At 44.1% G+C, this 57,671-nt stretch carries 53 protein-coding genes (1 of these 53 running past the window's edge); 26 read left to right on the top strand and 27 right to left on the bottom strand.

What is annotated here, in order from left to right:
- Window positions 1-11: 11 nt before the first annotated feature.
- Together OH456_RS15145 and metN are read right to left on the bottom strand one after the other, a co-directional pair.
- Entirely contained in the window at window positions 12-689 is a 678-nt protein-coding gene (locus OH456_RS15145; protein ID WP_006075394.1) for a methionine ABC transporter permease, read from the bottom strand.
- On the bottom strand, window positions 679-1,713 hold the full coding sequence (gene metN, locus OH456_RS15140) for a methionine ABC transporter ATP-binding protein MetN (RefSeq protein ID WP_006075393.1): 1,035 nt from the start codon (window positions 1,711-1,713) through the stop codon (window positions 679-681). The genes OH456_RS15145 and metN overlap by 11 nt, the downstream gene beginning before the upstream one ends.
- A gap of 199 nt (window positions 1,714-1,912) precedes the next feature.
- On the opposite strand from metN, the gene gmhB reads away from it, so the two are divergent.
- The 5 genes from gmhB to treC all read left to right on the top strand — a co-directional run bounded on the left by gmhB (window position 1,913) and on the right by treC (window position 7,231).
- Window positions 1,913-2,464: a D-glycero-beta-D-manno-heptose 1,7-bisphosphate 7-phosphatase gene (gene gmhB, locus OH456_RS15135; protein ID WP_270033775.1), complete on the top strand. Its 552-nt coding sequence runs from the start codon at window positions 1,913-1,915 to the stop codon at window positions 2,462-2,464.
- 37 nt (window positions 2,465-2,501) lie between these two features.
- Window positions 2,502-2,870 (top strand): MliC family protein, encoded by a 369-nt coding sequence (locus OH456_RS15130; protein WP_051647164.1) that lies wholly within the window; start codon window positions 2,502-2,504, stop codon window positions 2,868-2,870.
- Entirely contained in the window at window positions 2,870-3,814 is a 945-nt protein-coding gene (gene treR / locus OH456_RS15125) for a trehalose operon repressor TreR (protein ID WP_038225420.1), read from the top strand. Before OH456_RS15130 ends, treR begins: the two co-directional genes overlap by 1 nt.
- 233 nt (window positions 3,815-4,047) lie before the next feature.
- Window positions 4,048-5,472, top strand: coding sequence for a PTS trehalose transporter subunit IIBC (gene treB / locus OH456_RS15120; protein ID WP_062456962.1), 1,425 nt, complete (start codon window positions 4,048-4,050; stop codon window positions 5,470-5,472).
- A gap of 76 nt (window positions 5,473-5,548) precedes the next feature.
- The gene (treC, locus tag OH456_RS15115; RefSeq protein ID WP_270033771.1) at window positions 5,549-7,231 is read left to right on the top strand and encodes an alpha,alpha-phosphotrehalase; all 1,683 of its coding nucleotides are present in this window, start codon (window positions 5,549-5,551) and stop codon (window positions 7,229-7,231) included.
- Between the two features lie 48 nt (window positions 7,232-7,279).
- Here the strand turns inward: treC and OH456_RS15110 are convergent, their stop codons facing one another.
- Window positions 7,280-7,879 (bottom strand): YitT family protein, encoded by a 600-nt coding sequence (locus OH456_RS15110; RefSeq protein WP_006075748.1) that lies wholly within the window; start codon window positions 7,877-7,879, stop codon window positions 7,280-7,282.
- Between the two features lie 348 nt (window positions 7,880-8,227).
- Between OH456_RS15110 and glyA the strand changes: the two genes are divergently transcribed.
- Entirely contained in the window at window positions 8,228-9,478 is a 1,251-nt protein-coding gene (gene glyA / locus OH456_RS15105; protein WP_124940694.1) for a serine hydroxymethyltransferase, read from the top strand.
- A gap of 80 nt (window positions 9,479-9,558) precedes the next feature.
- Here glyA and OH456_RS15100 read toward each other — a convergent pair whose 3' ends face one another.
- The 13 genes from OH456_RS15100 to leuS all read right to left on the bottom strand — a co-directional run bounded on the left by OH456_RS15100 (window position 9,559) and on the right by leuS (window position 22,517).
- A complete protein-coding gene (locus OH456_RS15100; RefSeq protein WP_031493179.1) occupies window positions 9,559-9,888 on the bottom strand; it encodes a hypothetical protein in 330 nt (109 codons plus the stop codon).
- A gap of 152 nt (window positions 9,889-10,040) precedes the next feature.
- Complete coding sequence (gene lipA, locus OH456_RS15095; RefSeq protein WP_062456972.1) at window positions 10,041-11,006, bottom strand: lipoyl synthase; 966 nt, start codon at window positions 11,004-11,006, stop codon at window positions 10,041-10,043.
- A gap of 4 nt (window positions 11,007-11,010) precedes the next feature.
- A complete protein-coding gene (lipB, locus tag OH456_RS15090) occupies window positions 11,011-11,652 on the bottom strand; it encodes a lipoyl(octanoyl) transferase LipB (protein WP_198557401.1) in 642 nt (213 codons plus the stop codon).
- A gap of 175 nt (window positions 11,653-11,827) precedes the next feature.
- Window positions 11,828-12,106 carry a DUF493 family protein YbeD gene (ybeD, locus tag OH456_RS15085; RefSeq protein WP_031493181.1) on the bottom strand — a complete coding sequence of 93 codons (279 nt, stop codon included), beginning with the start codon at window positions 12,104-12,106 and terminating at the stop codon, window positions 11,828-11,830.
- Window positions 12,107-12,248: 142 nt separating this feature from the next.
- Window positions 12,249-13,427, bottom strand: coding sequence for a serine hydrolase (locus OH456_RS15080; RefSeq protein WP_031493182.1), 1,179 nt, complete (start codon window positions 13,425-13,427; stop codon window positions 12,249-12,251).
- A 100-nt stretch (window positions 13,428-13,527) separates the two neighbouring features.
- Complete coding sequence (locus OH456_RS15075; protein ID WP_038225413.1) at window positions 13,528-14,328, bottom strand: septal ring lytic transglycosylase RlpA family protein; 801 nt, start codon at window positions 14,326-14,328, stop codon at window positions 13,528-13,530.
- Window positions 14,328-15,449, bottom strand: a complete 1,122-nt coding sequence (gene rodA / locus OH456_RS15070; protein ID WP_270033767.1) for a rod shape-determining protein RodA — start codon at window positions 15,447-15,449, stop codon at window positions 14,328-14,330. The genes OH456_RS15075 and rodA overlap by 1 nt, the downstream gene beginning before the upstream one ends.
- Window positions 15,446-17,329, bottom strand: a complete 1,884-nt coding sequence (gene mrdA / locus OH456_RS15065; RefSeq protein WP_006075609.1) for a penicillin-binding protein 2 — start codon at window positions 17,327-17,329, stop codon at window positions 15,446-15,448. Before mrdA ends, rodA begins: the two co-directional genes overlap by 4 nt.
- An 11-nt stretch (window positions 17,330-17,340) precedes the next feature.
- The gene (gene rlmH / locus OH456_RS15060; protein ID WP_006075610.1) at window positions 17,341-17,811 is read right to left on the bottom strand and encodes a 23S rRNA (pseudouridine(1915)-N(3))-methyltransferase RlmH; all 471 of its coding nucleotides are present in this window, start codon (window positions 17,809-17,811) and stop codon (window positions 17,341-17,343) included.
- A 4-nt stretch (window positions 17,812-17,815) separates the two neighbouring features.
- The gene (gene rsfS, locus OH456_RS15055) at window positions 17,816-18,133 is read right to left on the bottom strand and encodes a ribosome silencing factor (RefSeq protein WP_006075611.1); all 318 of its coding nucleotides are present in this window, start codon (window positions 18,131-18,133) and stop codon (window positions 17,816-17,818) included.
- 69 nt (window positions 18,134-18,202) lie between these two features.
- Complete coding sequence (holA, locus tag OH456_RS15050; RefSeq protein WP_270033765.1) at window positions 18,203-19,222, bottom strand: DNA polymerase III subunit delta; 1,020 nt, start codon at window positions 19,220-19,222, stop codon at window positions 18,203-18,205.
- A gap of 19 nt (window positions 19,223-19,241) precedes the next feature.
- Window positions 19,242-19,808 carry an LPS-assembly lipoprotein LptE gene (locus OH456_RS15045; RefSeq protein ID WP_268665921.1) on the bottom strand — a complete coding sequence of 189 codons (567 nt, stop codon included), beginning with the start codon at window positions 19,806-19,808 and terminating at the stop codon, window positions 19,242-19,244.
- 135 nt (window positions 19,809-19,943) lie between these two features.
- Window positions 19,944-22,517 carry a leucine--tRNA ligase gene (gene leuS, locus OH456_RS15040; RefSeq protein WP_270033762.1) on the bottom strand — a complete coding sequence of 858 codons (2,574 nt, stop codon included), beginning with the start codon at window positions 22,515-22,517 and terminating at the stop codon, window positions 19,944-19,946.
- A 183-nt stretch (window positions 22,518-22,700) separates the two neighbouring features.
- Here leuS and OH456_RS15035 point away from each other — a divergent pair, with 183 nt between their 5' ends.
- Entirely contained in the window at window positions 22,701-23,171 is a 471-nt protein-coding gene (locus OH456_RS15035) for a zinc ribbon-containing protein (protein WP_006075222.1), read from the top strand.
- Window positions 23,172-23,242: 71 nt separating this feature from the next.
- Here the strand turns inward: OH456_RS15035 and cysZ are convergent, their stop codons facing one another.
- Complete coding sequence (gene cysZ, locus OH456_RS15030) at window positions 23,243-23,980, bottom strand: sulfate transporter CysZ (RefSeq protein WP_031495762.1); 738 nt, start codon at window positions 23,978-23,980, stop codon at window positions 23,243-23,245.
- Between the two features lie 182 nt (window positions 23,981-24,162).
- On the opposite strand from cysZ, the gene zipA reads away from it, so the two are divergent.
- From zipA to OH456_RS15015, 3 genes are all read left to right on the top strand, one after another.
- Window positions 24,163-25,161 carry a cell division protein ZipA gene (zipA, locus tag OH456_RS15025; RefSeq protein WP_270033761.1) on the top strand — a complete coding sequence of 333 codons (999 nt, stop codon included), beginning with the start codon at window positions 24,163-24,165 and terminating at the stop codon, window positions 25,159-25,161.
- A gap of 67 nt (window positions 25,162-25,228) precedes the next feature.
- Window positions 25,229-27,232 (top strand): NAD-dependent DNA ligase LigA, encoded by a 2,004-nt coding sequence (gene ligA / locus OH456_RS15020; protein ID WP_270033760.1) that lies wholly within the window; start codon window positions 25,229-25,231, stop codon window positions 27,230-27,232.
- 481 nt (window positions 27,233-27,713) lie between these two features.
- Window positions 27,714-28,838, top strand: coding sequence for a porin (locus OH456_RS15015; protein ID WP_006075226.1), 1,125 nt, complete (start codon window positions 27,714-27,716; stop codon window positions 28,836-28,838).
- Between the two features lie 199 nt (window positions 28,839-29,037).
- Here the strand turns inward: OH456_RS15015 and OH456_RS15010 are convergent, their stop codons facing one another.
- A complete protein-coding gene (locus OH456_RS15010) occupies window positions 29,038-29,667 on the bottom strand; it encodes a YccT family protein (RefSeq protein ID WP_270033759.1) in 630 nt (209 codons plus the stop codon).
- A gap of 175 nt (window positions 29,668-29,842) precedes the next feature.
- On the opposite strand from OH456_RS15010, the gene cueR reads away from it, so the two are divergent.
- Window positions 29,843-30,253: a Cu(I)-responsive transcriptional regulator gene (gene cueR / locus OH456_RS15005; RefSeq protein ID WP_006075228.1), complete on the top strand. Its 411-nt coding sequence runs from the start codon at window positions 29,843-29,845 to the stop codon at window positions 30,251-30,253.
- A 32-nt stretch (window positions 30,254-30,285) separates the two neighbouring features.
- On the opposite strand, the gene OH456_RS15000 is transcribed toward cueR, so the two are convergent.
- On the bottom strand, window positions 30,286-30,459 hold the full coding sequence (locus tag OH456_RS15000) for a hypothetical protein (protein WP_006075229.1): 174 nt from the start codon (window positions 30,457-30,459) through the stop codon (window positions 30,286-30,288).
- 400 nt (window positions 30,460-30,859) lie between these two features.
- Complete coding sequence (locus OH456_RS14995) at window positions 30,860-31,717, bottom strand: TraB/GumN family protein (RefSeq protein WP_270033758.1); 858 nt, start codon at window positions 31,715-31,717, stop codon at window positions 30,860-30,862.
- Between the two features lie 550 nt (window positions 31,718-32,267).
- On the opposite strand from OH456_RS14995, the gene OH456_RS14990 reads away from it, so the two are divergent.
- From OH456_RS14990 to OH456_RS14980, 3 genes are all read left to right on the top strand, one after another.
- Window positions 32,268-32,978, top strand: a complete 711-nt coding sequence (locus OH456_RS14990; protein ID WP_062457002.1) for an oligogalacturonate-specific porin KdgM family protein — start codon at window positions 32,268-32,270, stop codon at window positions 32,976-32,978.
- A gap of 222 nt (window positions 32,979-33,200) precedes the next feature.
- On the top strand, window positions 33,201-33,554 hold the full coding sequence (locus OH456_RS14985; RefSeq protein WP_270033757.1) for a DUF2799 domain-containing protein: 354 nt from the start codon (window positions 33,201-33,203) through the stop codon (window positions 33,552-33,554).
- A 320-nt stretch (window positions 33,555-33,874) separates the two neighbouring features.
- Window positions 33,875-34,621: a porin gene (locus OH456_RS14980; RefSeq protein ID WP_270033756.1), complete on the top strand. Its 747-nt coding sequence runs from the start codon at window positions 33,875-33,877 to the stop codon at window positions 34,619-34,621.
- 55 nt (window positions 34,622-34,676) lie between these two features.
- On the opposite strand, the gene OH456_RS14975 is transcribed toward OH456_RS14980, so the two are convergent.
- Window positions 34,677-35,126 (bottom strand): DUF411 domain-containing protein, encoded by a 450-nt coding sequence (locus tag OH456_RS14975; RefSeq protein WP_006075234.1) that lies wholly within the window; start codon window positions 35,124-35,126, stop codon window positions 34,677-34,679.
- 57 nt (window positions 35,127-35,183) lie between these two features.
- Window positions 35,184-37,928 carry a heavy metal translocating P-type ATPase gene (locus tag OH456_RS14970; RefSeq protein ID WP_270033755.1) on the bottom strand — a complete coding sequence of 915 codons (2,745 nt, stop codon included), beginning with the start codon at window positions 37,926-37,928 and terminating at the stop codon, window positions 35,184-35,186.
- A gap of 163 nt (window positions 37,929-38,091) precedes the next feature.
- Here OH456_RS14970 and gltX point away from each other — a divergent pair, with 163 nt between their 5' ends.
- Window positions 38,092-39,519 (top strand): glutamate--tRNA ligase, encoded by a 1,428-nt coding sequence (gltX, locus tag OH456_RS14965; protein WP_038225397.1) that lies wholly within the window; start codon window positions 38,092-38,094, stop codon window positions 39,517-39,519.
- 104 nt (window positions 39,520-39,623) lie between these two features.
- Here the strand turns inward: gltX and dxs are convergent, their stop codons facing one another.
- Genes dxs through xseB form a run of 3 tightly spaced genes read right to left on the bottom strand, consistent with a single transcriptional unit; the run spans window position 39,624 to window position 42,659 of the window.
- Entirely contained in the window at window positions 39,624-41,489 is a 1,866-nt protein-coding gene (dxs, locus tag OH456_RS14960; RefSeq protein ID WP_270033754.1) for a 1-deoxy-D-xylulose-5-phosphate synthase, read from the bottom strand.
- Window positions 41,490-41,511: 22 nt separating this feature from the next.
- Entirely contained in the window at window positions 41,512-42,396 is an 885-nt protein-coding gene (gene ispA / locus OH456_RS14955; protein WP_270033753.1) for a (2E,6E)-farnesyl diphosphate synthase, read from the bottom strand.
- Window positions 42,397-42,416: 20 nt separating this feature from the next.
- Window positions 42,417-42,659, bottom strand: coding sequence for an exodeoxyribonuclease VII small subunit (gene xseB / locus OH456_RS14950; RefSeq protein ID WP_006074254.1), 243 nt, complete (start codon window positions 42,657-42,659; stop codon window positions 42,417-42,419).
- Between the two features lie 343 nt (window positions 42,660-43,002).
- Between xseB and pomA the strand changes: the two genes are divergently transcribed.
- The 3 genes from pomA (at window position 43,003) to thiI (ending at window position 46,432) form a co-directional block, all read left to right on the top strand.
- Window positions 43,003-43,767: a flagellar motor protein PomA gene (gene pomA / locus OH456_RS14945; RefSeq protein ID WP_031493735.1), complete on the top strand. Its 765-nt coding sequence runs from the start codon at window positions 43,003-43,005 to the stop codon at window positions 43,765-43,767.
- A 40-nt stretch (window positions 43,768-43,807) separates the two neighbouring features.
- On the top strand, window positions 43,808-44,743 hold the full coding sequence (locus OH456_RS14940; protein ID WP_031493734.1) for a flagellar motor protein MotB: 936 nt from the start codon (window positions 43,808-43,810) through the stop codon (window positions 44,741-44,743).
- A gap of 240 nt (window positions 44,744-44,983) precedes the next feature.
- Complete coding sequence (gene thiI, locus OH456_RS14935; protein WP_065311685.1) at window positions 44,984-46,432, top strand: tRNA uracil 4-sulfurtransferase ThiI; 1,449 nt, start codon at window positions 44,984-44,986, stop codon at window positions 46,430-46,432.
- 92 nt (window positions 46,433-46,524) lie between these two features.
- Here the strand turns inward: thiI and OH456_RS14930 are convergent, their stop codons facing one another.
- A complete protein-coding gene (locus tag OH456_RS14930) occupies window positions 46,525-47,292 on the bottom strand; it encodes a DUF1853 family protein (protein ID WP_270033899.1) in 768 nt (255 codons plus the stop codon).
- An 84-nt stretch (window positions 47,293-47,376) separates the two neighbouring features.
- Between OH456_RS14930 and OH456_RS14925 the strand changes: the two genes are divergently transcribed.
- Window positions 47,377-48,135, top strand: coding sequence for a Nif3-like dinuclear metal center hexameric protein (locus tag OH456_RS14925; protein WP_124940705.1), 759 nt, complete (start codon window positions 47,377-47,379; stop codon window positions 48,133-48,135).
- Window positions 48,136-48,210: 75 nt separating this feature from the next.
- Here the strand turns inward: OH456_RS14925 and OH456_RS14920 are convergent, their stop codons facing one another.
- Complete coding sequence (locus tag OH456_RS14920; protein WP_006074261.1) at window positions 48,211-49,500, bottom strand: citrate synthase; 1,290 nt, start codon at window positions 49,498-49,500, stop codon at window positions 48,211-48,213.
- A 395-nt stretch (window positions 49,501-49,895) separates the two neighbouring features.
- On the opposite strand from OH456_RS14920, the gene sdhC reads away from it, so the two are divergent.
- The 7 genes from sdhC to sucC form a co-directional block, all read left to right on the top strand.
- Window positions 49,896-50,288: a succinate dehydrogenase cytochrome b556 subunit gene (sdhC, locus tag OH456_RS14915; RefSeq protein ID WP_270033752.1), complete on the top strand. Its 393-nt coding sequence runs from the start codon at window positions 49,896-49,898 to the stop codon at window positions 50,286-50,288.
- The gene (gene sdhD, locus OH456_RS14910; RefSeq protein ID WP_006074263.1) at window positions 50,282-50,629 is read left to right on the top strand and encodes a succinate dehydrogenase, hydrophobic membrane anchor protein; all 348 of its coding nucleotides are present in this window, start codon (window positions 50,282-50,284) and stop codon (window positions 50,627-50,629) included. Before sdhC ends, sdhD begins: the two co-directional genes overlap by 7 nt.
- Entirely contained in the window at window positions 50,630-52,396 is a 1,767-nt protein-coding gene (gene sdhA / locus OH456_RS14905) for a succinate dehydrogenase flavoprotein subunit (RefSeq protein ID WP_038225391.1), read from the top strand.
- Between the two features lie 15 nt (window positions 52,397-52,411).
- Window positions 52,412-53,122, top strand: coding sequence for a succinate dehydrogenase iron-sulfur subunit (locus OH456_RS14900; protein WP_006074265.1), 711 nt, complete (start codon window positions 52,412-52,414; stop codon window positions 53,120-53,122).
- 101 nt (window positions 53,123-53,223) lie between these two features.
- Window positions 53,224-56,034 (top strand): 2-oxoglutarate dehydrogenase E1 component, encoded by a 2,811-nt coding sequence (gene sucA / locus OH456_RS14895; RefSeq protein WP_124940707.1) that lies wholly within the window; start codon window positions 53,224-53,226, stop codon window positions 56,032-56,034.
- 28 nt (window positions 56,035-56,062) lie between these two features.
- Complete coding sequence (odhB, locus tag OH456_RS14890) at window positions 56,063-57,268, top strand: 2-oxoglutarate dehydrogenase complex dihydrolipoyllysine-residue succinyltransferase (RefSeq protein ID WP_006074267.1); 1,206 nt, start codon at window positions 56,063-56,065, stop codon at window positions 57,266-57,268.
- A 182-nt stretch (window positions 57,269-57,450) separates the two neighbouring features.
- A protein-coding gene (gene sucC / locus OH456_RS14885; RefSeq protein ID WP_038225388.1) for an ADP-forming succinate--CoA ligase subunit beta crosses the window boundary here: on the top strand, window positions 57,451-57,671 show its start. It continues 946 nt past the right edge of the window; 221 of the gene's 1,167 nt are visible here — the first part of the coding sequence; it begins with the start codon at window positions 57,451-57,453; its stop codon lies off the right edge, out of view.

Genomic DNA, 57,671 nt, shown 5'->3' with positions numbered 1-57,671 from the left:
TAAAACTTCAATTATCTGTGGTCTACGCGGCGCACAATAGCGTCGCCAATAGACTGAATAATTTGTACTAATACGATGAGCATGACGACAGTAACTGCCATGATAACCACATCATATCGGTGGAATCCGTAACGTATCGCGACATCACCAAGACCACCGCCACCGACTGTGCCAGCCATTGCTGAGTAGCTTACAAGTGTCACTAATGTAATTGTCACTGAATTGACAATAGTCGGTAATGCTTCAGGAAGCAGCACTTTGGTAATAATTTGATAAGGGGTAGCACCCATTGACTGCGCCGCTTCCACTAAGCCCGTTGGAACTTCAAGCAAGGCGCCTTCAATTAAACGAGCGACAAATGGAATAGCCCCTACTGTTAATGGCACGATGGCTGCAGTTGTACCAATAAAGGTACCGATGAGCATTTTGGTCACTGGAATGATGGCGACCATTAACACTAAGAATGGTACAGAACGGCCTACGTTGACTATGGCACCTAGCACACTATTTAGGCGTGGATTTTCCAGCAAGCCACCTTTCTTCGTTGTATGGAGAATCACCCCTAGCGGAATACCTACTGCGAAGCCAACAATGCCAGCAACAGCGACCATGTAGAGCGTTTCCCATGTCGCGCCGAGCAGTAGATTGCTATTAAGTGATAGCCATTCAGAGACAGTATTAAAGGACATAGCCAAGTACCTCTACTTTTACATTGTGGTCACGAAGGTATTGGATTGCTGCATTATCATCGCTTTCATTACCGAATAACTCAGCGACCATCATGCCAAATTTAACCCCACCGGCATAATCAAGATCTGAGCTGAGAATGCTCACATCAATGTTGTATTTGCGCGCAATTTGCGTCATTAGCGGTGCGTCAACGGTTGCTCCAGTGAACTCAAGGCGTACCAGTGGGTAACTGCCTTCAACTCGTTCGGTTTGCAAGCGAGCTTGATAATCTTCCGGAATAGAAAGATCCAGTGTGGAGCGAATAAATTCGTGCGCGAGCTCGGTTTTAGGATGAGCGAAGATTTCGCCCACAGTGCCTTTCTCTACAAGGCGACCATCACCAATGATTGCCACTTCATGGCAGATGCTTTTCACCACATCCATTTCATGAGTAATAAGTAACATGGTGATTTTAAGCTTACGGTTAATTTCTTTGAGCAGTTCAAGAATAGACTGAGTCGTCGCTGGGTCTAGTGCGCTCGTCGCTTCATCGCATAGGAGAACTTTAGGATCAGAAGCCAAGGCTCGAGCAATGGCGACGCGCTGCTTTTGTCCGCCACTCAGGTTAGCCGGATAGGTGTCACGCTTGTCGGCAAGGCCTACTAATTTAAGCAGTTCAGAGACTTTGTTCTCAATATCAGAGCTCGCTTTACCTGCAAGTTCAAGTGGTAACGCGACGTTCTCAAATACGGTACGAGATGAAAGCAGATTAAAGTGCTGAAAGATCATGCCAATATTGCGGCGCGTTTCGCTGAGCTCTGACTTGGACAGTTTAGTCAGGTCAATACCATCAACAATGACTGCTCCAGACGTCGGTGCTTCTAGCATGTTAACGCAACGAATCAGGGTACTTTTCCCTGCACCGGACGAGCCAATCACACCAAAGATGGTGCCTTCTGCAATATGAAGGTTAATATCAGACAAAGCATTGATTTCCTTTGTCCCTTGATAAAACACTTTGTTTACCTGATTAATTTCGATCATCTAAGCAACCTAAACCCAATGAGTAGCATAAAAGTTTGAACTACATCTCAATTGATAGAAGATGCTATGGGTTTCACCGATTTGTGTCAATAGATATTTTTACGTCTAGACGTCTAAACGGCATTTTCATAGTGATGTGGATATAAAAGCATGTAATAATTCATGTCATTAGCACTTATCTAGAGCAAGAGAGTAACCTGTGGCAAAACCAGCTGTGTTTTTAGACCGTGATGGCGTAATCAATATCGACCATGGCTATGTAAGCGATGAACATGACTTCGAATATGTTGAAGGTGTGTTTGAAGCGACCAAGCAGTTACAAGATATGGGCTACATGCTCGTGCTAGTAACGAACCAGTCAGGGATCGCTCGTGGGATGTTCTCAGAAGACCGCTTTTTGTCTCTAACTCAATGGATGGACTGGAATTTCTCAGATAATGGCGTCGAATTTGACGGTATTTACTACTGCCCTCATCATCCAGAGCACGGTGTTGGTGACTACAAACAAGATTGTGATTGTCGCAAACCAAAGCCGGGAATGTTCATTTCGGCAAGAGATTTTCTCAAGATAGATATGGCTAAATCCGTTATGGTGGGTGACAAAGCAGAAGATATGATGGCGGCTGAAGCGGCTGGTGTGGGTACTAAGATTTTGGTGCGTACAGGTAAGCCTGTTACTGAGCGCGGTGAGTCCATTGCGACTACTGTTCTTGATAGTATCCGCGATGTACCAGCGTATCTTGCTAAATAGACACAAACTGAATGGGTGTTAGCCTTAAAGAGGAGAAATGATGCTTTCAATTGCAAAAAAAACGTTGTTACCCGTTTTATTGGTGAGTGGATTGGCGGCATGCAGTAGTGGCGGACAAACGGAATCCACAGCTGGTAGTTATCATGTGCTCCAATATGAGTGTGATAGTCAAAATTTCCAGGTCACTCAACTTTCCAGTGAACAAATCCTTTTGCTGATAGACAAGACGGAATATCCGTTGCATAGAGTCCCCTCAGCATCTGGCGTGCGCTATACCTTGGATGGTGAATCGCAAACCGATTCTAATATTGAGTTGTTCAGTAAAGGTCGAGAAGGCATGCTAACAATGAATGGTGTCACTGATAAGTCCTGCCGTATGACCACACGCAGTATTCCTAAAGGCTAATGACTAAAAAACTGACCATACTTGATATCGCGAAACTATCGGGAGTCGGCAAATCGACCGTCTCTCGAGTGTTGACCAATGACCCCAAAGTTAAGCCTGAGACTCGCGAAAAGGTAGAGCAGGTGATCGCGGAGCATGGTTATGTTCCGTCAAAATCGGCTCAGTCTATGCGAGGTGGTGGAGCTCAGAACGTGATTGGTGTGATCATTTCTCGACTGGATTCCCCTTCTGAAAACAAAGCCGTCAGCAGCATGCTTAATGTACTCTATGCGGCAGGTTATGACGTTGTGATTATGGAAAGCCAGTTCGATCCGGTGAAAACTAATGAACATCTTAACGTGTTGCGAAAGCGAAATGTGGATGGGGTAATAGTGTTTGGTTTTACCGAGTTGGATCTGGATGCCGTGGCAGATTGGGATGAAAAGGTAGTTGTGATTGCGATGGATACCGATCGAGTGTCGTCGATCAATTACGACAATGCCGGTTTGATCCACGCGGTTCTGAATAAGCTTAAAGATCAAGGCGTGAGTGATCTGGCGTTTATTGGTGTAGATCCTGAAGATAAAACTACAGGCTTAGCTCGCTTAAACGCTTATCAAGTTTGGTGTGAAGAGCAGCAATTGCCGGCTCGGTTTCGTACCGGAGCACTTCATCATGAGAGTGCATATTCACTAGTGGATGATGTGGTGAGTGATTCCCTGCAAGCCATTGTCTGCGCCAGCGATACTCTAGCACTGGGTACCATTAAGCGCTTACAAGAGTTAGGAAGAGAGGACATTATTGTCACGGGTATTGGTGGCAATGAATTGTTGTCATTTTTATTCCCGAATATCTACAGTATTGATCCTGGCTATCATCAAGCAGGTGAAAAAGCAGCTAACCTATTGATTAAGCAATTGAAAGGCGACGCTATCGTCTCTCATCTCACACAAGAAGCTGTGTAAAAACGGCTTCTACTCTGTCTTCTCATCCTTTTCTTTTGATGCATTTCTCTACAATTATTGTGATCACTCTCAATTAATGGGAATGTTCCCATTTACGTTTTCTTCCCGTGTGTCACACTGCGTTTAGATTTTTGGGAATGTTCCCATTGGCGCATTGCGGTATTATTAATACAACGAGACACATGGACGTTTGTTATCCAACGTCTCTATATCAGTAAAAAGGTGTACATACGATGAGCAAGATAGCGAAGCAAGATATTGCAGCCATCATCGAAGGGGTTGGCGGTGCCGACAACATTGCCAGTGTGAGTCACTGCTTAACTCGTCTGAGATTTGTTCTTAACGACACAGAAAAAGCAGATAAATCAGCACTGGAAAGCTTAAAGGTTGTTAAGGGCTGCTTTACCAATGCTGGCCAATTCCAAGTCGTAATTGGTACTGAAGTCGATGAAGTATACAAGCTACTTATTGACATGGCGGGAAAGAAAGCTGCATCAAAAGATGATGCCAAACTGGCTGCTCGCCAAAATATGAATATTCTCGAGCGTGGTATTTCGCATTTAGCCGAAATTTTTGTTCCTCTTTTACCTGCGATTATCACTGGTGGTCTGATTCTTGGTTTTCGAAATGTCATTGGCGACATTCGCATGTTCGATGGCAAGACGCTGGTTGAAATCAGCCAGTTCTGGGCCACGGTTCATTCGTTCTTATGGTTAATTGGTGAAGCAATCTTCTTCTTCCTGCCTGTTGGTGTGTGTTGGTCGACAGTGAAAAAACTGGGAGGCACACCTATTCTGGGTATTACTCTGGGTGTGACCTTGGTGTCGCCACAACTAATGAATGCCTACTTAATCGGTAAGCAGGTTCCAGAAGTCTGGGACTTTGGTTTATTCGTGATAGAGAAAGTGGGCTATCAAGCTCAGGTCATTCCAGCCATGTTAGCCGGTGTTGCGTTGGCCTTTATCGAAACGAACCTTAAACGTATTGTTCCAAGTTACCTGTATCTGGTTGTGGTGCCTTTCGTTTCAATCATTCTATCTGTGATTTTAGCGCACGCACTTATTGGTCCTTTTGGTCGCGTGCTGGGTGACGGTGTTGCATTTGCAGCGAAAGCTGCGATGACGGGTGACTTCGCGGTTCTTGGTTCTATGGTATTTGGCTTCCTATACGCACCACTTGTGATAACGGGTATCCACCACACGACTAACGCCGTTGACTTACAGCTTATGCAAGACCTTGGAGGTACGCCAATCTGGCCTTTGATTGCTTTGTCAAACATTGCTCAAGCTTCTGCAGTTGTCGGTATCATCATTATTAGTAAGCGCGAAGGCGAACGAGATATTTCAGTTCCTGCTGCTATCTCTGCGTACTTAGGGGTAACAGAGCCTGCAATGTACGGTATTAACTTGAAATACAAATTTCCGATGTTGAGCGCCATGATTGGTAGTGCGCTTGCTGCAGCGATTTGTGGTAGTGCTGGTGTAATGGCGAATGGTATTGGTGTTGGTGGTCTACCGGGTATTCTTTCCATCCAACCTCAGTACTGGACGGTATATCTAATGGCGATGCTAGTAGCTATGGCGGTGCCAATTATCCTAACCCTGTTCCTGTATAAACGCGCTCAGTCAAAAGGTGAGCTAGAGCTTGCAAGCGCGTAACTCCCCCATTAGTGGCTCAATTTGAGCCACTGTTTTCTTTTTGTTTCTTTTGTAATGGTAAGTGAGATTGAAATCGATGAGTCAACAAGCTCAACAAGACTGGTGGAAAACCGCCACTATTTATCAAATCTATCCGAAGAGTTTTTGTGACAGCGGCAACAAAGGTATGGGGGATATCAAAGGCATTACCTCAAAGCTAGATTACCTTGATCAGCTTGGTGTTGATGCTATCTGGTTAACGCCAGTGTATGCCTCTCCAATGATTGATAACGGTTACGATATTGCTGACTATTACGCTATTAACCCTGATTTTGGCACCATGCAAGATTTTGATGAGCTACTAGAACAAGCTCATCAAAAGGGGATTCGTATTATCATGGATATCGTAGTGAACCACACGTCAACACAGCATGAATGGTTCCAGTCGGCTCTTGGTGATAAGCAAAGTCCTTATCGTGATTATTATATTTGGAAACCTGGTCGTGATGGGCAAGCCCCAAACAACTGGCAATCTAAATTTGGTGGCTCTGCATGGGCACTAGATGAAGCCACAAACGAATACTATTTGCATTTGTTTGCCAAAGAGCAGGCCGATCTGAACTGGGAGAACCCTGCTGTTCGAGACGACGTAAAACGTGTGATTGAGTTTTGGGCGCAAAAAGGAGTCGATGGATTTAGGTTAGACGTCATTAACCTGATTTCAAAGCAGCAAGATTTTGCAGATGATCATATTGGTGATGGCCGTCGCTTTTACACTGATGGCCCAAGAGTGCATGAATATCTACAAGAGATCAGCGAAGCGGTATTCCAAAAGTATGGTTCAGTGACGGTCGGTGAGATGTCTTCGACAACGCTAGAGCATTGCCAGCAATACAGCGCGTTAGATAGCAAAGAGCTGTCGATGGTGTTTAACTTTCATCACTTGAAAGTTGATTATCCAAATGGAGAGAAGTGGACTAAAGCGGATTTTGACTTTGCCCAGCTCAAGCAGATTTTCAACCATTGGCAAACGGGTCTGAATGGCAAAGGTTGGGGAGCACTGTTTTGGTGTAACCATGACCAGCCACGTATTGTGAGCCGCTTGGGTAATGATACCCGCTATCACAATAAGTCAGCGAAAATGCTCGCAGCGTCCGTCCATTTAATGCAGGGAACGCCATACATATTCCAAGGCGAAGAGATTGGTATGACTAACCCAGGCTTTACTGAGCTTGCTCAGTATCGTGATGTGGAAAGTTTGAATATGTACAAACTAATGGTTGAAGAGGGCACAACGTCTCATGATGAGATGATGGCGATTTTGCAGCAAAAATCTCGCGATAACTCTCGTACGCCGATGCAGTGGGATGGCAGTGTTAATGCTGGCTTTACTTCAGGAACACCTTGGATTGGAGTCTCTGAAAACTACTCGCAGATCAATGCTCAGGCAGCACTTCAAGACGAACAATCCGTGTTCTACTTCTACAAGGAGCTTATCGCTCTTCGCAAAACGGTGCCTGTGATAACCGATGGTAGTTATACTGATTTGTTCCCGGAGCATGAACAGGTGCATGGATATCTGCGAGAAAACGCTGAAACCATGTTGCTATGCCTGAATAACTATTTCGGGCAGGAGACTCAGGTCACTCTACCTGAATCTTTCGTTGCGCTCACTGGACAACGAGTCTTGAGCAACTACGACCTAGAACGCAAAGTAACACTTGAGAAAAAAGTAGTCATGAAGCCGTATGAGACGGTAGCTATTTTGATTAATAAGTAACGAGCAATGCCCTTCGCCGAACTGAGAGGAAAGCGAAGGGCATTGGTATTAACCGTAGGTCACTACGTAGCGGGTAGGCTTATGGTTCATAGCTAGAACAAGGTTCAGCATTACTGCACCCAAGATGGAGATCATAATGACGCTCGGTGAGACAAAGAAGAACGAAGCGACTAGGATCGAGCAATCTATTGCCATTTGAGTTTTGCCAACTGAAATACCAAATTTATCTTGAATAAACAGGCAAAGCACATTGAACCCACCAAGACTTGAGCGATGTCTGAATAGAATCAGCATGCCGAGCCCCATCAGCAAGCCGCCAGCAATAGCACAATAAATATCGTTAATCTGATCCAGTGACACGACACGGTACATGTTATCAGTGATAACAGAGACCAACGCCCCCGAAATAGCACTACTCGCGGCAAAACGTTTACCAAAGCGTTTCCATGCTAACAGATAGAACGGGCTATTGAAGGCAAAATACAAGGTACCGAAAGAAACCGGCACAAACTGGCTTACAAGAAGCGCCAGGCCTGTGGTACCGCCAGTTAATAGTTGAGCCGACTGAAGAAAGAAAATACCTTGGGCAACAATAAATGTACCAGTCAGTATTGCTATCCAATCTTCTCTACGTGAGTGTTTTTGCATCAGTTCAAAATTCTTCTTAGTAATAATCGCCGCAATAGTATTGAAAAGATGATCTTTTCGGTAGCTTGAAGGCGAAATTTGCGGTAAACCTATGTAATTCAAATTTTACACTGTGTAAATGGAATTATTGACACTTAGTGTACACATTGTCGTACTAATTCAGGCGCCCATGATGATACCTAAGGTTCACTATGAGAAAACTACATGAGAAATTTCCAATTTTCTCTTTATGACCTAGATCAAATTATGTATGATGCAAGTCATCAAATGTGGTGACGAAAACGTTTGCTTTTGGTCATTGTGTGGTTTTTTTGAAACTTTCAGAACAATCTGAGTCAGGAGATACAGATGCTTAAGCGTGATATGAACATCGCTGATTACGATGCGGAGCTATTTGCAGCTATTCAAGAAGAAACCCTTCGTCAAGAAGAGCACATCGAGCTTATCGCTTCGGAAAACTACACCAGCCCTCGCGTAATGGAAGCGCAAGGCTCTCAGCTAACAAACAAATATGCTGAAGGTTATCCGGGCAAGCGCTACTACGGTGGTTGTGAATACGTCGATAAAGCGGAAGCACTAGCGATTGACCGTGCGTGTGAGCTATTTGGTTGTGAGTATGCGAACGTTCAGCCTCACTCTGGCTCTCAAGCGAATAGTGCCGTGTACATGGCTCTACTTAACCCAGGCGATACAGTATTAGGTATGAGCTTGGCTCATGGTGGTCACCTTACTCACGGTTCTCCAGTTAACTTCTCTGGTAAGCACTACAACGTAATTCCTTATGGTATCGATGAAGCTGGTCAAATCAACTATGACGAGATGGAACAGCTAGCACTTGAGCACAAGCCAAAAATGATCATTGGTGGTTTCTCTGCGTATAGCCAGATCGTAGACTGGGCTCGTATGCGTGAAATTGCGGATAAAGTCGACGCGTATCTGTTTGTTGATATGGCGCACGTTGCAGGTCTTATTGCAGCTGGTGTTTATCCAACGCCTGTTCCTCATGCACACGTTGTGACGACCACAACACACAAAACATTAGCGGGTCCTCGCGGTGGTCTAATCCTGTCTAATGCAGGCGAAGACATGTACAAGAAGCTAAACTCAGCTGTTTTCCCTGGTGGTCAAGGTGGTCCTTTGATGCATGTTATCGCTGGTAAAGCAGTAGCATTCAAAGAAGCAATGGAGCCTGAGTTTAAAGAGTACCAAGCTCGCGTAGTTAAGAACGCAAAAGCGATGGTTGCCCAGTTCCAAGAGCGCGGTTACAAGATTGTGTCTAACGGAACTGAGAACCACCTGTTCCTAGTTGACCTAATCGACAAAGATATTACAGGTAAAGAAGCGGATGCAGCCCTAGGTGCAGCGAACATTACTGTAAACAAAAACTCAGTACCTAATGACCCTCGCAGCCCGTTCGTAACGTCTGGTATCCGTGTTGGTTCTCCAGCGATTACTCGCCGTGGTTTTACTGAAGCAGATGCGACTGAGCTTGCTAACTGGATGTGTGATGTTTTAGACAACATCAATGATGAAACAGTGATTGAAGCAACAAAAGCTAAAGTACTCGAGATCTGTAAGCGTCTACCTGTTTACGCTTAATAGATTTATCTAAGAAATAATAAAAGCGAGCTATGAGCTCGCTTTTTTGATCTTGTATTCGTTTGAAAAGTAAACGCTAGCTATTTATTGATATTCAGTAAAGTTCCAGATTTACACTTGAACGAGTAGTACTTGCGACTTTCACTAAATTGACCCAAGCCTTCACCATTACAGTAATCGATATTAATGTCACGCATGATATCCAGCGTTTTCTCGCTGTTCAGTGCGAATTTAGCGCCGTCTTTACAAACGATACGAACTCGACCATCGTCGCTCACCGAGTACAGATTTACCTCGGTATTACACAGTTCAAATGACGCCTCTAAGTAGTTGTCTTGTTGAGTATTCTGCGCACAACCACCAATAACAGTAGCGGCCAAAATAGGCAGACCAACTTTAAGTAACTTCATGCTACATCCTTGATTGAATAATATTTTTCTTTAAGCCTACCTAAATATAGCGAAAATGCGAGTATGAGATTGTCATCTTGGCGATTTTTCTTAAAAAAAACACGGATGGCTCCGAGAGCGAATCCGTGTTTAACAAAAAACCACAAATGGAATTACTTAATTTCTACGCCTTGAGCCTGTAAGTCCGCATGATAAGAAGAACGAACGAATGGACCACATGCCGCGTGAGTAAAGCCAAGTTCCAGTGCAATATCTTTTAGCTCATCGAACTCAGAAGGTGGAACGTAGCGTTCTACAGGTAAGTGGTGACGGCTTGGCGCAAGGTACTGGCCTAACGTTAACATGGTAACGCCGTGCTCACGAAGGTCTTTCAACACTTCCACGATCTCTTCTTTTGTTTCTCCCAAGCCCATCATTAAGCCCGACTTTGTTGGTACGTCAGGGTGCATCTCTTTAAACTTCTTAAGCAGTTGTAGCGACCACTTGTAGTTTGCACCTGGACGAGCTTTACGATAGAGACGAGGAGCGGTCTCTAGGTTGTGGTTGAAGACATCTGGTGGGTTGTCTTTCATTGCCTCAAGCGCAACATCCATACGGCCACGGAAATCTGGAACTAAGGTTTCAATACGGATTTCTGGGTTAAGTGCTCGGATTTCGCGGTTACAGTCAGCAAAGTGTGTTGCACCACCATCACGAAGATCGTCGCGGTCTACAGAAGTCACCACAACATACTTCAGCTTCATGTCTTTGATTGTTTGCGCCAGCTTTTTAGGTTCACCAGCTTCTGGAGCGTTGGGGCGACCATGGGCAACATCGCAGAATGGGCAACGACGAGTACAGATTGCGCCAAGAATCATGAATGTTGCTGTACCGTGGTTGAAGCATTCAGCTAAGTTAGGGCAGGATGCTTCTTCACAAACAGAGTGCAGGTCATTCTTACGCATTGCAGATTTGATATCTTGAATACGTTGGCTGTCTGCAGGGAGTTTGATCTTCATCCACTCTGGTTTACGAAGGATCTCTTTCTGCTCGGTAGGCATGTTCTTAACTGGAATCAATGCCATTTTGTCAGCGTCACGGTACTTAACGCCTTTTTCCATTTGGATAGGTTTGCTCATCGTCTTATGCTTCTTCGCTGAATTCTACTTGCTCGTAATCAAGTATTGTTATGAGTGCTTTGATTAATTGGTCTTCTACGACGGACACTTGCTGTGGACCGCCCAACTGGCTGACCTGAACCATTTCCATTCCGGCATAGCCGCAAGGATTAATTCTTAAAAAGGGAGTGAGATCCATATTGACGTTCAACGCCAGTCCATGGAAAGAGCATCCTTTTCTGATGCGTAAGCCCAATGAACATACTTTTTTATTGTCAACATAGACGCCAGGTGCGTCGGGTCTCGCAGCCGATTCGATATTGTATTCTTTTAGCGTTTGAATAACGAGGTCTTCGATATGAGTAACCAGTTCACGAACGCCCAGTTTTTTACGACGGAGATTGATTAAGAAATAGGCCACTAACTGGCCTGGACCATGATAGGTGACTTGGCCACCACGGTCACTTTGTACAACGGGAATATCACCAGTGTTAAGTAGATGCTCGGCTTTGCCTGCTTGACCTTGCGTAAACACAGGGTTGTGTTCAACTAACCAGACTTCGTCGCGCGTTTGTTCTGTGCGATTATCAGTAAACTCATGCATCGCTTTCCAGACAGGCTCGTAGTCCTTTCTACCAAGCTTTCTTACAACTAGTTGATTCTCCACCAATCACTCCGCTGCTACTTAATAAAGTATTCGCATTATAAACATGTTGGTGGTTTTGAACTACCAATAAATAACGAATTCTTAACGACTGAATCACTATTAAGTGCTAGGTTTTTGAAATATAAAAAGAAAGCAGCCTAAGCTGCTTTCAAAAAAAATTTAAATTTTCAAATTTTTATAGAACCATGCGAACAATATCGATTTCACCAAGTTCTTTGTATAAGGTCTCTACCTGCTCGATAGACGTTGCAGTGATGTTGATCGATACTGCATGGTAGTTGCCTTTTGCACTTGGTTTGATAGTTGGGCTGTAGTCCCCTGGCGCGTGGCGCTGGATTACTTCCACTACCTTTTCAGGAAGTTCTGGCTTAGCGTAACCCATCACTTTGAATGTAAAAGAGCAAGGGAACTCTAGTAGGTCTTTGAGTTTTGCATCAGAGTTGATGGTCAACATATTAGGGACTCCAAAAATACCAATTCGTTATAACGATGCGAATAGTAATGCCTTATGTGGATGATCTCAAGCCAACAAAAAGTAAAGCCGCATTATGCGGCTTTACGGAAACTTGATTACTTTTAGCTCTAGAGTTTGATTATTAGAACAAGCTCTTGAAAAGTAATACGATGTAATCCCATAGACGACTGAATAGGCTACCTTCTTGAACATCTTCAAGTGCAAGTAGTGGGTATTCAGCAACATCTTCGCCGTCTAGTTGATAGTATAGCTTACCAACGACATCGCCTTTAGATATTGGTGCTTCAAGCTGTTTTTCAAGTACGAAACTTGCTTTTAGGTTTTTCGCTTGGCCGCGTGGAAGTGTGACGAAGGTATCTTGGTCAACACCTAGTGCTACAGCGTCTTTGTCACCCATCCAGACTTTTTCTTCTACGAAGGTTTCGTCGGCTTTATGTGGATTCACTGTTTCGAAGAAACGGAAGCCATAGCTCAACAGCTTTTTACTTTCAGATTTACGTGCATTGGCGCTCTTAGTGCCCATAACTACCGCAACTAAACGCATCTTACCTTCAGTTGCTGAGCTCACTAAGTTATAACCAGCTTGGCTTGTGTGGCCAGTTTTAATGCCATCAACGTTCATGCTCTTATCCCACAATAAGCCATTACGGTTATATTGGGTAATGCCGTTGTAGGTGAATTTTTTCTCTGAGTAAATACGGTACTCATCTGGAACGTCGCGGATCAGTGCACGACCAAGTAGCGCTAAATCGTAAGGCGTAGAATATAGGTTCGGGTTATCCAAGCCGTGTACGTTGGCGAAGTGTGAATTGTTCATGCCAATAGACTTTGCCCACGCATTCATTAGATCGACAAACGCGTCTTCTGAACCTGCGATATGCTCAGCCATTGCTACACATGCATCATTACCTGATTGAATAATGATGCCTTTGTTAAGCTCTTCAACGGTTACCTTTGTGCCAACTTCGATAAACATCTTCGATGAATCAGGGAAGTTCTTTGCCCAAGCGTTTTTACTGATGGTAACTTCATCTTCTGGAGTGATGTTGCCACGCTTCAGTTCTTGGCCGATAACGTAGCTGGTCATCATTTTTGTCAAGCTAGCCGGGTGAAGTTGAGTGTTCATCTCTTTTTCAGCTAGGACTTTACCTGAGTTGTAGTCCATCAAAACGAAGCCTTTCGCTGCGATTTGAGGTGCATCCGGCATAACAACAGGCGCCGCAGAAGCAGAAGTTGCTGCTAAAGTTGCGGTAAGAGCAATGGAAGTTAGAAGTTTCATAGAAGGTTTATTCTTATTCATTTGAATACAATTTTTGTTTGTTGTCCGTATATTAACAGAACGGTCTGGGCAAACTAGATAGCTTACACTAAGTAACAACCGTTATTTATGTCAATGATGTTTACATTTTTTTGACGAAAGCTGAGGAGTAGCCAATCTTTTTCACTTGTTCGAGAACATCTTGAGTCTGCTTGTAGTCTTTGAAAGGACCAAGCATTAGACGGTAGTTGCTATTTACAGGTGCTAGAAATGTGTCCACTGATAGCTTTTGACCGAGTTCTTTCGATAAAGTTTCGACGCGATCCTTATGTGGAGATGCGGCAACTTGAATGGTGTACTCTGGGTGTTTGTCTACTTTATGTTGGCTGGTGGAGCGTTCGACAATGATTACTTCAATCTCGACATTGGCGGTACCTGTCTTAATGACATCGAGTTTCTTTGCCGCCGCATAACTCAAATCAATGATTCGCCCTTCGTGAAAAGGACCTCGATCATTGACGCGAACGATGGTTTCTTTGCCATTGTCTAAATTGGTGACCTTAACATAGCTTGGTAAAGGCAAGGTTTTATGGGCAGCCGACATAGAATACATGTCATACACCTCACCATTCGACGTCAGATGACCATGAAATTTTTTCCCATACCACGAAGCCTGTCCGCGCTCTTTAAATCCGGTTGGATCTTTAATCACCTTGTAGCTGTTTCCTCGCAAGGTGTAGTTCTTGTTGCCGCCTAAGCTATAAGGTTCATATTTAGGTTGAGCACCTTCAATATGGTCAACAGAGATAGGACTTGAAGGTGCAACATCATCGCTTAACTCATAGCGACTGTCAGACGACGAACAACCAGCAAGAGCGACCAATCCCACAGTAAAGCAAAGCAATGTTTGGTAGTGACGGTGGCGGATAGAAAATCGATTCATTAAGTTGCCTTTGAAAATGCCTTTCTGTGCGTATGGATAGACATTAAGATGCCGAAACCAGCCATTAACGTCACCATGGAGGTGCCGCCATAACTGACAAGAGGTAGGGGTACGCCTACTACAGGTAATATACCGCTTACCATACCAATATTTACGAAAACGTAAACAAAAAAGCTAAGTACAATGCTGCCTGCCATCATTCTACCGAATGCGGTTTGTGCTGAACTGGCTAAATATAAACCACGGCCAATAATAAATAGATAGAGGGAAAGCAATAATAAAATGCCTATCATGCCCCATTCTTCGGCGATAACTGCAAAAATAAAGTCAGTATGTCGTTCTGGAATAAATTCAAGTTGTGATTGAGTGCCTTGCATCCAGCCTTTGCCAGTAATCCCGCCGGAACCAATGGCTATCTTACTTTGGATAATATGATAGCCCGCACCGAGTGGATCTGATTCTGGATCGAACAAGGTTCTGACACGGACTTTTTGGTACTCACGCATCAAAAAGAACCATAACACAGGGATAAAGGCCCCAAGTGCTACAACCGCACTAATAATGATTTTCCAACTGATACCTGCAAGGAAGATTACGAAAATACCAGAAGCGGCTATTAGTATGGATGTACCTAAGTCGGGTTGTTTCGCAATCAGAATAGTTGGTACAAATACCATCACTAAAGACATCACTAAAGTTTGGAAGGTGATAGGAAGTGAACGCTTACCTATGTATCGAGCGACCATTAAAGGCACGGCAAGTTTCAGTAGTTCTGAAGGTTGAAAGCGAACAAAGCCTAAATTGAGCCACCTCTGCGCTCCCTTAGATGCTTCACCAAAAAACAATACTCCGAGTAGCAATAGTACCCCAACAAAGAACATGATTGGAGCGAGTGACTCGTAGGTTCTCGGGGAGAATTGTGCGAGTACAATCATAACAACGAGGGCGAGAACCATACGCATGGCTTGCCTGTCCATCATGGCCAAGCTCTGCCCACTTGCACTGTACATAACAACTAGACCAAAGGTCATTAAAGCCAGAATACCTAATAGCAGTGGCAAATCGATATGGAAGCGTTCGAATAGAACTCTATTTTGTCCTGTTGATGGATCAAATCTCATTCTTCTTCACTCTTTTCGTCTCGAAGGGCCAAATCAAACAGCTGACGTGCTACAGGTGCGCCATTAGAAGAACCACCTCCGGCGTTTTCTAGTACAACTGTCACAACTACCTTTGGATCTTTGAAAGGTGCAAAACCCGTGAATAATGCGTGGTCTTTTAGGTGCTCCTCCAGTTCCTCAGCGTTGTACTCCTGGTCTTGAGCCAAGCTAAACACCTGCGCTGTACCGGACTTACCACCCGACTGATAAGGCATGTTCTTAAAGGCGCGGCGAGCAGTACCTTTGACACCATGGTTAACCAACCGCATTCCTTCGAGTGCGATGTCCCAGTAGCTCTCTTTCACTCCAGTAATCGGCGGGCGAGAGTCAACTTCAGCCATTGTTTGGTGTTCAAAACTATCACCATTATCGATGGTGGCACGTAATAGGTGTGGAGATAAAACTTCTCCATGATTAACCAGCACGGAAGTAGCTTTGGCTATTTGCATTGGCGTTGCAGTCCAATAACCTTGTCCAATACCTACTGGAATCGTATCACCTTGATACCATGGCGTGCGATGACGAGCCATTTTCCATTCACGTGTCGGCATATTTGCTTTACTTTCTTCATAGATGTCAATGCCGGTATAGTCACCAAAACCAAACATCATCATCCACTTAGATAGTCTATCAATGCCCATATCATAGGCGATTTGATAGAAGAAAGTATCTACTGATTCTTCAATGGCTTTAAGGATATTGACTTTACCGTGCCCCCAACGCAACCAATCACGGAAGGGACGCGTTTTCGAGTTTGGAATTCGCCAATATCCAGGGTCATTACGCGTGGTTTGAGGCGTAATGACGCCTTCTTGGAGCGCCCCAACCGCAATAAAAGGTTTTACCGTTGATGCTGGTGGATAAATACCAAGCGTTGCACGGTTCACCAGTGGACGGTTTTTATCTTCCAAAAGGGCTTTATAAGCTTTACTTGAAATGCCATTTACAAAGGCGTTAGGGTCATAACTAGGGCTAGACACCATCGCGAGTACGCCATTGTCATTTGGGTCTAGGACAATCGCAGATCCGCGTCTTCCTGCTAACAGTTTATGAACTTTAAGTTGTAGTTTGATATCGAGGTTTAGCACGATATCTTTGCCCGGAATTGGCGGAACAAACTTTAAGGTACGCAGTACTCGACCGCGACTGTTCACTTCAACTTCTTGATAACCTGCGGTGCCGTGTAGAATTTCTTCGTAGTAACGTTCGATGCCTAACTTACCAATGTCACGAGTAGCTTGGTAATTCGCGTCTCTTTCTTCTCTGACGAGGCGACGCATATCACGATCGTTTATTCGTGATACGTAACCAATAACATGCGTCAGTACATCGCCAAATGGGTAATAACGCTTTAGATTTGCTGCTATTTCTACGCCAGGGAACTTATGTTGATTAACGGAGAAAACAGCAACTTGCTCCTCGGTTAATTGAGTAAGAAGAGGGATAGATTTGAATCGGCGAGTACGTTTTCGGTCTCGTTCAAATGCTTCAATACGTTCTTCGGGGATATCTAAAAATTTACGCAGCCCAGCAATAGTCTCATCCATGTTTTTCACCTTTTCTGGGGTGATTTCTAGGTTGAAGACTGGACGGTTCTCTGCCAATAGGATGCCATTTCTGTCATAGATAAGGCCGCGATTTGGCGCGATTGGTACGACTTTAATGCGGTTATCATTAGAGCGAGTCTTGTAGTCTTGATACTGATTAACCTGAATATTATAAAGGTTTGCAACAAGTACTAGCATCATGGCAATGATAAATACGAATGCAACGACAGCACGGCTTTTGAACAGCCGTGCTTCTGCCTGATGGTCCCGTATCTGGCTACGTTTACGTCTCATAACTTGTTGGCTTACTCTCTATGGTAAGGATGGTTTGCAGTAATTGACCAAGCGCGATAGAGGCTTTCCGCCATGACAATTCTCACCAGAGGGTGGGGTAGCGTTAGCGCTGAAAGTGACCAGCTTTGATCGGCAGCGGCTTTACAAGCTGGTGCAAGACCTTCTGGACCACCAATCAAAATAGAGACGTCGCGCCCATCTAGCTTCCAGCTCTCGAGTTGCTCAGCCAGTTGAGGGGTATCCCATTTCTTACCTGGAATATCTAATGTCACAATACGGTTTCCTTTAGGAACCGCTGCTAACATCGCTTCGCCCTCTTTTTGTAAGATACGTGCAATATCAGCATTTTTGCCTCGCTTCCCCGCGACAATTTCCACCAGTTCAAGTGGCATATCATGAGGGAAGCGACGCTTGTATTCTTGAAAGCCTTCTTCGACCCACTTCGGCATTTTAGTACCGACTGCGATGAGTTGGAGTTTCAATGTATTAGCTCCAAAGCTTTTCTAATTGGTAAAGATCACGGTGCTGTTCCTGCATGACATGCAGCATGGTTGATCCCATATCGAGAACTACCCATTCACCTTCTTGTTCACCGTCAACGCCGAGAGGTTCCATACCCGCTTTCTTCACTTCAGAAGCAACATGATCGGCAATTGAAATTACATGTCTTTTTGACGTACCCGTACAGACAATCATAAAATCAGTCACGCTAGACTTCCCTTCAACATCAATCGTTACGATGTCTTGTGCTTTCATATCGTCGGCTTTGTCGGCTAGAAATAGTTTCAATTCTTCGCGTTGCAAAAGTTTTTCCTCGTTGTTCTTAATTAAGTTGAGCCTCAGGCTCAATTGACCCGTAATTATACCACGAAATTATGGATGTAAAGACAGGCTGCTGTCAGTAGCACTCAGGTTGAGCGTTAGCTGGTGTAGAAAGGGCCACGGGCTCAACTCGTATTGGGTCTTTACTTGGACCTCGATTGAAGCGAGTAGTTGCATGGCTTGTTTAAGTCGTATTGCGGTAAGGCGCTGCAGAGCAGCGCTATAGAGTGGTTTTTTATTTTGCCACACTCTGAAGCTATCAAAGACTTGGTTAAGCGAAGATTGAGTCAACATCTGTTGCATTTTGATGAGCTGTTGTAGCTCTTTTTGAATCGAACGCAACAAAATAACGGCTTCTACTCCTTCTGCTTCAAGTTGTAAGAGAATTCGATTTGCTCGCTTTGGTTTACCCTCTAAGATCGCATTTATCCAGTGGAACACTGTAAAATGGTTATGGCGGCTCAGGGACTCTTGAACACGGAGCAGATTGAGTTGGCCATCAGGATAGAGCAATGACAGCTTCTCTAAGCTTTGAGAAAGAGCAAACAGGTTTCCCTCATGCCACTGACATAGGAGCTGTATCGCTTCACCGTCAGGCTTAAGTCCTGAGGCATTGCATCGCCTCATTACCCATTGAGGGAGGTGTTTGACATCAGGGGCGGCGCAGCTCACCAAGCAGCCATTTAGAGCCTTGAACCATTTTGCTGATTCTTGAGCTCGCGTCAGCTTGGTTCCAGTGATGATAACAACAATGTCTTCATGCAAGTGTGACGATATTTCTAACAGCTGTTTGGCGATAGCTGCGTTAATACCTGACTCAGGGATGGATAACTCTATAATTTGCTTAGATGAAAACAAGCTAAGGGCTTGTGTGCAGTCATAGACATCATTCCAGTCCAATGAACTGTCCACGGAGAACCTATGATGTTCTTCAAATCCTAACTGTCGAGCATGACGAATGATCAAGTCTCGACTTTCTTGTACAAATAATGGTTCATTACCAAAAACAAGGTAGCAGCCATGCCACTGACGGTTCAGTGTTTCTGCAAGGCGGTCAGCAAATACTCTCACGTCGTTCTACTCTGCGTCACTAGGATTGAGGAGACGAGGTAGCGTCTGACTCTACGGTTTCTTGTTGTGCTTCGTACTGTTCAATATCGGTTTTAAGACGTGCCATTTGGCGCATCATTTGTTGAGCTGAAAAGTTTCTCATCTCGTCTTCAATCAAAGAGCGCTCTTCTGACTTTGCCAGAGCTGAAAGTGGGTTATCGAGGTAGCTGCGCGTTATCTGAGCTGAAAAACTCTTAGAGCCAAGTTCGGGAACAGTGACACGATAGCGTACTATGTAAGTAATTTCTTTTTCTGCTGCTCTTGTATTTTGATACAAAGACAGCGTGCGGTCGCTGATAGACTCTCCGGTAATATGGAGGTTAGGGATGTTAGGCTGTGGGTCGACGATTTCTATTTTACTTAATCTTAGTTGTTCTTTAACCAGTCGGGTGATTTTTCCATATGGGTCAAAGCTAGTGACTGAGATTTCTTTGATATCTTCGGGAACGTTGTACTCTCCACGCAAGTGAAAACCGCAAGCGGTCAACAAAGTAGATAAGAAAAGGACTAAGCTGACTCTTGCAGTGTTATTTTTTAGTAGGCGCATAGTGCTCGCAGACTCTGTTAAAAAGGCTTATGTAAGTTTCATTAGGCAGTGAACTTAAATAAGACTTTTATGTGTGGCTGATAAAAGAGCCGCGAAGTATTCTTCGCGACTCTTGGTATCATAAAGACAACTAAATTAATTAGCTACAATATTCAGTAGTTTACCCGGTACGTAAATCACTTTACGGATGGTTTTTCCATCAGTGAATTTCGTCACGTTCTCGTCGTTAAGACCAAGTTCTTCTACTTGTTCTTTAGTTGCATCCGCAGCAACGGTCAGCTTAGCCCGTAGCTTGCCGTTAACTTGAACAACGATAAGTTTCTCATCTTCAACGAGGGCTTTTTCATCAAATGTTGGCCACACAGCATTGTCGATGTCTGCATTACCCAGTGCCGTCCACATCTCGAAACAGATATGCGGAGTGATAGGGTAAAGCATGGCAACGACCGCTTGTAGTGCTTCATCAAGAATCGCACGGTCTTGTGCTGTGTCTTGAGGTGCCTTAGCAAGTTTGTTCATTAGCTCCATGATGGCTGCAATCGCTGTATTGAATGTTTGGCGACGGTCAACATCATCGGTTACTTTTGCAATGGTCTTATGAACATCACGGCGCAGTGCTTTTTGGTCAGATGATAGAGCCGAAACGTCAACGCTTTCCGCTGTACCATTTTCTGTATGCTCTTTTACCAACTTCCAAACACGTTTAAGGAAGCGGTTTGCACCTTCCACACCAGACTCTTGCCACTCTAATGTCATATCCGCAGGTGAGGCGAACATCATGAATAGACGTACAGTATCAGCACCGTATTTGTCTACCATCTCTTGCGGGTCAATACCGTTATTCTTCGACTTAGACATTTTGATCATGCCTGAGTGCTCTACGTCACGACCTTGTTTGTCTGTTGCTGACGTAATACGACCTTTACCGTCACGCTCAACTTTTACATCTGTAGGAGCGATCCACTCTTTGGTGCCTTTTTCGTTGGTGTGGTAGAAAGCATCAGCAAGCACCATACCTTGGCATAGGAGTTTCTTAAATGGTTCGTCGGAAGTTACATAGCCAGCATCACGAAGCAACTTATGGAAGAAGCGAGAGTACAGCAAGTGCATACATGCGTGCTCGATACCACCGATATATTGGTCTACAGGTAGCCAATAGTTCGCTTTTTCTGGATCTAAAATATCATCAGCTTGCGGAGAGCAGTAACGTGCATAATACCAAGAAGACTCCATAAAGGTGTCGAAGGTGTCTGTTTCACGTAGTGCTGGCTCACCGTTGAAGGTCGTTTTTGCCCACTCTTTATCAGCTTTGATTGGGCTAGTTACGCCATCCATAACAACATCTTCCGGAAGGATTACAGGAAGTTGCTCTGCTGGAACCGGGTGAACTTCACCATCTTCAGTCGTTACCATTGGAATTGGAGCACCCCAATAGCGTTGACGAGAAACACCCCAGTCACGTAGACGGAAGTTTACGGTTTTGTGACCTTTGCCTTCTGCTTCTAACTTAGCAGAGATAGCATCGAACGCAGCCTGGAACTCAAGTCCATCGAACTCACCAGAGTTAAATAGTATGCCTTTCTCAGTGTAAGCCGCTTCTGAAATATCAAGCTCGCTGCCGTCAACCGGTTTGATTACAGGAAGAATATCTAGGTTGTATTTAGTAGCAAACTCAAAGTCACGTTGGTCATGACCGGGAACCGCCATAACTGCACCTGTTCCGTAATCCATCAAGACGAAGTTAGCAACGAATACTGGCACTTCACGACCATTCAATGGATGAATGGCAGTAAGGCCAGTTGCCATACCTTTTTTCTCCATTGTTGCTAGTTCAGCTTCTGCAACCTTGTTGTTTTTACACTCATCGATAAATGCAGCTAACTCAGGGTTGTTTTCAGCCGCAACAGCAGCAAGAGGGTGGCCTGCAGCGATACCTACGTATGTAACACCCATAAGAGTATCTGGACGCGTCGTATATACTTCAAGGTCTTGATGATCTTGTACTTCAAACTTCAGTTCAACACCTTCAGAGCGACCAATCCAGTTGCGCTGCATGGTTTTAACCATTTCAGGCCAACCTTCTAAGTTGTCTAAATCATCAAGAAGCTCTTGGGCGTATTCTGTGATTTTAATAAACCACTGTGGGATTTCTTTTTGTTCAACTGGAGTATCACAACGCCAGCAACAGCCATCTTCAACCTGTTCGTTTGCTAGAACAGTTAAGTCATTTGGACACCAGTTAACAGAAGAGGTTTTTTTGTATACTAAGCCTTTTTCATAAAGCTTAGTGAAGAACTCTTGCTCCCAACGGTAGTACTCTGGCGTGCACGTAGCAAACTCACGGTTCCAGTCGTAGCCAAAACCAAGCAACTTAAGTTGGTTTTTCATGTACTCAATATTCTCATAAGTCCATGGTGCTGGCGCTGTGTTGTTTTTTACTGCTGCGTTTTCAGCAGGTAGGCCAAATGCGTCCCAACCAATTGGTTGCATTACGTTTTTACCTTGTAGGCGTTGGAAACGAGATACCACATCACCGATGGTGTAGTTACGCACGTGACCCATGTGCAGTCGTCCACTTGGATAAGGGAACATAGACAGACAGTAGAATTTTTCTTTATTTGGGTCTTCACTTACAACAAAGGTCTTATTGTTGTCCCAGTGCTGTTGAACGTTACGTTCAATATCTTGCGGGTTATATTGTTCTTGCATCGATGATTTCCGGTTATCTTGGAATTTGTGAGTTCTGTTACCACAGAAACTATTAGATCGTCATAGAATACCTAAAGGAAGCCCGGTCAACAATAGTCAATATACCCTTCGTGGGAGAAGAGGTTATGCACGTTAACGGTAATCACATAGTGTTCTGCTACTTTGGTGAAAATAGGGGGATGTATGCCTAAGCGTAAAGCCAGTTATGAAGAAATGATTGAAGATGTGGTTGACAACCTAAAACACAGTCCTGAAGAGTTACAGCACGTGCTTGAAAAATCAGGACAAGTGGTTGAGGCCGCCAACGATATGACTAAGGACGAAATGGCGTTAATTTCTGCGTACGTGAAGTCTGATCTAAAGGAATTTGCCGAAAACTACGAAGAGAGTAAAAGCGGGCCCTTTTATCTCATGATTGCTAATTCAATATGGCAAGGTCTGCTGGATATCACAGATAGAACAAAAGTCGAGTGGGTCGAGCTGTTCCAAGATCTTGAGCATCAGGGCGTTTATTCCTCAGGAGAAATGATAGGGTTAGGTATTTTGGTGTGTGAGCAGTGTGGGCATAAGACAGAATACAACCACCCAACAACCATTTCTGATTGTCCAAAATGTGGTCATAGTACATTTAGTCGACAGCCCCTAAAACCATAGAAGCTAGCTGTTCTAGAGACTGTATGGCTTGCCTACAGTCTCTTTGGATACTGCTAGATAGTGAGAAACACTTACTTATATTGCTGTTTGAATTCTTGTACCCACATCGCTGTTGCGCCACATACTGATACTGGAACGATAAACAGGTTAAGTATTGGGATTGTTGTAAATACCGAGACAAGCATACCGAAGCTGTAGGCTTTTCCTTGTTTTTGCTTCATAGACATTCGCATGTCGTTAAATGGTACCTTGTGGTTATCAAATGGATAATCACAGTATTGAATTGCTAACATCCAAGCGGTAAAAATGAACCAAAGAAAAGGTCCTATCGTCTGACCAAGCGCAGGGATAAGTAGCAGTAAGAATAAGCCGATAGCTTTAGGCAAGGTATACAATAACTTGCGCCATTCCCGAGCCATAATTCTTGGAACGTCTTTGACAACGCTCATGATCCCGTCTTCTGAAACTTTTTGACCGGTTAGCATTTCTTCCACTTTCTCTGCTAAAAGGCCATTGAATGGAGCGGCGATAAAGTTAGCTAATGTGCTAAAGAAGTAAGAAAAGGTCGCCAATATAGTGATGGCGAGTAGCGGCCAAAGCACATAACTCAGCCAAGAGAGAAATTCAGGCAAATAGCCCAGCCAGCCTTCAATCCACGCGTTGAGGTTGGAGAAAAGGTAGTACATTGCTGAACCAACTAACAAAATATTGGCAAGTAATGGTAGCAGTACATAACGACGGATACCCGGTGTAAAGGCGATTTGAAAACCTTGATGAAAGTAACCGAATCCGGTTTTGGCTTTGTTCAAAATATGTTTCCTTTTACCTTTTGCTACTGTTGTTTCTTAGCGACTATATCAAAAAAGACTTAAGGAAATCACAAACTTCTTATACTAAGGTGTTCTAATAGTCTATAGAGTTTTGGTAAAGTAGAGTGAGCTGAGGTGTATTCACCTCATTAAGGACTATTTTTTAACGTTGAGAGCAAACAATGCAGGAATTGCGATTCGTACTCATTATTGTCGGTGCCCTAGCTATCGCGGCGCTGCTGTTCCATGGCCTATGGTCTAGCAAAAAAGAAGGACAGAAGAAGTTCGGTGATAGGCCGTTAGGAAAGTTGGATGACAACGCTGAGCAAGAAGACGAATACGTTGCGCCAGAAGACGATTTCGAAATTATAAGAAAAACGCGTAATGAACCTGACTTTGGTTTGAACCAACAACAGACTAATTATGATCCCTTAGACGATGTCGCTAGTCACTCTGAACAGAGCTTTGAGCATGACGAGCAGATTCATCATCAACCTTTAGAAGAACAATTCGAAAAGCCTCCGGTCTCTGCATTATCAGAAGAAATGGTTGAAGAAGAGCTACCATCATTTTCGGCCAAAACCGATGTCGAACCCGAAGAGTTTGAAAAACTTGAACCTCAGCTAGATCTAAACAAATTCGATGATACTGACGAGGAATTGGAAACAAAACCTCAGCCTATTGAGGCATCAACCCTAACGTCGGCAAAGGAATCGAGTGCACCTATACAGGCTGAAAGTGAACCTGAAGAGCCCGAAATGCAGGTGATTGTGATGAACGTGCATTGTGCTGGTTCTGAAGATTTTGTTGGTACTCAGCTGTTTGATAGCATGCGTCAGAATGGTCTTATTTACGGTGAAATGGATATCTTCCACCGTCATGCCGATTTATCAGGCACAGGAAAAGTACTGTTTAGTGTGGCAAATATGATGCAGCCAGGTACGCTTCAACATAATGATCCAGCCACTTTTACTACCAAAGGTATCTCGTTCTTTATGACTCTACCTTGTTTTGGCGAAGCCGAGCAGAACTTCAAGTTGATGCTAAGAACAGCGCAGCAAATTGCTGATGATCTTGGGGGCAACGTTCTTGACGACAAGCGTAACTTAATGACACCGACGAGACTCGATGCCTACCGTAAACAAATTCAAGACTTTAACGCAGCGAAAGTAAGCGCGTAATCGTTCCACTTATGTTAGAGAAAAGGCTCCTCGGGAGCCTTTTTTATCCGTACTACCAAGGTATACCATGTCGCAACAACGATTAAATGAACTGAAAGAGCAACTTCACTATCATGGCGTGAAGTACTATGTAGAAGACAGCCCAGAGATTCCGGATGTCGAGTACGACAGGCTAATGCAAGAATTGCTCGCTATTGAAGCTGAGCATCCTGATTGGGTAACTGTAGATTCGCCAAGTCAACGAGTCGGAGGGTTACCACTTGACAGTTTTACCCAAGTGAAACATGAAATACCGATGCTGTCTTTGGATAATGCTTTCTCAGATGAAGATTTAGATAGTTTTAATAAGCGCATTTGTGATCGCGTAAATCGAACCGATATTGGCGCTTATTGTTGCGAAGTAAAACTCGATGGATTAGCAGTGAGTTTACTTTATGAAAGTGGTGTACTTGTTCAAGCTGCAACCCGAGGTGATGGAACCACGGGGGAGAACATCACAGAGAATGTTCGAACTATTAGTGCAATTCCACTGAAGCTGCAAGGCGACGACATTCCAGCGCGCATTGAAGTACGCGGTGAAGTATTTATGCCTAAAGCTGGGTTTGCAAAACTTAACGAGCTTGCCGAAAGAAAAGGCGAGAAAGTGTTTGTAAACCCAAGAAATGCGGCAGCAGGTAGTTTACGTCAATTAGACTCTCGCATCACCGCAACTCGTCCTCTAAGCTTCTATGCCTATAGTCTGGGCATTGTTGAAGGTACTGAGTTACCAGCAAGTCATTTTGATCGTTTTCTAAAACTCAAATCTTTAGGCTTTCCAATGGGGCCTGAAACCAAACGCGTTAACAGTATTGAAGAAGTTAAAGCTTACCACAAAGCGATCCAGGAAAAACGTGATGAGCTTGAATATGAAATAGATGGCGTCGTCATTAAAGTTGACGACATTGCCCTGCAAGAGCGGTTGGGTTTTGTGGCTCGAGCTCCTCGCTGGGCGATTGCCTACAAATTCCCCGCTCAAGAAGAAATTACCGTACTGAACTCTGTCGAGTTTCAGGTTGGACGTACCGGAGCTATTACCCCTGTTGCGAAGCTAGAGCCAGTGTTTGTTGGTGGCGTGACGGTGAGCAATGCTACCTTGCATAATGCCGATGAAATTGAGCGTTTAGGTGTGAAGGTTGGTGATAGTGTTATTATTCGCCGTGCAGGGGATGTTATTCCTCAAATTGTTTCTTATGTGCCAGAGCGTCGACCTGCGGATGCGAAAGAAATCGTTTTTCCTTCTGAGTGTCCGGTATGTGCATCTCTGATTGAACGGATTGAAGGAGAAGCTGTAGCCCGTTGTACCGGTGGCTTGGTTTGCCAAGCACAGCGTAAAGAAGCGCTAAAACACTTTGTTTCTCGTAAGGCTTTAGACGTTGATGGTCTTGGGGAGAAAGTAATAGAGCAGCTTGTAGACAAAGAAATGGTCGAGACACCAGCAGATTTGTTCAAGTTATCTGCGGGGCAACTCACTATTTTAGAGCGTATGGGGCCGAAGTCCGCACAGAATGTCGTCAATGCCCTAAATGTGTCAAAAGAAACCACACTAGCGAGATTCCTGTACTCACTGGGGATTCGTGAAGTTGGTGAAGCCACCGCTGCGAATCTATCAACGCATTTTGAAACTTTAGAAAATGTGATGAACGCGACTCATGATCAGTTGATTGAAGTTCCTGATGTCGGTGAGATTGTTGCTAAGCATATTCGGTTCTTCTTTGCTGCTGAATCTAATCAAAAAGTAATTGAGGCATTGATTGCAGCAGGTATTCATTGGGCGGCAGTAGAAGCACCAGCGGAAGATACACCTCAACCACTTGCGGGCAAGACGGTGGTTTTAACAGGGTCTTTGTCACAGCTAAACCGCAATGATGCCAAGGCAGCGCTTCAGGCGCTAGGGGCGAAAGTAACGGGAAGTGTTTCTAAGAAAACCGATATTTTATTTGCAGGAGAAAATGCAGGTTCTAAATTGGCAAAAGCACAAGAGCTCAATATTGAGATTAGAACTGAGGACGACCTAATAGAATTAATCGGCTGATTTAAGGAATAGAAAAAAGAGCTCCTAATATGGGGCTCTTTTTTTGCGAGTGAGTTCAAATAATGATGGTTCTACTACGTCATAAATAAAAAACAATCGTGTAAATAGCGTTTTTTTATTTAATTAAATTAAATAAAAAATCCATGCGATCCATATCACGAATGGCAATGTTGATGGTGTTTTAACTTCTTGAAAACAAAGGATGTAAAGCATTTCATTATAGCTGTGTTTGAAAAATAAGATCTTCATCAATAACCATGGTAAAAGTTTGTAGTGCGTCCTATTTTTTTTAGCTTAATTGATTTTGAAATTGATAATTTTCTCTGCGAAGTTAGTCTTGTGAATATGGATACACAAGGTGTAGACAGGAAAATTAACCAGTCTATTTTGGTTAAATAAATAAGGAAATATTTCACCCTTCGGCGGCCAACTTAAGAGTGAAATATAAAAAACAGCTATATCCATTTTTAGGAGTTATTCCATGGAAAAAATGTTTAAACGCACTCTTATCGGTGCAGCAGTGGCGTCTTTAACAATGGCGGGTGCAGTACAAGCGAAACCGGCAACAGATACAGTTGATCTTTATGGTCAAGTTGCATTGTCTGTATGGCAATATGGTGAAGATAAAATTGGTGGCGGTGATGCTCCACTGAAACTAGAAAATGAATCTCGCTTTGGTTTACGCGGTTCACATGAACTAGCACGTGGTCCTAAGTTTATATGGCAATTGGAAGGTGGTAACGTTGGTGATGACGGTGCGGGTAGTGGTCTAGGTGTTCGTGATACCTACGGTGGTTTTGAGTTCGAGGAAGCTGGTCGCGTACGTATTGGTCGTATGTTGACACCACTCTATGAAATCATCGACTGGCCATACTCAGGTCAACGTGCTGGTGCTATTTTTGACTGGGGTGGCGATGTACTAGGTGGCGCACGCTATGATCGTCAATCTAATATGGTTCGTTATGACTCTGCTAACTTAGGAGGGTTTACATTCAACCTAGCAGCTGGTCGTGGTGATGAAGCAAGTGCTGACTCAAACTTCTATGGCTTAGGGGCGCACTATACTGTTGGAATGCTTACTCTACACGGTGGCTACGAGTACGGTAAGGATCGTAAGTTTGATACTCTCAACTCAGCTTACCAGAACTTCTTGAAGCAAAACCCTGGTGCTCCAATCATTGGTGATAAAGATACAGTTAATGGTCGTTCAGATACGCAAGCTGGATTGTTAGGTTTTGAGCTGAACTTTGACACATTTGCCTTTAATGGTGCATGGAAATACGAAGAAGCAGACTATAAAGAGTTGAAAGACAAAGATGATAATGATCTTCTACAGTATGGTTCGAAAATTTCTCAGAATAGCTACTCGTTAGGAGCTGTATTCAGTGGTGTTGAGAATTGGCAGTTCAAGCTTAATTATGCTGCGAATCTAGATCCTAAAATTGATAGTACCGATGCAGATGGCTATGCAGATTACATCGTTTCAGCACAGGCACTATATTTCTTGGATGACTCAGCGATTACCTATGTACGTCCTTATATGATTTCTAAAGACGAATCTTCTGCTGAATTCGGCTGGGGTCTAGGCGTAGAATACTACTTCTAAAATACAATCTGATACTGCCTTATACCTTCGGCTCCTAGAAATAGGGGCCGTTTTTTTATTGTGTAATTCACAGTGAGATTAATAAATAGTTGTTTTAACGAAAATATAGAAGATGGACGTTAAATAAAGTTGAGTTAAGAAAAGGAGATCTCGCGATAAAATGAAAATGTGCCCGCGAGTGCGAGCACAGTCGGTTAAATTACTCTTCGAGGTTGCTGATTGCCCAAGTAAGAAACTTCTTTCTTTCTTCGTATGAGGCACTTTTGAAAGAGCGTTTTAAAGATTGGTACACGTCACCATCAAGTTGGATGTCTGCGGTTTCTATATTGGATTGTGAGTAGTGTGACAAGCTAGCAACAGCGTTGGTTTGATTGTAGTCTTTTACTTCTTGTGCCATATCCGCAGTTAGACTAAACGTTAAACCTAACTGATCTTTCTTCACGCCAACGAGGGGCTTTGAATCGCTAACAAGTTCAAAGGTAGGTTTACTATTGAACTCTACACCTTGTTGCAGTGTCTTAATGTTAGGCACGGATATAGAGATATCCTTATCTTTTGCATCAAATGTTGCAACTAAAGGTTGAGATTTAAATTTGGTTTTGTCTGAGCCCGTTTCCATAACTATTTTAGAAATTCTAAAAACCAGTTGGTTTACACCGTTATCGAGAACGATATTGTCGTTACTATCGAAACCAAAGTTTGAGTAGCCAGCGTCTTTACCATTAACAGTGAGCAGTTGGATGCCAGACGGCACGTCAATGGTCACTGACGAGTAAGCTAGTGACGGTGCCAAAATTAGACTCGCAAGTAGTGTTTTTGTTAATTTCATTACCACTCCTTAGTACTTTGCCAATATGGCAATTCTCTTGTAGGGTCTGTTTCATCTTAGTTTTTTTACATCGCGAATAATAGCGTTGTTATGAAAGCAGAAAGCGTCTGTACAGAAATTTGCGAGTCACTTATCATTTGAATAATTGTGTAGGTTTGCCTAAGTGGAGTTCGATATGAACATCAGTGAAGTTGCTAAAAAGACCGGTCTAACAACGAAATCAATCCGACTGTATGAAGAAAAGAAAATCATCTCGTCACCGTTGAGAAGCGATAATGGCTATCGCATTTATTCGGCCAAGCATGTTGATGAACTAAGTGTTGTTGCTAAGGCCAAACGAGTCGGTTTTACGCTTGATGAGTGTCGCGATATGGTGTCGTTAGCCTTCAAAACGGACAGGACGAGTGCCGAAGTTAAACGTCGAACCAGCGAAAAACTTGCGGAAGTTAAACGCAAGATTTCAGAGTTGCAAGCTATTGAACAGCAATTGGAAGTCTGGCTTTCTCAGTGCCCGGGAGACACTAATTCGGCATGTCCAATCGTTGATGATTTGATGCAAGGCTGCAATACAAAAGTCCAAAACTGATGTTCGTACTATGCAGCCAAGGGCTTGATATATCAAAAGCGTTTTTGGCCACCTAAACGTTCGCAACGCTCAATCGGAGTATACGTTTGAGAGCCATCGCTTAGTTGGCAGTCGACATATGGACCTAATGCAGAACTGTTTGAGGCATGGGTGATTGGAGCAAGCGTCAGCATGATGCCGAAGATTAGTGCTGAGAAAATTTTCATAACGATCCCTTTCAATTATTCAATATTTAGAGGCATCTCACACTTCGAGATAATCCTAAGTATGAACAAGACAGAATAAAGATCAAAAAAAAGAGTAAGAATTAAAAAATTTTTAATTCCAAAAAAGTGGAACTTATTAATTGTGTGAAATTAATAACTATATGATTTAGATGGTAAAAATAATCTATAGTTTTATCATGTAGTATGGGGAAATGCCGCTCAACTACTTAAATTAACTTACTTAGTTTCTAGAACAATCTATGGCAATGATGGTTAACTAGTTGGTAATTAAGGAATCTAAGGAAATCTGATTTGCGGTGACGTGCTCCCAGCTCAAAAAGAGCTCGTTTTCGATGTTTTGTTCTAACTAGCCGGTAAAATGAACGAATTTCGATAACAGTCAGTTGTCTTGACTGGAATCAGAGATCGAGCAATTTGCCTTGTTTGGTGTGGAAAGTAGGTTTATGGCATAACCTTGCTCTCCTAGCTGTTCAACAACACTGTGTTTTCCAACAAGGTGCAGAGCGCCCACAGCCACAAAATGGGTTCCTGCTTTGTATTCTTGTGATTGGCTTAATATCTCTACCCACTTTTCGTTCCGCTCGTAAATGAATGAATGATAGAAGTCATCGTTATAGGCCTCTGCTTGTAACACTTCTTCAAGGTTCTTTTTATCCCCCATACGCCAAGACTCGACTAAACATTGGATGCTTGCTTCACTATTTGGCCACTCTTGGATTGTTTGTTTCAACATATCTAATCCGTCATCAGGCTGATTTGCGAGTAAATCGATTTGAAATTGTAAACTCTCTAATCCCTTTATTGGTAATTGATGAGTGTTTGCCCACTGAACAAACTGCATATCAATGCCGAACTGAGGTTGATAGTTAAGAGATTGGAATTGTAATTGTTGTAAGGTTAAGGCTGCTTGCCAAGGTGGTAAGTTCAATATTTTAGTTGGAGCTAGGGAAGTCTGTTTTAAGATTTTAACTAATGTAGCTAAGTGTTCTTCGTCTAACATTTGCTTAGTACTGGGTTGTGGTTCTTGCGGGAAACGAACTTTTTCATTTAGGTGTGTTTCGACAACCAGGCTATCAGAGCTATCTAAAGCTTCTGTCACTTTTCTAGAAAATGGATCGAGTTTGGTATCCCCAACGTGAATTGTCCCCATGAGATAGAGGCGCTGTTCACCTTTGTCTGCTTGCCATAACAACGGTTCTGCATGAGAAAAAAATGAGATCAACAACAGAAGCTTCATGAATGAAGGCCCCAAGTGAGCTCTCTTTATATAACTCGAAATATATCTAAGCAATCTATTCACCACTTTCTGAACTACGGTTGAGTGTTCAGACTAACACAAGTTCGATCCTCAAATGCCAAGGTTGAAGTAGAGAGTTACTGCTCTAGGTTGTTTTTCCTCGATAAAACTACTTTTTTAATGCGAATTAAATGCTGTTTTAAACCTAAAAGTACGTTTGATATCACGATTTTATAAGAGTTATTTTGGACGGGATGTGGTTTTTACGACATTTTTGTCATCAATATGGCGATATGAGTATGGTTTTTGTGACTTTCATCATAGGTAATTTTTCTTTGTGAATTTACGGTATTTTATATAACTTTTTTAAGTTGCTGTTTTTTATGTATTTATGTTTTTTGTCATTTTCCTGTTGTGATTTTGATCACTTTGGTGGGGTAATTATTTGTTAGCGCGAATTAAATCTAGTTATAGTGTGCTCAAGCCAGACGGCAGCATATCAAGGCAGCAACATAAGCTGCTCAAAACTAAAGCATATATAGGTGTTATAATGAAAAAAGTTCTCGCTCTTACCGCTCTTGCAGTTGCATCAACTAGCGCTTTCGCAGGCTCTTCTTACGTAACTGGTAACGTTCAATTTCACGATACGTACCTTCAAGGTTCTAAAGCAACGTCTACGCTAGAAGCCGGCCACACATTTGACTCTAACACTACGCTGTTAGTTGAGTTTGATGCTATTCCACTGGGTAAAGTACAAGATGGTGCTAGTCCACTACCAGCGACTACTTTGGGTGTTGAACAGGTCTTTAACGCAACTGACCACCTTTGGTTTGCGGCAGGTTACCATCACTTGATTCAAGGCGGTGAAACAATTCAATATCGCCCACTTATCAAGATCGGTTATAACTTCGATAACGGTCTTTCTTTGAGCAACCGTACTCGTATGCACATTAATAATCAACTAGATGGCCAAGCACGCAAGTCAGATACAGATGTTCGTTTGGACAACAAAATTGCTTATCAATTTGCTGATCAGCCTATTGCTCTTTCTTATAACAACGTATACGTAGTGGCTGGCGACAAAGATGCGAATGGCGATGATAAAGTTAATACGATGGATCACGAGCTTCGTGCAACTTGGACTCGTGATGGCGTACAACCATACTTTGAGTTCCGTAGCCAAGCTCACGGCCTAAAGAATGCTGACGGAAGCAGTGCAGTAAACAATGCTGTTGTGTTCGGTGCTTCATACGGCTTCTAATCTATCCCCCAAGATTGTTCATATTTCCATATTTAGGGCTCCGTCAGGAGCCTTTTTTCTGTTCTAAGTTCGGATTTAGAATAGAGGTGCCTCGCAATTTCTTTTTATCTGTTCCTTATCTTAAGAGTGACACGATAAAATACGTGAACGACACTGAACGAATACTCAAGTCATGGCGTACTAAACTTCTTGTTTTCAGTAATGACTTAAAAGGATGATGAGATGAACATTAAATTTCTTGTATCTAGCTTAATCACAGTTGTATTTATGAGTGGTTGTACACAGACAGCTTTTACAACAGATGGGACGAGTGATTCATGGCAGACATTTGGTTATGAGCAGTCAAAAAAAGGCTACATGAAAAAAACACCTGAAGAATTAAGTGTCAATGATGCGGCTTTAGAAACGGCTTACTCTGAAGGGTATGAAAAAGGCCGAACTGAATACTGCGCGCAAGATGCCTACAAGTTAGGGATTATGGGGAAAAGCTACCTGGGGATTTGTGACGACCTCGATTGGCGATTCCGAATGAAGTATAACGATGGACGTTCAAATCAAAGTCTTGGTCGCTTATAGAGTAACTGAGGCGGTACGCTGATATAAATCTGAACGTTTAGTTTGTTTTAATAAATTTGCGGTTTACTGAGCAACTTTTACTTATCCTTACTGAGGTCGACTATTGGTCGTCCTTTGTCGTTTTTCTGTCCAGAAAATATGTCTTTCGGACGGTTTATTTACATAGCGAAGTTAGGGTTAAGCTAGTTGATTGAATTTCCAGTATTTATCTGATTTTTTGACAATTTGTGTCTTGCAGAGTCATGACTTTGTTAGAATTTGCCACAAGGTAAATCGAGCGTGAAGATGCGTTTTTTTCTGACTAAGTTAGGACTAACGTCTTGCGTAAAATTTCATTCTTGGCACTCGCATTTAGCTCGAGCAGCGCATTTGCTGCATCGTCATATATTGAAGGTAACATCCAGTTCAATAGCAGTTATCTCTATGATTCCAAAACCACAGCTAAGATGGCGGCAGGCCATACTTTTGATACGGATACAACGATTAAGTTCAAAATAGAAGATATTGCGATTGGTGCAACGCCTCACAGTGATGGTCACCATCACCACCATAACATGTACTATGGACACCGCGTGAGAGCTCCTTTGGTGACGCTAGGGGTAGAGCAGCGTTTTCAAATGTCGGACAACTTCTGGCTAGGGGCTGGATATGAACACCTAATGCAAGTGGGTGAAACCATGCAGTACCGTCCACTCTTTAAAATCGGCTATGACTTTGAGCAAGGTCTCTCTTTGAGTCATCGCACTCGAATCGAAGTTTATGCACAACATGACCGTTGGGGGTATAAGCCGGATACAGATTATCGATTTGATAACAAGATTGCCTATACGTTCCAAACGCACCCAGTGAAAATCCACTATAACAATGTGTACCATGCCATAGGAGCTTATGGGCCATACTACCCATACACGGACAGCACCATGGACCATGAGTTTAGGTTGACGTTAACGAAATACGCTTTTCAGCCGTATTTTGAGTACAAGAGTCAAGGGGATGTCAAAGTATCACGTTATGGCTATGGTGTAGCGAATAGTGCATTTCTTATAGGTGGGATTTATAACTTTTAGCCAGATAAACGCCACAGCGATTGCTGTGGCGTTTATCTAGTATCAGTGCTTCACGTTACATATTGTAAGCACGGAAACTGTAGACTTGACCTTTCTCATTGTAAGCATAGACATGATAAGGGTCTTTCTTGTCGCCATATTCCATACCTGGAGAACCAACGGGCATGCCTGGAACAGCGAGTCCCTTAGCGTTCTTAGGTGGGTTCTCTAGGAAAGCCTTGATGTCATCGGCTGGAATATGGCCTTCGAAGACATAGTCACCGATAACCGCCGTATGACACGATGCGAGTTCGGGCTTTATACCTAGTTTTTCTTTTATTGGGTTCATATTCTTATGCTCTTCAACCGTAACGTTAAATCCAGCATCTTCCATATGCTTCACCCATTCTTTACAGCAGCCACAGTAAGGTGATTTATACGTGAGCATATCCGTGGCAAACGCTGAACCTGTTACCATCGCAAACGACAGTGTTGCTAGTTTGAATAGACGTGTTTGCTTTGACATATTGAATCCTTTTAAAAAGTAATTATTGGCTATATCGTTATCGGTTAACCAACTCGATTAGCCTTTATATTGAAAGTTTCTGAGTCTATTTGCGTTGCTGACAACGGTAATAGAGGACAGTGCCATAGCTGCTCCAGCAAAAACAGGGCTGAGCAGAAAACCAAAAATCGGGTAAAGAATCCCTGCTGCAATAGGGATCCCTAACGAGTTATAGATAAATGCACCAAATAGGTTTTGTTTTATGTTCTTCACTGTCGCCTTAGACAGTGAAATAGCGTATGCCACAGTCGCAGGGTTACTATTAAGCAATGTCATTGGCGCACTTTCGATGGCCACGTCACTCCCTGAGCCCATGGCAATACCGACATCAGCAAGTGCTAAAGCAGGTGCGTCATTGATGCCATCACCAACCATAGCGACAGGCCCAAACTTAGCCTTGAGTGACTCTACATGAGCGGATTTCTCATCTGGTAATACTTCAGAAACCACCTCGTCGATACCAAGCTTCTTAGCGATTACGTTAGCAACATGTCGGTTGTCACCCGTTAGCATCACAGTATGAATGCCTTGCTGTTTCAATGATGCCACTGCAGAAGCCGCTTCTGGTTTAAGCTCATCGGCGATTGCAATAACAGCTACGGCTGAATTATCGATAACTACGACCACTGGTGTCGCAGCCATATTTGCTGCTTCATCGAGGCCACTTTGAATCGGCGTTGTATCAATGTTCAAACTTTGTACGTGATTGAGCGATGCAATGGTTATTTGCTTATCGTCAACTATCCCTTTAACCCCTTTGCCCTTAAGATTCTCAAATTGTTGGGGCTCACTTGTGTCAGTGGCAGACCAATATCGAGTGACCGCTTTCGCTAGAGGATGTTCCGAACGTTTTTCTAATGGCAATACCAATTTGGCCAGCTCATGTTCTGCCAGCTCATGTGCTGATAGGTTCGATGTAAATACTCGCTGTACGGTTGGTTGACCCATGGTCAGTGTGCCGGTTTTATCGAATACGACGACTTTTACTTTACTTAGCTTTTGTAAGGCGTCGGCATCTTTAATTAATACTCCTGCTTGGGCTGCTTTGCCTATACCTACAGTAATAGACAGCGGTGTTGCCAAACCTAATGCGCATGGGCAGGCGATGATAAGTACTGTTGTCGTCACAACAAGCATATAACTGGCTCTAGGCTCTGGTCCGACAAAGAACCAAACTGCCGCGGCTAACAAAGCGATAACCACAACGACGGGAACAAATACTGCTGAGATAGAGTCTGCTAATTTGGCAATGGCAGGTTTACTGCTTTGCGCTTCCCTTACTAGGTTAATTATACGCGACAACATAGTATCTGCGCCCACACCTGTTGCTTTGATAACCAAGCTACCATCGGTGTTTAATGTGCCTGCAGACACCGTGTCATTAATATCTTTTGCTGCGGCCACAGGTTCACCCGTCAACATGGATTCATCAATATAGCTGTGTCCTTCAAGTACTAGTCCATCAACAGGAACTTTTTCACCTGGCTTTATTCTAAGCAGCATCCCGAGACGAATATCGGACACTGCCATAGGCTGATCTTGACCATCAATAATGGCAGTCGCATATTGTGGTTGAAGGTTCATTAGCGCTTGAAGCGACTGATTGGTTTTAGACTTTGCTTTGGCTTCGATGTAGTGCCCGAGAGATATTAATCCCACAATCATCGCGCTTGCCTCAAAATAAACATGTCTAGATTGATGTGGGAACCAACTAGGCTTAACCACCACTAACATAGAGTAAAACCATGCTGCGCCCGTGCCTAACGCGACGAGGGTATCCATCGTTGCTCGTTTGTGTGTTAGCGCTTTATAAGCATTTACATAGAAGTCGCGCCCGGCAGTAGCGAGTAGCCATAAACAGATGACACCAATTAGCCCCCAGGTCATTTGGTCTAGAGGGTTGCGGATCATCATATTGCCACCTAATACTCCCCAAAGCATGAGCGGAGCACCAATGGCTAAGGCAACAATAGTGTGTTTTTTTTGAGTCGCTTGATGGTCTAAAAGTGCTTGCTGTTGCTGACTTTGGCTTGTGGCTAAGTCTTGAACTAGCTCCCCTTGATAACCAGCACTCGAAACCGCAGCGAGCAAAGCGTCATTGATGCTTTCTACATCTTTGGAAGCTACTACCAAAGCACTTTGTTCAGCAAGGTTAACGCGAGCGTTCTCGACGCCATCAACACTGGCTAGTGCTTTCTCTACCGAGCTCACACAGCTTGCACAAGTCATTCCATGAATCAGGTAATGAAGTCTGTAGCCTTCTTGTGTTAACAGCAGTTCGTCATTTGACTCGTTTAGCAACGAGATATCAGGAGAAATAGGCTCAATACTTTCGCTTTGCGTAGACGTATCAAGGTCATTGCCGTTGGTAGAATTAGCCTCTTGCTTTGCTTGATATCCGACAGCTTCTACGCTATCGATAATAGTTAGCGGATTGTCTAATGTTGCAATGGTCAACTCTGATTTACTCAATGAGAGAATTTCGCAATCTTCCAATGATTCAAGTTGAGTGCGCAATTTCGCTACACATTTTCCGCAGTTCAGGCCTGAAAGTGCAAAGTGCCATACGGGAATAGCATGGTAGTTAAGGGATTGGACTATGGAAATAATGTCTTGGACATCCGAGGAACTCTCCACGATAAGTTGTTCAGTGGTGAGTGTTTTGATATCCATCGATAGCGGGGAGGCATCGAGTGCTTTTTGCAGCTTATTCACGCACCCCATGCAGGAGAGCCCTGATAGATTTAGCGTATATTGATTCATAAAACACCTCGAAGAAATATTGAACTGTGACTAACGATAAACCTTACCGCAAGGGTAAGGTCAAGCTATTGATTGTAGATTTAGCTTAAGGTGATAAAATAGCGCCCAAATTTGCAACGCACGATGAAGCGCATCGTGCGACGTTGACAACAAGGTACATTCGATGACGGTTAAAACACGTTTTGCTCCTAGCCCTACAGGCTATCTTCATGTCGGTGGTGCACGTACTGCACTGTATTCTTGGCTATTTGCTAAAAACCAAGGCGGCGAATTCGTTCTTCGTATCGAAGACACCGATCTAGAGCGTAACTCGCAACAAGCAGTGGATGCGATCTTGGAAGGCATGCAGTGGATGGGTTTGGAATGGGACGAGGGTCCTTATTACCAATCTAAGCGTTTTGATCGATACAATGAAATGGTTGATAAGCTACTTGCGGAAGACAAAGCATATAAATGTTATGCGCCGAAAGAGTTGCTAGAAGAGATTCGTGCAGAGCAAGAAGCGAACAAAGAAATTCCTCGCTATGATGCGAACCACCCTAAAATTGTTGCAGCGAACGCAGCAGCAAAAGAAGGTGACCCGTGTGTTATTCGCTTCCGCAATCCGAAAGAGGGTAGCGTGGTGTTTGATGACCAAATCCGTGGTCGCATTGAAATCTCAAACAGCCAAATGGACGACCTGATTATTCGTCGTACCGATGGCGCGCCAACATATAACTTTGTGGTAGTGGTTGATGATTGGGATATGGGTATTACACATGTTGTTCGTGGTGAAGATCACATCAACAACACGCCTCGTCAAATCAACATCTATGAAGCTCTAGGTGCTCCAGTACCTACATTTGCACACTGTGCAATGATTCTTGGTGATGATGGTGCGAAACTGTCTAAGCGTCACGGCGCGGTTTCTGTGATGCAGTATCGTGATGAAGGCTACCTTCCGAATGCTTTGAACAACTACTTGGTGCGTCTAGGTTGGTCTCATGGTGACCAAGAAATCTTCTCACAAGAAGAGATGATCGAACTGTTCTCTTTGAATGCTATTTCAAAATCAGCATCTGCGTTCAATACTGACAAACTAAACTGGTTGAACAACCATTACATCAAGACATCTGAGCCAGAGTATGTGGCAAAGTATCTACAATGGCACCTTGATGAGCAAAAGCTAAACACAGAGAATGGTCCTGCTATCACAGAAGTCATTAAGCTAGTTGGTGAGCGTTGCAATACATTGGTTGAACTTGCACAGCAAATCCGTTACTTCTACGAAGATTTCTCTGAGTTCGAAGCTGGTGCTGCGAAGAAACATCTACGCGGTGTAGCTAAAGCGCCTTTAGAAGCTGCGCTAGCGAAAGTAGAAGCGTTGGAAGAGTGGACAACAGTAAATATTAAAGAGCAAGTCATTGCCGCGGTCTGTGAAGAATTAGAAATTGGTATGGGTAAAATCGGTATGCCACTTCGCGTAGCAGTAACAGGCGGTGGTCAATCTCCATCGGTTGATGCAGTTATGGAACTGGTTGGCAAAGAGCGTGTTATTGCTCGCATTAAGATGGCTTTAGCATTTATTGCTGAGCGTGAAGCGAACGCTTAATTACTCCTAATCTATGATATTGAAAAGGCCGCAATAAATATTGCGGCCTTTTTTTCATAAAAAAAAAAAGCGACTCACAAGCCGCTTTTCATATGGAAGTAAGATTACTTATCTAGATAGTCTCGAATGGATTTTTCTATACCCACCGCATCCAGTCCAAGCTCTGCGTGCAACTCATCTTGAGTGCCTTGAGCGACAAACCTGTCAGGAAGTCCTAGGTTTAGGACGGGCTTCATTAGTTTCTCACTCATCATGAACTCAATTACGCCAGCGCCAGCACCACCTGCAATAGCGTTTTCTTCTAGAGTAACTATGACGTCGTGACTATTGCAAAGCTCTCTAATTAGCGCTTCATCAAGCGGTTTGACAAAACGCATATCAGCGACGGTAGCATTGATGTTCTCCGCCGCGATAAGCGCATTATCTAAGAAAGTACCGAAGGATAATATCGCTACTTTTTCGCCTTCACGTACGATGCGACCTTTGCCGATTTCTAGAGCGGTAAATTCAGCTTCTGGTGTTGTTCCATTGCCCCCACCACGTGGGTAGCGTACGGCACTTGGACCATTGTGCATGTGACCAGTGTAGAGCATCTGGCGACATTCATTTTCATCACTTGGTGCCATGATGACCATGTTAGGGATGCAGCGCATAAAACTTAAGTCGAAGGCACCTTGGTGAGTTTGACCATCAGCGCCGACTAATCCTGCTCGGTCGATAGCAAACATTACAGGCAAATCCATAATAGCAACATCGTGGATCAGTTGGTCATAGCCGCGCTGTAAGAACGTAGAGTAAATGGCAACGATTGGGCGGTTACCAGCAATAGCCATACCAGTGGCTAATGTCACGGCGTGTTGCTCTGCAATCGCGACATCGAAATATTGGCTCGGATACTCTTTCGAGAAACGTACCATGCCAGAGCCTTCACGCATGGCAGGAGTAATTGCCATTAATGAAGGGTCTTTGGCTGCCATATCACATAGGAAATCGCCAAAGATCTTTGAATAGGTTGGTTTGCTTGAGCTGCTTTTTGGCAGACAGGAGTGAGAAGGATCGAACTTAGGTACGCCATGGTAACCGATTGGATCTTTCTCAGCTGGTTCGTATCCTTTACCTTTCTTGGTCATAATGTGCAGGAACTGCGGGCCTTTAAGCTCACGCATGTTCTTTAACGTTTTAACCAATTCATTGACATCATGACCATCAACAGGGCCGATGTAGTTGAAGCCTAGCTCCTCAAATAGTGTGCCCGGAACGATCATACCTTTTAAATGTTCTTCTGTACGACGAACTAGCTCTTTAATTGGTGGCAAACCAGATAGTGCTTTCTTACCGCCTTCACGAATCGAAGTGTATAAACTACCAGATAAGACCTGAGCGAGGTGGTTGTTTAGAGCGCCAACGTTTTCTGAGATCGACATTTCGTTATCATTGAGGATTACGAGCATATCAGGATGAACATCACCAGCGTGGTTGAGTGCTTCAAATGCCATTCCTGCAGTAATGGCGCCGTCGCCAATAACGCTGACCACTTTACGGTCTTTGCCTTCTTTAGCCGCAGAGATGGCAATACCAAGTCCCGCACTGATAGATGTGGATGAGTGGCCAACGGATAAAACGTCGTACTCACTTTCTTCACGCCAAGGGAAAGGGTGAAGCCCATCTTTTTGTCGGATCGTCGACATCTTCTCGCGTCGACCCGTCAAAATTTTGTGTGGATAAGCCTGATGGCCCACATCCCAAATCAATTGGTCGAAAGGCGTGTTGTATACGTAATGTAGGGCGACAGTTAATTCAACCGTCCCTAAGCCAGAAGCTAGGTGTCCGCTTGATTGGCTCACAGAGTTTAACAAATACGTTCTTAGCTCCTCACAAAGCTTCGGAAGTGACTCTTTTGGCATCAAGCGAAGTTCTTCCGGTGTATTTGCTAATGTCAGTGTTGGATATTTTGAAATATCAAGTGTCATAGTGTTAGCGCTTTAATTCTGTTTAGTTGTTGCGCTCGATGACATATCGGGCGAAATCTTCGAGTAATTGAGTATTGTAGGGTATAGCCTCTAAAGCACAAAGTGCTTCTTCAAAAAGCTGCGCTGCTTTTTGCTGAGCCCCTTCTAATCCTAGCAAAGCAGGGTAGGTACTTTTGTTAAGTTCGACGTCTGAACCCTGAGGTTTACCTAAGGTTTCCGTGTCACCGACAATATCTAGAATATCGTCTTGCACCTGAAACGCGAGTCCAATTGCATCAGCGTAATTTTCCAACTGAGGTAGGTATTGACCCCCTTTATCCCCAGCTGCCAAAGCACCTAACTGAACAGCGCACTTAATCAGTGCCCCTGTTTTATGACGATGTATACGCTCAAGCTCTTCCAGCGTCACATTGCGGTTCTCTGCTTCTAGATCGAGTGCTTGCCCAATGCACATACCAGCAGCACCTGAAGCGTGAGCAAGCTTTTGTACCATAGTAATACGTTGCTCATTGGCAAAGGATGCCAATTCACCTTCAGATAAAATGGTAAAGGCCAGTGTTTGCAGAGCATCACCAGTTAGAATAGCAGTCGCTTCATCGAATTGAATATGGCAAGTCGCTTGACCTCGACGGAGTTCGTCATCATCCATTGCAGGAAGATCATCGTGGATCAATGAATAGGCATGGATACACTCAATAGCAGCGGCCGGAGTATCTAATTGTTCATTGGTGCAACCAAAAATCTGTCCGGTAGCATAAACAAGGAAAGGGCGAGCACGTTTACCGCCAAGTAGCAATGCATATCGCATTGCTTCTATTAATCTTTGTTCTTGGAAAGGGTAGTGGTCGAGCCAAGCGTCCAGTTGCTCGTTATTACGTTGTTGATAAGACTTTAAAGCCTCAATCATGGGGATACTCACTTTTGTTTCTATTCCGCTGACTGGGAGAAGTCATCAAGTTCTGCATCGTCATCTTTGGCTAGCAGGATGCTGACTTTTTGTTCTGCTTCTGTAAGCTTATGTTGCCCAGCACGAGCTAAAGCGATACCACGTTCAAACTTCTTCAAAGCGTCGTCCAATGCAAGGTCACCATTTTCTAATTGTTCGACAAGCATATCTAGCTCATCCACTGTCGCTTCAAACGACATGTTCTCTGGTTTTTTCGTCGCCATAACTTACTTGTTTTATCAGAAATGTTCGAACGTTACATTAGCCTTAACGGATGGTCAAACTAATGGTGCCAAAAATGTAACCAAGATGCTTTCCACTTTTTGTTTCTGCTACAAATTTGTTCAACAGGATGGATATAGAAACTGGGGAAGGTGTTGTTTTACGGCGATTTCTCGAATTGACTCCGGCTAAAAGAAGAGGGAGCAGGGAATTTTGTGATTTTCAGGTCATAAATTACTTAAAGATATGGGCATGTGGTCGATAACCTAAATATAACGCGATAGACTCGTGCGGATATTCAGGTTCGTCAATGTCGATTGATGGCAATTATTTATGGAGTGTTGAGTGGATTTAGCAACGCTGATAGGCCTAATTGGTGGGGCCGCTTCGATCATTATGGCGATGGTGCTAGGTGGCAGCATCATGACTTACTACGATACCACGTCGGTATTCATCGTAATCGGTGGTTCGACATTTGTGGTGTTGATGAAGTTCACTCTGAGCCAGTTCTTTAGTGCAACGAAGATTGCTGGCAAAGCGTTCATGTTCAAAACCGATGAACCTGAAGACTTAATCGCGAAAATCGTCGAAATGGCGGATGCGGCACGTAAAGGTGGTTTCCTAGCTTTAGAGGAAATGGATATTCAGAACAGCTTTATGCAAAAAGGCATCGATCTATTGGTTGATGGTCACGATGCAGAAGTTGTGCGTAACGCGATGCAAAAAGACATCGCATTAACCGATGAACGCCATGTGAAAGGAGCGGGCGTTTTTAAGGCATTTGGTGATGTTTCTCCTGCAATGGGAATGATCGGTACCCTCATTGGTCTAGTTGCGATGCTTTCTAACATGGACGATCCGAAGTCGATTGGTCCTGCAATGGCGGTGGCACTTTTAACAACCTTGTATGGGGCGATTCTTTCCAACATGCTTTTCTTCCCGATTGCTGACAAGCTTACGTTGCGTCGCGAGCAAGAAAAACTCAATCGTCGTTTGATCATGGATGGTGTCTTGGCGATTCAAGATGGTCAAAACCCTCGCGTGATTGATGGCTATTTGAAAAACTACCTCAATGAGAGCAAGCGAGCCTTTGATTTGGACGGTGAGTAAACATGCTGGTCTCACATATTAAATTGGCGTAGGAGGAGCTGTGGAAGAGGAACAAAAATGCGATTGTCCACCACCGGGTCTTCCCCAATGGATGGGCACATTTGCGGATTTGATGTCGCTACTCATGTGCTTCTTTGTACTTCTGTTGTCATTTTCTGAAATGGATGTACTGAAGTTCAAGCAAATTGCGGGCTCTATGAAGTTTGCCTTCGGGGTACAAAATCGCCTTGAGGTGAAAGATATCCCTAAGGGTACCAGCATCATCGCACAAGAATTCCGACCAGGTCGCCCTGAACCAACGCCAATTGACGTCATTATGCAGCAGACCATGGACATCACTCAGCAAACGCTAGAGTTTCATGAAGGTGAGTCAGATCGCGCTGGTGGTAATCAGCGAGACGATGGCAAAATGACGGGTGGTCAAACAGCGGATAGGACTCAAAAGAACCAGATTGGTACGGCATCGGCACAGAGCGAACAAGAAAATGAAGATCTCGATAAACTAGAAGAGATCATCAAGAAAGCGTTGCAACAAGAGATTAAACAGGGTGCTGTTGAAGTAGACAACTTGGGACAACAACTGGTGATTCGGATTCAAGAAAAAGGAGCCTTCCCAGAGGGGTCGGCCTTCTTGCAGCCTAAATTTAGACCTCTTGTTCGTCAGGTTGCTGATTTAGTTAAGGATATACCTGGCCAAGTCCGTGTGTCAGGGCATACGGATAACTTGCCTTTGGATTCTGAGCTGTACCGTTCTAATTGGGATTTATCGTCTCAGCGAGCTGTTTCTGTTGCCCAAGAGATGGAGAAAGTAAAAGGCTTCTCTCATCAAAGGTTGCGAGTGCTGGGAGTGGCTGATACCGAACCTTTGGGCCCGAATGATACTGAGCGACAGAGAGCGCGCAACCGCCGTGTTGAAATCAGTATTATGCAAGGGGAGCCAGTGTACACTGATGAGGTGTCTGCAGACGGTCAATAAAATGTGCACTATTACTATGAAACACCAGCGTTCAGCGCTGGTGTTTTTTATTGTGCTGAACGCTACAATTGCAACACTCGCATCTTAACTACGTAGAGTATATACTTGCGCCCCAAATAGACGAATGCCCGCTCTAGTCTCAAACTTGGCACGATGAGTTGGGTGAGTTTGTACTACAGTTGATATTTGTTACCTATACTGTCGTGCTCAGACAGCATTGCAACGAGATGTGAAAAGACTATGAGATTTATCGTAAAGCCCCATCCAGAGATTTTTGTAAAAAGCGATTCAGTGCGTAAGCGCTTTACAAGAATCTTAGAGTGCAACCTGCGAATTATTATCCAGCGCCGTACGGAATCTGTAGCGGTATATAACCGTCGTGACCACATTGAAGTGAATGCTAGCTCTGATGAATACTACAACGAGGTGTTGGAGATCCTAACTCACACCCCGGGTATCCATCATGTTCTTGAGGTTCAGCAATCTGATTTTGAAGATATGCACGATATCTACGAGCAGGTGTTGGAACTAAACGGCAGCCGTATCGAAAACAAAACTTTTGTTGTTCGAGCTAAGAGACGCGGCAAGCACGACTTCACCTCAATCGAGCTCGAGCGCTATGTTGGCGGTGGCTTGAATCAAGCTGTCGAAAGTGCTCGTGTGAAACTGTCTAAGCCTGACGTAACAGTAAACATCGAAGTTGCGAACGATAAACTGAATCAAATCATCGCTCGCCATAAAGGGCTTGGTGGTTTCCCTCTTGGAACACAAGAAGATGTGCTGAGCTTGATTTCAGGCGGCTTTGATTCTGGAGTGTCGAGCTATCTGCATATTAAACGCGGTTCTAAAACGCATTACTGTTTCTTCAACTTAGGCGGCCCTGCTCACGAGATTGGCGTTAAGCAAGTTGCGCATTACTTGTGGAACAAGTATGGCTCTTCAGCGAAAGTGAAATTCATCTCGGTGGACTTTGAACCGGTTGTTGCTGAAATTCTTGAAAAAGTAGAAGACGGCCAAATGGGCGTTATTCTTAAGCGTATGTTTATGCGTGCTGGTGGAATGCTTGCTGAAAAGTTTGGCATTGAAGCCTTGGTAACGGGTGAAGCACTCGGCCAGGTATCAAGCCAAACGCTGACTAATTTACGTCATATAGATGGTGTCACTGACACATTAATTCTTCGCCCTCTAATCAACTGGGATAAAGAAGACATTATCGACCTTGCTCGTGAAATCGGTACTGAAGATTTCGCTAAGACCATGCCTGAGTACTGCGGGGTGATTTCTCGTAAGCCAACTGTGAAGGCTGTGAAAACTAAGCTAGAAGCTGAAGAAGAGAAATTCGACTTCGGGATTCTTGAGCAAGTAGTGCGTGATGCGCGAATGATGGACATTCGTGATATCGAAAAAGAAAGTCAGGAGCAAGCGCCTGAAGTCGAGCAAGTTCAAGCAGTTGAAGAGCACGCTATCGTTTTAGATATTCGTAGCGCAGAAGAAGAGGAAGAGAGTCCGTTGGAACTCGATGGCGTTGAAGTTCAACACCTTCCATTCTTTAAGTTAGGAACCAAGTTTGGTGACTTAGACCAGTCGAAAACGTACCTGCTGTACTGTGATCGCGGCGTAATGAGTCGTCTTCAAGCTTTGTATTTGCAAGAACAAGGTTTTAACAATGTGAAGGTGTATCGCCCTTAGGGATCGTCTTTAAAGCGATAGACAAATCACAAGGTAAAAATGGGCGCTTTATTAGGGCCCATTTTTTATGCCCGTTATTTATGGCTTTAAAGTTACATACTACTCTGCGGCCAGTCATCGGGAACAATAAACCAAAACTGACCAGTTTCAGACTGACAATGGATAAAGTGTTGTGGCAGTTCAGTCACTGGCACTTTGTTTTCGTTGTTGAATCCCGTAGCCCAAAGAGGTTTGGATAGTTGGTACAAAGGCTCCGTAACCCTTTCAAACTGACTTTGATAACACCAAAAGCCAGTGACTCGCTCCGGATTGATCTTCAAACCTAGACAGTATTCTGGAACTGTAGTCTTTTCAAATGGGTTGACGTAAAGTCTGCCTTGCATCAGTAGGTGCTGAGAAATGTCATCAATGTTCGGATACAAAGCTTGAAACGCTTCTGTACTAGTCATAATAAGTTGGTGCTCAAGCATGCGATGCAATTTCTTATCCAGGCGATCTTTGGCATTTGGTCCATACCAATAGCCGTCCTTGAGTAGATAGAACTTTATTGCCACTTCCCAATGCTCAATTTGCTCAGTGGCAAGGTTATCCAAAATAAAGTCGATAGCACCAATAGTTCGGTTATTTTGCTGCAACTGCAATTCTTCGACTATAACTTGATACTCATGACTGGCTTCAAACTGTCGACGACACAGTTCCTGATACAAAAAACCGAGTCTAGGGTTGCCGTCATAGTCGCTGTGAACTGTAACATCTGAATCCATACTGATGCAGGGGAAGTAGGGCGAGATTCTGTGGTCATTCATCATTAGACTAGGACTAGTCCTTATCCAAGATAAGAATTCCTTTATAGTATTCATGCTCATGTGTTTGCGTTTTCCTTTCGACAACCCTAGATTAAATTGCTATAACCACGGAAATCAAGAAATTGCTCAGGAAGTGCTATGAATAACTTACAACTCGAAGCGGTGCTCAATGAAAAGTTGTCTCCTCAATTGATTAAAGACTATTGTCCAAATGGACTACAAGTTGAAGGCGCTAGTGAAATAAAAAAGGTAGTGACAGGTGTAACGGCCTCGCAAGCACTGATCGATTATGCGGTATCTGTTAACGCGGATGCTCTATTAGTTCATCATGGTTATTTCTGGAAAGGCGAACCTGAAGCCATTCGTGGTATGAAAGGAAAACGTATTCGCACCCTTATCAAAAATGATGTTAATTTGTATGGTTACCATCTACCTCTGGATATACACCCTGAACTTGGCAACAATGCGAGATTAGCTGAATTACTCGACATTGAAGTGATTGATGGACTAGAAGGGCACCCTCAGTCTGTAGCTATGTTTGGTAAACTGGCTCAACCGATGACTGGTGAAGCCTTTGCTCAGAAAATTGCTCAGGTTCTCTCTAGAGAACCGCTTCACATTGCACCTGAACAAGCGGAGAAAATGATTGAAACGGTAGGTTGGTGCACCGGTGGTGGTCAGGACTATATTGAACTTGCTGCATCTAAAGAGCTCGATGCATTTATCTCAGGTGAGATCTCTGAGCGCACAACCTACACAGCCCGTGAATTGAACATCCACTATTTTGCGGCGGGCCACCATGCAACTGAAAGATATGGTATTAAGGCTCTGGGTGAGTGGCTAGCATCAGCGCATGGCCTTGATGTCGAGTTTATCGACATTGATAATCCAGTTTAGACTTTCTTCTAATAAAAAAGAGCAGCGTAAGCTGCTCTTTTGTTTTCAGATGTTGTGTCTGATTGATGTGCTCTGTTATTCACGCTCGTGAAGCGGTTTGAAATCACGCATTTCTTCACCAGTATAAAGCTGGCGAGGACGACCGATACGGTTGCCTGGATCGCTGTGCATTTCGTTCCAATGAGCAATCCAACCCACAGTACGAGACATCGCGAAGATAACCGTAAACATAGAAACAGGGATACCAATCGCTTTAAGGATAATACCTGAGTAGAAGTCTACGTTTGGATACAGTTTCTTCTCAACGAAGTACTCATCTGAAAGTGCTATACGCTCAAGCTCCATTGCCACGTCGAGTAATGGATCTTTGATGTTTAGCTCTTTCAGTACTTCGTGACACGCTTCGCGCATTACTGTTGCACGTGGATCGTAGTTTTTATAAACACGGTGTCCAAAGCCCATTAGGCGGAATGGGTCATCTTTATCTTTCGCGCGCTCGATGAATTCAGGGATCTGATCAACAGAGCCGATTTCTTCAAGCATACGCAAACATGCTTCGTTGGCACCACCGTGAGCAGGGCCCCATAGTGATGCAATACCAGCTGCAATACACGCAAATGGGTTAGCACCCGATGAACCAGCAAGACGTACTGTAGAAGTCGAAGCGTTTTGCTCGTGGTCTGCGTGCAGAGTGAAGATTTTATCCATCGCACGTGCAACGATAGGGTTCACTTCATACTCTTCACATGGATTAGCAAACATCATGTGTAGGAAGTTTTCCGCATACGTTAGATCGTTACGAGGATAGATGAATGGTTGACCGATTGAGTACTTGTAACACATAGCTGCAAGTGTCGGCATCTTAGAAATCAAACGATAAGCCGCGATTTCACGGTGAGTATCATTATTAATATCTAAAGAATCGTGATAGAAGGCTGCAAGAGCACCTACAACTCCGCACATAACCGCCATTGGGTGAGCATCGCGACGGAAACCGTGGAAGAAACTCGCGATTTGTTCGTGAACCATGGTGTGGCGTGTAACGATTTGTTTGAAACTCTCATATTCTTCTCGTGTAGGGGCTTCACCAACAAGAAGGATATAGCAAACTTCAAGGTAGTCTGCATTGTTAGCTAACTGATCGATTGGGAAGCCACGGTGCAGTAGCACACCTTTGCCGCCGTCGATATAAGTGATTTGAGATTCACAGGATGCAGTGGCAAGAAAACCTGGGTCAAAAGTAAAGTAACCATTGGCTCCAAGTTTACGAACGTCGACTACTTGTGGTCCGATAGAACCATCCATAATCGGCAGCTCGATTGGCGCTTGACCTTCAATATGAAGGGTCGCTTTCTTATCTGCCATAACAATCTCCTTTGTTTATTATTTAATCCGTCCAGGATGTTTGTGTGCCAATTTTTTACTTCGCTTCGCAGTTAAAGTCAATTTTTAAACGGTGATGTGTGCACTTGTTATGATTTTTTATAGAAAAATGGTTAAAAATCTGTTCTGTGTAGCATATTTTGTTACACCAATTGTATTAGAATGTTGCCAACCGTATAGTTGCGGTGAAATTGTTGGTCAAATCCTTATAAATTCTAGGGTACAAACCGAGGTGAGGTCGATTTGGATCTTAGTCTGTTAACATTATTGTTACAATTATCTCTCTTGTAACACGAATTTATTGTTAACTTTATGTTAACTTTTGAGGCTTACGGACCAAAATTTATTCATAACAATAAATGGCTCAATGGAGCTGAGTGAGCAAGCCCGTGAAAGAAAGAAAGTCCAGACCTGTTAATTTAGATTTGCAGACAATTCGCTTTCCGATCACAGCAATCGCTTCCATCCTGCACCGTGTGTCGGGTGTGATTACGTTTGTGTCGATCGGTATACTTCTTTGGTTACTATCCAAATCACTCTCTTCTCCGATTGGTTTCGCAGAAGCTGCTGACATCGTCGATGGTTTCTTCGTGAAATTTATCCTTTGGGGAATTTTGACGGCATTGGCGTACCACATTGTTGGTGGTGTGCGTCATTTGATTATGGACCTAGGCTATTTTGAGGAGCTCGAGTCGGGCACCAAAAGCGCTAAGGTTGCCTTCATCGTGACAGGTATTCTGTCACTGCTGGCTGGAGTATTGGTATGGTAAACAACGTCTCAACATTTGGTCGTAATGGCGTGCACGATTTCTTATTGATTCGTGCTACCGCTATCATTATGACGCTTTATACGATTTATCTCGTGAGCTTCTGCGCGTTTGCAGGAGACATTTCCTACGTATCGTGGACCAATTTCTTTGGTGGTACTTTCACTAAAGTCTTCACTATGTTGGCGCTAGCTTCAGTGCTTATTCATGCGTGGATTGGTCTATGGCAAGTTCTTACAGACTACATCAAATGTGCCAAGCTTCGTGGTGCGCTGCAACTGACTTTTATCGCAGTGCTTCTTGGTTACTTCTTCTCTGGTTTCTTTATTCTGTGGGGTGCGTAAGTGTCTATTCCAGTTCGTGAGTTTGATGCCGTAGTAATCGGCGCTGGTGGTGCGGGCATGCGTGCTGCACTACAAATTTCAGAGCAAGGCCTATCATGTGCATTGCTATCCAAAGTATTTCCTACTCGTTCACATACAGTATCCGCTCAGGGTGGTATCACAGTAGCGCTAGGAAATTCTCATAAAGACAACTGGCAGTGGCATATGTATGACACTGTTAAAGGTTCTGACTACATTGGTGACCAAAACGCTATCGAGTATATGTGTAAGAATGGTCCTAAGTCTGTTATCGAACTAGAAAAAATGGGTCTACCGTTTTCTCGTTTTGAAGATGGCTCGATCTACCAACGTCCATTTGGTGGGCAGTCTAAAGAGTTTGGTGGCGAGCAGGCAGCACGTACAGCAGCTGCAGCTGACCGTACTGGTCATGCTTTGCTTCATACGCTTTATCAGCAAAACATTAAGCACAAGACCACAATTTTCTCAGAGTGGTATGCACTTGACCTAGTGAAAAACCAAGACGGTGCGATTCTTGGTTGTACTGCGTTATGCATGGAAACCGGTGAGATTTGTTACTTCAAGTCTAAAGCAACCATTCTAGCGACAGGCGGTGCAGGTCGAATCTACGCTTCTACTACCAATGCTCACATCAACACTGGTGATGGTGTCGGTATGGCGTTACGTGCAGGCGTTCCTATGCAAGACATGGAAATGTGGCAGTTCCACCCAACTGGTATCGCTGGCGCTGGTGTACTAGTAACAGAAGGTTGTCGTGGTGAAGGTGGCTATCTTCTTAATAAAGATGGCGAACGCTTCATGGAACGTTATGCACCAAATGCAAAAGACCTTGCTGGTCGTGATGTAGTTGCTCGTTCAATGATGATTGAAATTCGTGAAGGTCGCGGCTGCGATGGTCCATGGGGTCCACATATTAAACTGAAATTGGATCACCTAGGCAAAGACGTACTTGAGTCGCGCCTTCCAGGTATTTGTGAACTTTCTCGAACGTTTGCACACGTTGATCCAGTTAAAGAGCCAATCCCTGTTATTCCAACGTGTCACTACATGATGGGTGGTGTACCAACGCAAGTTTCTGGTCAAGCTATTAAACAAGATGCTTCTGGAAACGACCTTGAAGTACAAGGCCTATTTGCTTGTGGTGAAATTGCTTCTGTATCGGTTCATGGCGCTAACCGTCTAGGTGGTAACTCATTGCTTGACCTCGTGGTATTTGGTCGTGCTACTGGTCTTCATCTTGGTGAAACTCTGGCCGCGCAAACAGAAGCTCGTCCAGCGACGGAATCAGACATTGAAGAGTCACTGGCACGTACTATGCGCTGGGAAAACAGCACTTCAGGTGAAGATCCTGTTCAAATTCGTAAAGATCTACAAACTTGTATGCAAAACAGCTTCTCGGTATTCCGTGAAGGTGATGCAATGGCAACAGGTCTAGAAGAGCTAAAAGTGATTCGTGAGCGCCTACAAAACGCACACCTTGCAGATAAGTCTTCAGAATTTAATACCCAACGCGTTGAGTGTTTAGAGCTTGATAACTTGATGGAAACGGCATTCTCTACAGCGGTTGCGGCGAACTATCGTACAGAAAGCCGCGGAGCACACGCTCGTTTTGACTATCCAGACCGTGATGACGAGCAATGGCTATGTCACTCTATCTACAACCCGGAAACTGAACAGATGACGAAACGTGATGTCAACATGACACCAGTTCATCGTGAAGCTTTCCCACCGAAAGCACGTACGTACTAGAGGGAGGACCAGACTATGAAACTTAATTTCTCTCTATACCGTTACAATCCGGATGTAGACAATAAGCCTTACATGAAGGCATACACGCTTGAAGTTGATGAAGGCTCTGACATGATGGTGTTAGATGCTCTGATTCTTCTGAAAGAGCAAGACCCAACGCTATCATTCCGTCGTTCTTGTCGTGAAGGTGTTTGTGGCTCTGATGGCCTAAACATGAATGGCAAAAATGGCCTGGCTTGTATCACGCCACTGTCAGCTCTGGAAGGGAACGAGATCGTAATTCGACCACTTCCTGGATTACCTGTAGTTCGTGACTTGATTGTCGACATGACTCAGTTTTATGATAACTACGCGAAAGTTAAGCCGTTTCTTATTTCGGATGGCAATTTGCCACCTTCGCGTGAAAATCTGCAAATGCCAGAAGAGCGAGCGCATTTGGATGGATTGTATGAGTGCATTATGTGTGCATGTTGTACGACATCTTGCCCGTCATTCTGGTGGAATCCAGATAAATTCATTGGACCAGCAGGTCTACTTGCCGCGTACCGTTGGTTGATTGACAGCCGCGATACAGCAACAGATGAACGCTTATCAAATCTTGACGATGCATTTAGCGTTTTCCGTTGTCATGGCATCATGAACTGTGTCAGTGTATGTCCTAAAGGATTAAACCCGACAAAAGCAATTGGCCACATCAAGTCAATGCTTGTGAATCGTTCGGTGTAACAAATAATAAAATTGCCGGCTCGACCTTTGGAAGAGCCGGCTTCTAATAGCTCGGCGTAGACCGAAGCATACGTGAAAACTACTACTGGTTAAGGGAAAATATGCACAATGGTGTGATGAAGGCATGGCTCGAGTCTTCACACTTGGCAGGCGCCAATGCAACGTACGTAGAAGACCTCTACGAACTGTATCTAAGTGATCCCGATCAGGTAAGTGAGGAGTGGAGACGTGTTTTTGAAGGGTTGCCTGTGCAACCTGACGATGTGGTTGAACAACCGCATTCACGTGTCCGTGATTACTTCCGACGACTCGCTCAAGAAACAAAGCATTCAAGTGTTCAAGTAAGTGACCCCGAGGTCGATGCTAAACAAGTAAAAGTACTGCAGCTAATCAACGCTTACCGCTTCCGCGGTCACCAAGCTGCTAACCTAGATCCGCTGGGTTTATGGAAACGTCCGATTGTTGAAGAGCTGGAACCTGCTTTCCACTCTCTTACTGAAGACGATTTAGATGAGACATTTAATGTTGGCTCTTTTGCAATTGGGCAAGAAAGCATGACATTACGTGATCTTCATAAGGCGCTGCAAAAAACCTATTGTGGCTCCGTTGGTGCAGAATACATGCACATGACCAACACCGCACAAAAACGTTGGATCCAGCAGCGTTTAGAATCAGTAGTCGGTCAACCCTCCTTTGATATTGAACATAAGCACACTTTCCTTGAAGAACTGACTGCTGCGGAAGGGCTTGAGCGCTATTTAGGTGCCAAATTCCCAGGTGCAAAGCGTTTCTCTCTAGAAGGTGGCGACGCCCTTATTCCAATGACTAAAGAACTTATCCGCCATGCTGGTAGCAAGGGGATGCGTGAAGTTGTGATTGGTATGGCGCACCGTGGTCGTTTGAACATGCTGGTCAACGTCTTGGGTAAGAAACCACAAGATTTGTTTGATGAGTTTGCGGGTAAGCATGACGAAACATGGGGTACTGGTGATGTTAAGTACCACCAAGGTTTCTCTGCTGACTTTGCAACGCCTGGTGGAGATGTGCATTTAGCTCTAGCATTTAACCCATCTCACCTTGAGATCGTTAACCCAGTAGTTATTGGTTCTGTGCGTGCTCGTCAAGATCGCTTAGGCGACAAAGATGGTCGTTCGGTACTGCCGATTACCATCCACGGTGACTCTGCAATCGCGGGTCAAGGTGTGGTTGCTGAAACGTTCAACATGTCTCAAGCACGAGGCTTCCGAGTCGGTGGTACGGTTCGCATTGTTGTGAATAACCAAGTCGGCTTTACTACTTCAAACCCACATGACATGCGTTCTACGATGTACTGTACTGACATCTCTAAGATGGTACAGGCACCGATATTCCATGTTAATGCTGATGATCCTGAAGCCGTTGCATTTGTTACTCAAATCGCATTGGACTTCAGAAATGAATTTGCTAAAGATGTGGTCATTGACTTAGTTTGCTATCGTCGCCACGGCCATAACGAAGCAGATGAACCAAATGCTACTCAGCCATTGATGTACCAAAAAATCAAGAAGCACCCAACTCCACGTAAGTTGTATGCCGATGTGCTAATCGAGCGTGAAGAGAGTGATATTGAAACTGCGACTCAAATGATCAATGAATATCGTGATGCACTGGATCGAGGCGAAGTGGTATGTAAAGAATGGCGTCCTATGGCTCTGCACTCAGTAGACTGGTCTCCATATATGGACCGAGAATGGGACGAAGAATGGGCGAGTGAAGTTAAGACAGAGCGTCTTATTGAGCTTGGCCAACGTCTTGGACAGTATCCAGATAGCCATAAACTGCAAAGTCGAGTCAATAAACTCTACAACGATCGCGCTGCTATGATGAGCGGTGAGAAAATGATCGATTGGGGTATGGCTGAAACGCTCGCGTACGCTACGCTTCTGGATGATGGAAAACGTATTCGTATTTCTGGTCAAGACTCAGGCCGAGGAACCTTCTTCCACAGACATTCGGTTCTGCATAATCAAGATGATGCAAGTACCTATATTCCTCTAGCTAACCTGCACGACAAACAGGGACCTTTCCAAGTCTTTGACTCCGTACTGTCTGAAGAAGCGGTACTGGCATTTGAATACGGTTATGCTACTGCGGAACCAAGCGGTCTAACTATTTGGGAGGCGCAGTTTGGTGATTTCGCTAACGGTGCACAAGTTGTCATCGATCAGTTCATATCTTCTGGTGAACAAAAGTGGGGGCGTTTGTGTGGCCTGACTATGCTATTGCCACACGGTTATGAAGGCCAAGGCCCAGAACACTCTTCGGCAAGACTGGAGCGCTACTTACAGCTTTGTGCTGAACAAAACATGCAAGTGGTAATCCCATCTACGCCAGCCCAGGTGTATCACATGATTCGTCGTCAAGTGGTTCGCCCGATGCGTAGACCGCTTATCGTTATGTCGCCAAAATCGCTACTAAGACATCCACTGTGTACTTCAACTATTGAAGAGCTTGCACAAGGTACGTTTGAACCTGCGATCGGGGAAATTGACGATATTGCTCCAGAGAACGTGAAACGTGTCGTTTTCTGTTCAGGTAAAGTTTACTTTGACTTACTTGAGCAGCGTCGTAACAACGACCAAGATGACGTTGCTATCGTTCGTATTGAGCAGTTGTATCCATTCCCAATGGATGACGTTAGAGCGAAGATTGCTGCTTATACCAATGCGAAAGATTTTGTGTGGTGTCAAGAAGAGCCTCAAAACCAAGGCGCTTGGTATTCGAGCCAACATAACTTCCGTGCGGCAATCCCTGTAGGAGCAGAACTGAGCTATGCTGGCCGACCAGCATCAGCGTCTCCGGCAGTAGGTTATATGTCAGTACACTTAAAACAACAGAAAGCGTTAATTTCAGACGCGTTGACTCTAGATTAAGAACTAGAAGTAAAAGGAAGACACAGATATGACAATTGAAATTCTGGTTCCAGACTTACCTGAATCAGTTGCAGACGCGACAGTCGCAACTTGGCATAAAAAACCAGGCGAAGCGGTAGCGCGTGATGAAGTTATCGTTGATATCGAAACCGATAAAGTAGTTCTAGAAGTACCGGCTCCTGATGCGGGGGTTCTAGAGGAAATTATTGAAGAAGAAGGTGCAACGGTACTTTCTAAACAACTAATCGCTAAGCTTAAGCCAGGCGCAGTCGCAGGTGAACCAACTAGCGACACGACTGACTCTACAGAAGCTTCTCCAGATAAGCGCCATAAAGCCTCACTAACAGAAGAGTCTAATGATGCATTGAGCCCAGCGGTTCGCCGCTTATTGGCCGAGAATGATTTGACGGCAAATGATGTGACAGGCACTGGTGTTGGTGGTCGTATCACACGTGAAGATATTGAAGCGCACCTAGCGGCGGCCAAAGCAGCACCTAAAGCGGAAGCTGAAGTAGCTGTGGCTCCTGTGCTTGCTCGTAGCCAGAAGCGTGTTCCGATGACGCGCCTACGTAAGCGTGTTGCTGAGCGTTTGCTGGAAGCGAAGAACAGTACTGCGATGTTGACAACATTTAACGAAGTGAACATGAAACCTATCATGGACCTTCGTAAGCAGTACAAAGACCAATTCGAAGAGCGTCATGGTACACGTTTAGGTTTCATGTCTTTCTATGTGAAAGCAGTAACGGAAGCATTGAAGCGTTACCCTGAAGTAAACGCGTCGATTGATGGCGATGATATTGTGTATCACAACTACTTCGACATCAGCATGGCCGTCTCCACTCCTCGTGGCTTGGTTACGCCGGTACTTAAAGATTGCGACACTTTAGGTTTTGCTGACATCGAGAAAGGTATCAAAGAGCTAGCGATTAAAGGTCGTGACGGTAAGCTAACTGTTGAAGAGTTGACAGGTGGTAACTTTACTATCACAAACGGCGGTGTCTTTGGTTCTCTTATGTCTACGCCAATCATCAACCCTCCTCAGGCTGCTATTTTGGGTATGCACAAAATCCAAGATCGCCCAATGGCGGTGGACGGCAAAGTAGAAATTTTGCCGATGATGTACCTAGCTCTGTCTTATGATCACCGTTTAATCGATGGTCGTGAATCCGTAGGCTTCTTGGTAACCATCAAGGAACTACTGGAAGATCCAGCACGCTTGCTACTTGATGTGTAATTAAGCGTTGTTTTTATTTTGGACGTATGGACGTCTAAAATAAAAGGAGCTAGACTTGCTCACGTCTAGCTCCTTAGTAAGCCCTTAAGGCGACTCTAACGAGTACTCCTACAGACGTATAACCGATACCGGTTTTATGGAAATAAAAAATCCCTCAGGGATATAACAAATGGAATCGCACAATGAATTTGCATGAATATCAAGCCAAACAGCTGTTTGCAGAATTCGGATTGCCTGTACCAGAAGGCTACGCATGTGACACCCCACAAGAAGCGTTCGAAGCCGCTGGTCGTATCAGTACTGAAAAGAAAGTAGTCAAATGTCAGGTTCACGCTGGTGGCCGCGGTAAAGCGGGCGGCGTTGAACTTCACGATACCAAAGACGGTGTTAAAGAGTTTGCTCA

Origin of the sequence: Vibrio sp. La 4.2.2 (assembly GCF_027586995.1) — a bacterium.
GTDB classification, from domain to species: domain Bacteria; phylum Pseudomonadota; class Gammaproteobacteria; order Enterobacterales; family Vibrionaceae; genus Vibrio; species Vibrio mediterranei.
This window is presented reverse-complemented; position numbering and strand designations above follow the sequence as displayed.

Excerpts from the sequence above, each read along its gene's own strand:
- OH456_RS15035 (WP_006075222.1), top strand. The coding sequence starts at position 22,701 with ATGCCTAAGCGTAAAGCCAGTTATGAAGAAATGATTGAAGATGTGGTT.
- OH456_RS15045 (WP_268665921.1), bottom strand. The coding sequence starts at position 19,808 with ATGCGCCTACTAAAAAATAACACTGCAAGAGTCAGCTTAGTCCTTTTC.
- OH456_RS15000 (WP_006075229.1), bottom strand. The coding sequence starts at position 30,459 with ATGAAAATTTTCTCAGCACTAATCTTCGGCATCATGCTGACGCTTGCT.
- gltX (WP_038225397.1), top strand. The coding sequence starts at position 38,092 with ATGACGGTTAAAACACGTTTTGCTCCTAGCCCTACAGGCTATCTTCAT.
- OH456_RS14925 (WP_124940705.1), top strand. The coding sequence starts at position 47,377 with ATGAATAACTTACAACTCGAAGCGGTGCTCAATGAAAAGTTGTCTCCT.
- OH456_RS14975 (WP_006075234.1), bottom strand. The coding sequence starts at position 35,126 with ATGTCAAAGCAAACACGTCTATTCAAACTAGCAACACTGTCGTTTGCG.
- sucA (WP_124940707.1), top strand. The coding sequence starts at position 53,224 with ATGCACAATGGTGTGATGAAGGCATGGCTCGAGTCTTCACACTTGGCA.
- OH456_RS15080 (WP_031493182.1), bottom strand. The coding sequence starts at position 13,427 with ATGAATAAGAATAAACCTTCTATGAAACTTCTAACTTCCATTGCTCTT.
- zipA (WP_270033761.1), top strand. The coding sequence starts at position 24,163 with ATGCAGGAATTGCGATTCGTACTCATTATTGTCGGTGCCCTAGCTATC.
- OH456_RS14985 (WP_270033757.1), top strand. The coding sequence starts at position 33,201 with ATGAACATTAAATTTCTTGTATCTAGCTTAATCACAGTTGTATTTATG.
- odhB (WP_006074267.1), top strand. The coding sequence starts at position 56,063 with ATGACAATTGAAATTCTGGTTCCAGACTTACCTGAATCAGTTGCAGAC.
- treR (WP_038225420.1), top strand. The coding sequence starts at position 2,870 with ATGACTAAAAAACTGACCATACTTGATATCGCGAAACTATCGGGAGTC.
- sdhD (WP_006074263.1), top strand. The coding sequence starts at position 50,282 with ATGGTAAACAACGTCTCAACATTTGGTCGTAATGGCGTGCACGATTTC.
- ligA (WP_270033760.1), top strand. The coding sequence starts at position 25,229 with ATGTCGCAACAACGATTAAATGAACTGAAAGAGCAACTTCACTATCAT.
- OH456_RS15130 (WP_051647164.1), top strand. The coding sequence starts at position 2,502 with ATGATGCTTTCAATTGCAAAAAAAACGTTGTTACCCGTTTTATTGGTG.
- OH456_RS14970 (WP_270033755.1), bottom strand. The coding sequence starts at position 37,928 with ATGAATCAATATACGCTAAATCTATCAGGGCTCTCCTGCATGGGGTGC.
- cueR (WP_006075228.1), top strand. The coding sequence starts at position 29,843 with ATGAACATCAGTGAAGTTGCTAAAAAGACCGGTCTAACAACGAAATCA.
- ispA (WP_270033753.1), bottom strand. The coding sequence starts at position 42,396 with ATGATTGAGGCTTTAAAGTCTTATCAACAACGTAATAACGAGCAACTG.
- glyA (WP_124940694.1), top strand. The coding sequence starts at position 8,228 with ATGCTTAAGCGTGATATGAACATCGCTGATTACGATGCGGAGCTATTT.
- OH456_RS14900 (WP_006074265.1), top strand. The coding sequence starts at position 52,412 with ATGAAACTTAATTTCTCTCTATACCGTTACAATCCGGATGTAGACAAT.
- ybeD (WP_031493181.1), bottom strand. The coding sequence starts at position 12,106 with ATGTTGACCATCAACTCTGATGCAAAACTCAAAGACCTACTAGAGTTC.
- OH456_RS15100 (WP_031493179.1), bottom strand. The coding sequence starts at position 9,888 with ATGAAGTTACTTAAAGTTGGTCTGCCTATTTTGGCCGCTACTGTTATT.
- OH456_RS14930 (WP_270033899.1), bottom strand. The coding sequence starts at position 47,292 with ATGAATACTATAAAGGAATTCTTATCTTGGATAAGGACTAGTCCTAGT.
- OH456_RS15075 (WP_038225413.1), bottom strand. The coding sequence starts at position 14,328 with ATGAATCGATTTTCTATCCGCCACCGTCACTACCAAACATTGCTTTGC.
- treC (WP_270033771.1), top strand. The coding sequence starts at position 5,549 with ATGAGTCAACAAGCTCAACAAGACTGGTGGAAAACCGCCACTATTTAT.
- lipA (WP_062456972.1), bottom strand. The coding sequence starts at position 11,006 with ATGAGCAAACCTATCCAAATGGAAAAAGGCGTTAAGTACCGTGACGCT.
- rodA (WP_270033767.1), bottom strand. The coding sequence starts at position 15,449 with ATGAGATTTGATCCATCAACAGGACAAAATAGAGTTCTATTCGAACGC.
- OH456_RS15145 (WP_006075394.1), bottom strand. The coding sequence starts at position 689 with ATGTCCTTTAATACTGTCTCTGAATGGCTATCACTTAATAGCAATCTA.
- OH456_RS14995 (WP_270033758.1), bottom strand. The coding sequence starts at position 31,717 with ATGAAGCTTCTGTTGTTGATCTCATTTTTTTCTCATGCAGAACCGTTG.
- OH456_RS14990 (WP_062457002.1), top strand. The coding sequence starts at position 32,268 with ATGAAAAAAGTTCTCGCTCTTACCGCTCTTGCAGTTGCATCAACTAGC.
- dxs (WP_270033754.1), bottom strand. The coding sequence starts at position 41,489 with ATGACACTTGATATTTCAAAATATCCAACACTGACATTAGCAAATACA.
- mrdA (WP_006075609.1), bottom strand. The coding sequence starts at position 17,329 with ATGAGACGTAAACGTAGCCAGATACGGGACCATCAGGCAGAAGCACGG.
- thiI (WP_065311685.1), top strand. The coding sequence starts at position 44,984 with ATGAGATTTATCGTAAAGCCCCATCCAGAGATTTTTGTAAAAAGCGAT.
- leuS (WP_270033762.1), bottom strand. The coding sequence starts at position 22,517 with ATGCAAGAACAATATAACCCGCAAGATATTGAACGTAACGTTCAACAG.
- OH456_RS14920 (WP_006074261.1), bottom strand. The coding sequence starts at position 49,500 with ATGGCAGATAAGAAAGCGACCCTTCATATTGAAGGTCAAGCGCCAATC.
- OH456_RS15010 (WP_270033759.1), bottom strand. The coding sequence starts at position 29,667 with ATGAAATTAACAAAAACACTACTTGCGAGTCTAATTTTGGCACCGTCA.
- treB (WP_062456962.1), top strand. The coding sequence starts at position 4,048 with ATGAGCAAGATAGCGAAGCAAGATATTGCAGCCATCATCGAAGGGGTT.
- metN (WP_006075393.1), bottom strand. The coding sequence starts at position 1,713 with ATGATCGAAATTAATCAGGTAAACAAAGTGTTTTATCAAGGGACAAAG.
- xseB (WP_006074254.1), bottom strand. The coding sequence starts at position 42,659 with ATGGCGACGAAAAAACCAGAGAACATGTCGTTTGAAGCGACAGTGGAT.
- OH456_RS15110 (WP_006075748.1), bottom strand. The coding sequence starts at position 7,879 with ATGCAAAAACACTCACGTAGAGAAGATTGGATAGCAATACTGACTGGT.
- OH456_RS15015 (WP_006075226.1), top strand. The coding sequence starts at position 27,714 with ATGGAAAAAATGTTTAAACGCACTCTTATCGGTGCAGCAGTGGCGTCT.